This window comes from Bradyrhizobium sp. ARR65 (genome assembly GCF_000472385.1).
Lineage (GTDB): Bacteria > Pseudomonadota > Alphaproteobacteria > Rhizobiales > Xanthobacteraceae > Bradyrhizobium.
Genome location: NZ_AWZU01000014.1, coordinates 55024 through 112312 on the forward strand (window position 1 = coordinate 55024; position 57289 = coordinate 112312).

General features: G+C 62.0%; 53 protein-coding genes and 1 tRNA gene (2 of these 54 running past the window's edge). 12 read left to right on the forward strand and 42 right to left on the reverse strand.

Features of this window, described 5'->3' with window-relative positions:
• The 22 genes from rplE to F758_RS50850 all read right to left on the reverse strand — a co-directional run.
• Positions 1 to 134, reverse strand: the 5' portion of a protein-coding gene (rplE, locus tag F758_RS0117245; RefSeq protein ID WP_035722323.1) for a 50S ribosomal protein L5. It extends 424 nt beyond the left edge of the window; only the first 134 of its 558 coding nucleotides appear in the window; its start codon is at positions 132 to 134; its stop codon lies off the left edge, out of view.
• Positions 127 to 441 carry a 50S ribosomal protein L24 gene (gene rplX, locus F758_RS0117250; protein ID WP_024509035.1) on the reverse strand — a complete coding sequence of 105 codons (315 nt, stop codon included), beginning with the start codon at positions 439 to 441 and terminating at the stop codon, positions 127 to 129. The genes rplE and rplX overlap by 8 nt, the downstream gene beginning before the upstream one ends.
• Positions 441 to 809, reverse strand: a complete 369-nt coding sequence (gene rplN / locus F758_RS0117255; protein WP_024509036.1) for a 50S ribosomal protein L14 — start codon at positions 807 to 809, stop codon at positions 441 to 443. The genes rplX and rplN overlap by 1 nt, the downstream gene beginning before the upstream one ends.
• Positions 810 to 903: 94 nt before the next feature.
• The gene (rpsQ, locus tag F758_RS0117260) at positions 904 to 1152 is read right to left on the reverse strand and encodes a 30S ribosomal protein S17 (protein ID WP_024509037.1); all 249 of its coding nucleotides are present in this window, start codon (positions 1150 to 1152) and stop codon (positions 904 to 906) included.
• Positions 1153 to 1162: 10 nt separating this feature from the next.
• Positions 1163 to 1369: a 50S ribosomal protein L29 gene (gene rpmC / locus F758_RS0117265; RefSeq protein WP_024509038.1), complete on the reverse strand. Its 207-nt coding sequence runs from the start codon at positions 1367 to 1369 to the stop codon at positions 1163 to 1165.
• A 5-nt stretch (positions 1370 to 1374) separates the two neighbouring features.
• Positions 1375 to 1788: a 50S ribosomal protein L16 gene (rplP, locus tag F758_RS0117270; protein ID WP_024509039.1), complete on the reverse strand. Its 414-nt coding sequence runs from the start codon at positions 1786 to 1788 to the stop codon at positions 1375 to 1377.
• Positions 1789 to 1817: 29 nt separating this feature from the next.
• Positions 1818 to 2519 carry a 30S ribosomal protein S3 gene (gene rpsC / locus F758_RS0117275; RefSeq protein ID WP_024509040.1) on the reverse strand — a complete coding sequence of 234 codons (702 nt, stop codon included), beginning with the start codon at positions 2517 to 2519 and terminating at the stop codon, positions 1818 to 1820.
• Between the two features lie 21 nt (positions 2520 to 2540).
• Entirely contained in the window at positions 2541 to 2921 is a 381-nt protein-coding gene (rplV, locus tag F758_RS0117280; protein WP_024509041.1) for a 50S ribosomal protein L22, read from the reverse strand.
• A gap of 10 nt (positions 2922 to 2931) precedes the next feature.
• Entirely contained in the window at positions 2932 to 3210 is a 279-nt protein-coding gene (gene rpsS, locus F758_RS0117285) for a 30S ribosomal protein S19 (protein ID WP_024509042.1), read from the reverse strand.
• Between the two features lie 12 nt (positions 3211 to 3222).
• The gene (rplB, locus tag F758_RS0117290; protein WP_024509043.1) at positions 3223 to 4056 is read right to left on the reverse strand and encodes a 50S ribosomal protein L2; all 834 of its coding nucleotides are present in this window, start codon (positions 4054 to 4056) and stop codon (positions 3223 to 3225) included.
• A gap of 12 nt (positions 4057 to 4068) precedes the next feature.
• Positions 4069 to 4368 carry a 50S ribosomal protein L23 gene (locus tag F758_RS0117295; protein WP_024509044.1) on the reverse strand — a complete coding sequence of 100 codons (300 nt, stop codon included), beginning with the start codon at positions 4366 to 4368 and terminating at the stop codon, positions 4069 to 4071.
• The gene (rplD, locus tag F758_RS0117300; protein ID WP_024509045.1) at positions 4365 to 4985 is read right to left on the reverse strand and encodes a 50S ribosomal protein L4; all 621 of its coding nucleotides are present in this window, start codon (positions 4983 to 4985) and stop codon (positions 4365 to 4367) included. Before rplD ends, F758_RS0117295 begins: the two co-directional genes overlap by 4 nt.
• Before the next feature lies 1 nt (position 4986).
• Positions 4987 to 5709 (reverse strand): 50S ribosomal protein L3, encoded by a 723-nt coding sequence (gene rplC, locus F758_RS0117305; RefSeq protein ID WP_024509046.1) that lies wholly within the window; start codon positions 5707 to 5709, stop codon positions 4987 to 4989.
• Between the two features lie 58 nt (positions 5710 to 5767).
• Positions 5768 to 6076, reverse strand: coding sequence for a 30S ribosomal protein S10 (gene rpsJ / locus F758_RS0117310; RefSeq protein ID WP_002712302.1), 309 nt, complete (start codon positions 6074 to 6076; stop codon positions 5768 to 5770).
• 84 nt (positions 6077 to 6160) lie between these two features.
• The gene (tuf, locus tag F758_RS0117315; protein WP_024509047.1) at positions 6161 to 7351 is read right to left on the reverse strand and encodes an elongation factor Tu; all 1191 of its coding nucleotides are present in this window, start codon (positions 7349 to 7351) and stop codon (positions 6161 to 6163) included.
• Positions 7352 to 7391: 40 nt separating this feature from the next.
• Positions 7392 to 9464, reverse strand: a complete 2073-nt coding sequence (fusA, locus tag F758_RS0117320; RefSeq protein WP_024509048.1) for an elongation factor G — start codon at positions 9462 to 9464, stop codon at positions 7392 to 7394.
• Positions 9465 to 9500: 36 nt separating this feature from the next.
• Entirely contained in the window at positions 9501 to 9971 is a 471-nt protein-coding gene (gene rpsG / locus F758_RS0117325; RefSeq protein ID WP_024509049.1) for a 30S ribosomal protein S7, read from the reverse strand.
• Between the two features lie 123 nt (positions 9972 to 10094).
• On the reverse strand, positions 10095 to 10466 hold the full coding sequence (gene rpsL, locus F758_RS0117330; protein ID WP_011473880.1) for a 30S ribosomal protein S12: 372 nt from the start codon (positions 10464 to 10466) through the stop codon (positions 10095 to 10097).
• A 682-nt stretch (positions 10467 to 11148) separates the two neighbouring features.
• Positions 11149 to 12345: an MFS transporter gene (locus F758_RS0117335; protein WP_024509050.1), complete on the reverse strand. Its 1197-nt coding sequence runs from the start codon at positions 12343 to 12345 to the stop codon at positions 11149 to 11151.
• A gap of 11 nt (positions 12346 to 12356) precedes the next feature.
• Positions 12357 to 13583, reverse strand: coding sequence for a chromate efflux transporter (gene chrA / locus F758_RS0117340; RefSeq protein ID WP_035722326.1), 1227 nt, complete (start codon positions 13581 to 13583; stop codon positions 12357 to 12359).
• Between the two features lie 38 nt (positions 13584 to 13621).
• Complete coding sequence (locus F758_RS0117345; protein WP_024509052.1) at positions 13622 to 15073, reverse strand: multicopper oxidase family protein; 1452 nt, start codon at positions 15071 to 15073, stop codon at positions 13622 to 13624.
• Between the two features lie 45 nt (positions 15074 to 15118).
• Positions 15119 to 15412 carry a hypothetical protein gene (locus F758_RS50850; RefSeq protein ID WP_198026522.1) on the reverse strand — a complete coding sequence of 98 codons (294 nt, stop codon included), beginning with the start codon at positions 15410 to 15412 and terminating at the stop codon, positions 15119 to 15121.
• On the opposite strand from F758_RS50850, the gene F758_RS44125 reads away from it, so the two are divergent.
• The gene (locus F758_RS44125; RefSeq protein ID WP_283805867.1) at positions 15389 to 15649 is read left to right on the forward strand and encodes a hypothetical protein; all 261 of its coding nucleotides are present in this window, start codon (positions 15389 to 15391) and stop codon (positions 15647 to 15649) included. The genes F758_RS50850 and F758_RS44125 overlap by 24 nt on opposite strands.
• Before the next feature lie 39 nt (positions 15650 to 15688).
• Here the strand turns inward: F758_RS44125 and F758_RS0117355 are convergent, their stop codons facing one another.
• From F758_RS0117355 to F758_RS0117365, 3 genes are all read right to left on the reverse strand, one after another.
• Entirely contained in the window at positions 15689 to 17704 is a 2016-nt protein-coding gene (locus F758_RS0117355; RefSeq protein ID WP_024509053.1) for an ABC transporter ATP-binding protein, read from the reverse strand.
• A 118-nt stretch (positions 17705 to 17822) separates the two neighbouring features.
• Complete coding sequence (locus tag F758_RS0117360; protein ID WP_024509054.1) at positions 17823 to 19877, reverse strand: FAD-dependent oxidoreductase; 2055 nt, start codon at positions 19875 to 19877, stop codon at positions 17823 to 17825.
• 649 nt (positions 19878 to 20526) lie between these two features.
• Positions 20527 to 22095, reverse strand: a complete 1569-nt coding sequence (locus F758_RS0117365) for a porin (protein ID WP_024509055.1) — start codon at positions 22093 to 22095, stop codon at positions 20527 to 20529.
• Between the two features lie 369 nt (positions 22096 to 22464).
• Here F758_RS0117365 and F758_RS0117370 point away from each other — a divergent pair, with 369 nt between their 5' ends.
• Positions 22465 to 23004 (forward strand): MarR family winged helix-turn-helix transcriptional regulator, encoded by a 540-nt coding sequence (locus F758_RS0117370; RefSeq protein WP_024509056.1) that lies wholly within the window; start codon positions 22465 to 22467, stop codon positions 23002 to 23004.
• A gap of 123 nt (positions 23005 to 23127) precedes the next feature.
• On the opposite strand, the gene F758_RS0117375 is transcribed toward F758_RS0117370, so the two are convergent.
• From F758_RS0117375 to F758_RS0117435, 12 genes are all read right to left on the reverse strand, one after another.
• The gene (locus tag F758_RS0117375) at positions 23128 to 24234 is read right to left on the reverse strand and encodes an alpha/beta hydrolase (protein ID WP_024509057.1); all 1107 of its coding nucleotides are present in this window, start codon (positions 24232 to 24234) and stop codon (positions 23128 to 23130) included.
• 915 nt (positions 24235 to 25149) lie between these two features.
• Positions 25150 to 29349 (reverse strand): DNA-directed RNA polymerase subunit beta', encoded by a 4200-nt coding sequence (gene rpoC, locus F758_RS0117385; RefSeq protein WP_024509058.1) that lies wholly within the window; start codon positions 29347 to 29349, stop codon positions 25150 to 25152.
• A gap of 130 nt (positions 29350 to 29479) precedes the next feature.
• Entirely contained in the window at positions 29480 to 33598 is a 4119-nt protein-coding gene (gene rpoB / locus F758_RS0117390) for a DNA-directed RNA polymerase subunit beta (protein WP_024509059.1), read from the reverse strand.
• Between the two features lie 593 nt (positions 33599 to 34191).
• On the reverse strand, positions 34192 to 34572 hold the full coding sequence (gene rplL, locus F758_RS0117395; protein ID WP_024509060.1) for a 50S ribosomal protein L7/L12: 381 nt from the start codon (positions 34570 to 34572) through the stop codon (positions 34192 to 34194).
• Between the two features lie 57 nt (positions 34573 to 34629).
• Positions 34630 to 35148 carry a 50S ribosomal protein L10 gene (gene rplJ / locus F758_RS0117400; protein WP_024509061.1) on the reverse strand — a complete coding sequence of 173 codons (519 nt, stop codon included), beginning with the start codon at positions 35146 to 35148 and terminating at the stop codon, positions 34630 to 34632.
• Between the two features lie 651 nt (positions 35149 to 35799).
• The gene (locus tag F758_RS0117405; RefSeq protein WP_024509062.1) at positions 35800 to 36750 is read right to left on the reverse strand and encodes a 2-hydroxyacid dehydrogenase; all 951 of its coding nucleotides are present in this window, start codon (positions 36748 to 36750) and stop codon (positions 35800 to 35802) included.
• Positions 36751 to 36842: 92 nt separating this feature from the next.
• Entirely contained in the window at positions 36843 to 37535 is a 693-nt protein-coding gene (rplA, locus tag F758_RS0117410) for a 50S ribosomal protein L1 (protein ID WP_024509063.1), read from the reverse strand.
• Between the two features lie 6 nt (positions 37536 to 37541).
• Positions 37542 to 37970 (reverse strand): 50S ribosomal protein L11, encoded by a 429-nt coding sequence (gene rplK, locus F758_RS0117415; RefSeq protein WP_024509064.1) that lies wholly within the window; start codon positions 37968 to 37970, stop codon positions 37542 to 37544.
• A gap of 126 nt (positions 37971 to 38096) precedes the next feature.
• Entirely contained in the window at positions 38097 to 38651 is a 555-nt protein-coding gene (nusG, locus tag F758_RS0117420) for a transcription termination/antitermination protein NusG (RefSeq protein ID WP_024509065.1), read from the reverse strand.
• Positions 38651 to 38842, reverse strand: a complete 192-nt coding sequence (secE, locus tag F758_RS0117425; protein WP_024509066.1) for a preprotein translocase subunit SecE — start codon at positions 38840 to 38842, stop codon at positions 38651 to 38653. Before secE ends, nusG begins: the two co-directional genes overlap by 1 nt.
• Before the next feature lie 76 nt (positions 38843 to 38918).
• Positions 38919 to 39188: a hypothetical protein gene (locus tag F758_RS49615; RefSeq protein ID WP_157450045.1), complete on the reverse strand. Its 270-nt coding sequence runs from the start codon at positions 39186 to 39188 to the stop codon at positions 38919 to 38921.
• A 288-nt stretch (positions 39189 to 39476) separates the two neighbouring features.
• Positions 39477 to 40376, reverse strand: a complete 900-nt coding sequence (locus F758_RS0117435) for a LysR family transcriptional regulator (protein ID WP_024509067.1) — start codon at positions 40374 to 40376, stop codon at positions 39477 to 39479.
• 140 nt (positions 40377 to 40516) lie between these two features.
• Between F758_RS0117435 and F758_RS0117440 the strand changes: the two genes are divergently transcribed.
• From F758_RS0117440 to F758_RS0117455, 4 genes are read left to right on the forward strand one after another with little or no spacing between them, the layout of a single operon-like run.
• On the forward strand, positions 40517 to 41038 hold the full coding sequence (locus F758_RS0117440; protein WP_024509068.1) for a hypothetical protein: 522 nt from the start codon (positions 40517 to 40519) through the stop codon (positions 41036 to 41038).
• A 4-nt stretch (positions 41039 to 41042) separates the two neighbouring features.
• A complete protein-coding gene (locus F758_RS0117445; protein WP_024509069.1) occupies positions 41043 to 42221 on the forward strand; it encodes an efflux RND transporter periplasmic adaptor subunit in 1179 nt (392 codons plus the stop codon).
• Positions 42218 to 45337: an efflux RND transporter permease subunit gene (locus F758_RS0117450; protein WP_024509070.1), complete on the forward strand. Its 3120-nt coding sequence runs from the start codon at positions 42218 to 42220 to the stop codon at positions 45335 to 45337. The genes F758_RS0117445 and F758_RS0117450 overlap by 4 nt, the downstream gene beginning before the upstream one ends.
• Before the next feature lie 40 nt (positions 45338 to 45377).
• Positions 45378 to 45710, forward strand: a complete 333-nt coding sequence (locus F758_RS0117455; RefSeq protein ID WP_035722329.1) for a hypothetical protein — start codon at positions 45378 to 45380, stop codon at positions 45708 to 45710.
• 2076 nt (positions 45711 to 47786) lie between these two features.
• Here F758_RS0117455 and F758_RS49620 read toward each other — a convergent pair.
• A complete protein-coding gene (locus F758_RS49620) occupies positions 47787 to 48083 on the reverse strand; it encodes a hypothetical protein (RefSeq protein ID WP_157450046.1) in 297 nt (98 codons plus the stop codon).
• Positions 48084 to 48441: 358 nt separating this feature from the next.
• Between F758_RS49620 and F758_RS0117465 the strand changes: the two genes are divergently transcribed.
• Positions 48442 to 48726: a tyrosine-type recombinase/integrase gene (locus F758_RS0117465; RefSeq protein WP_283805866.1), complete on the forward strand. Its 285-nt coding sequence runs from the start codon at positions 48442 to 48444 to the stop codon at positions 48724 to 48726.
• 131 nt (positions 48727 to 48857) lie between these two features.
• Here F758_RS0117465 and F758_RS0117470 read toward each other — a convergent pair.
• Positions 48858 to 48933 (reverse strand) — tRNA-Trp (locus F758_RS0117470).
• Between the two features lie 150 nt (positions 48934 to 49083).
• Between F758_RS0117470 and F758_RS0117475 the strand changes: the two genes are divergently transcribed.
• Positions 49084 to 50307: a serine hydrolase domain-containing protein gene (locus tag F758_RS0117475; protein WP_024509074.1), complete on the forward strand. Its 1224-nt coding sequence runs from the start codon at positions 49084 to 49086 to the stop codon at positions 50305 to 50307.
• A 214-nt stretch (positions 50308 to 50521) separates the two neighbouring features.
• Here F758_RS0117475 and F758_RS0117480 read toward each other — a convergent pair whose 3' ends face one another.
• The gene (locus F758_RS0117480) at positions 50522 to 51271 is read right to left on the reverse strand and encodes a histidine phosphatase family protein (RefSeq protein ID WP_024509075.1); all 750 of its coding nucleotides are present in this window, start codon (positions 51269 to 51271) and stop codon (positions 50522 to 50524) included.
• Between the two features lie 133 nt (positions 51272 to 51404).
• Here F758_RS0117480 and F758_RS0117485 point away from each other — a divergent pair, with 133 nt between their 5' ends.
• The 3 genes from F758_RS0117485 to F758_RS49625 all read left to right on the forward strand — a co-directional run bounded on the left by F758_RS0117485 (position 51405) and on the right by F758_RS49625 (position 54339).
• On the forward strand, positions 51405 to 52190 hold the full coding sequence (locus F758_RS0117485) for an SDR family NAD(P)-dependent oxidoreductase (protein WP_024509076.1): 786 nt from the start codon (positions 51405 to 51407) through the stop codon (positions 52188 to 52190).
• A 777-nt stretch (positions 52191 to 52967) separates the two neighbouring features.
• The gene (locus F758_RS0117495; protein WP_245286517.1) at positions 52968 to 53936 is read left to right on the forward strand and encodes an IS110 family RNA-guided transposase; all 969 of its coding nucleotides are present in this window, start codon (positions 52968 to 52970) and stop codon (positions 53934 to 53936) included.
• A 148-nt stretch (positions 53937 to 54084) separates the two neighbouring features.
• Positions 54085 to 54339: a hypothetical protein gene (locus F758_RS49625; protein WP_157450047.1), complete on the forward strand. Its 255-nt coding sequence runs from the start codon at positions 54085 to 54087 to the stop codon at positions 54337 to 54339.
• Between the two features lie 91 nt (positions 54340 to 54430).
• Here F758_RS49625 and F758_RS0117505 read toward each other — a convergent pair whose 3' ends face one another.
• Together F758_RS0117505 and F758_RS0117510 are read right to left on the reverse strand one after the other, a co-directional pair.
• A complete protein-coding gene (locus F758_RS0117505) occupies positions 54431 to 55489 on the reverse strand; it encodes a phosphotransferase family protein (RefSeq protein WP_024509078.1) in 1059 nt (352 codons plus the stop codon).
• A 139-nt stretch (positions 55490 to 55628) separates the two neighbouring features.
• Entirely contained in the window at positions 55629 to 56864 is a 1236-nt protein-coding gene (locus tag F758_RS0117510) for an acyl-CoA dehydrogenase family protein (RefSeq protein WP_024509079.1), read from the reverse strand.
• Positions 56865 to 57177: 313 nt separating this feature from the next.
• Between F758_RS0117510 and F758_RS0117515 the strand changes: the two genes are divergently transcribed.
• Positions 57178 to 57289, forward strand: partial view of a TetR/AcrR family transcriptional regulator gene (locus F758_RS0117515; RefSeq protein ID WP_024509080.1) — the 5' portion only. 560 nt of this gene lie beyond the right edge of the window; the window shows 112 of its 672 coding nt (coding positions 1-112); its start codon is at positions 57178 to 57180; its stop codon lies off the right edge, out of view.

The window sequence follows — 57289 nt, forward strand, 5'->3', positions numbered from 1 at the left end:
CCCATGTTGAGCACGACCTTGTCCAGCCGCGGCACCTGCATGACATTGCTGTAGCCGAACTTCTCGGTCAGCATGGATTTGATCTTGCGATCATACTCCGCGCGCAGGCGCGGCACGTAAGCGGTCTCAGCCATCGATCTCAGCTCCCGAGCTCTTGGCGATGCGGACTTTCTTGCCGTCCGCGTGAATCTTGAATCCGATGCGCGTCGGCTTACCGTCCTTGCCGAGATACGCGATGTTGGACAGGTGGATCGGCGCCTCCTTGGAGATGATGCCGCCCTCCTGGGACTGGGTCTGCTTTTGGTGGCGCTTCACCACGTTGACGCCGCGGACCAGCGCGGTGCCTTCCGCGGGGCGCACCTCGAACACCTCGCCGGTGCGACCCTTGTCGCGGCCGGTCAGCACGATGACCTTGTCACCTTTGCGAATCTTGGCAGCCATCACAGCACCTCCGGCGCCAGCGAAATGATCTTCATGTGGTTCTTGGCGCGCAGCTCGCGCGGCACCGGCCCGAAGATACGGGTGCCGACCGGCTCCTGCTGGTTGTTGATCAGCACCGCGGCGTTGCGGTCGAAACGGATCACCGAGCCGTCGGGCCGGCGGATGTCCTTGCGGACCCGCACCACGACGGCCTTCATCACGTCGCCCTTCTTCACCTTGCCGCGCGGAATCGCTTCCTTGATGGACACGACAATGACGTCGCCCACGGTGGCATAGCGGCGCTTGGAGCCCCCGAGCACCTTGATACACATGACACGGCGTGCACCGGAATTGTCGGCCACGTCGAGGTTGGTCTGCATCTGAATCATTGATGCACCTCGTCCTCTTCAATCTGTCGCGCAAACAGCTTGCGCTTTGAACTTTCAAAAAAGCCGGCCCGGCCACCTAAAGCCGGAGCCCGCCTCAGGCGGTTTTCTTTTGTTCGCCCCGGATCACAGTCCAGCGCTTCAACTTCGAGATCGGCTTGCTCTCCTCGATCCACACGGTGTCGCCCGGCTTGAACTCGTTGTTCTCGTCGTGCGCGTGGTAGTTCTTGGAGCGGCGGATCGTCTTCTTGTAGATCGGGTGGGTGAAGCGGCGATCGACGCGCACCACCACCGTCTTGGCTTGCTTGTCGCTGACGACCACACCCTGCAGCGTACGTTTCGGCATAGGTTGTCCCTTACTTCTTCTTCGCGCGCTGTTCGGCGGCGATGGTCTTGATGCGGGCGATGTCGCGGCGCGCCTCTTTCAGCCGCGAGGTGTTCTCGAGCTGCCCGGTGGCGCGCTGAAAGCGCAGGTTGAAACGCTCCTTCTTCAGATTGAGAATGGCATCCTCCATCTGGTCGGGGCTCATCGCGCGAATGTCGGCAACTTTCATCTGGGCCATGAGCATTACTCCGCAATGCGCTCGACGAAGCGCGTCTTGATCGGCAGCTTGGCGGCGGCGAGCCCCAGGGCCTCACGCGCGGTCTGGTTATTGACGCCGTCGATTTCGAACAGCACGCGGCCGGGCTTCACCCGCACCACCCACAATTCCGGCGAGCCCTTGCCGGAGCCCATGCGGACTTCGGCCGGCTTCTTCGACACCGGCACGTCCGGGAACACACGGATCCAGACGCGGCCGGCGCGCTTCATGTGACGGGTGAGCGCACGGCGGGCGGCCTCGATCTGGCGCGCTGTGACACGCTCCGGCTCCAAGGCCTTCAGGCCGAACTGGCCGAACGACAACGTCGCGCCCGAAGACGCGACGCCGTGGATCCGGCCCTTATGCGCCTTCCGGAACTTCGTTTTCTTTGGTTGCATCATGGCTTTAAGCCCTCAAACTCTTCTTTGCCTTAGGCGGCGTCGCGGCGCTGCCGCGTGCTGCTCTCGCCCTCGGCCATCCGCTTGTCCTGCGCCATCGGATCGTGCTCGAGGATCTCGCCCTTGAAGATCCAGACCTTCACGCCGCAGGTGCCGAAGGTCGTGAACGCGGTGGCGACACCGTAGTCGATGTCCGCGCGTAGGGTGTGCAGCGGCACCCGGCCCTCGCGATACCACTCCATGCGCGCGATTTCCGCACCGCCCAGGCGGCCCGAGCAGTTGATACGGATGCCTTCGGCGCCCAGCCGCATCGCCGACTGCACCGCGCGCTTCATCGCGCGGCGGAACGCGACGCGACGCTCAAGCTGCTGCGCGATCGATTCGGCGACGAGTGTCGCATCGAGCTCAGGCTTGCGAATCTCGACGATGTTGATGACGACATCCGACGAGGTGATGTCGGCGACCTTCTTGCGCAGCTTGTCGATGTCGGCGCCCTTCTTGCCGATCACAACGCCCGGACGCGCCGAGTGGATGGTGACGCGGCACTTCTTGTGCGGGCGCTCGATGACGATGCGCGCGACCGCGGCCTGCTTCAATTCCTTGTGCAGGATCTCGCGGATCTTGACGTCCTCGTGCAGCAGCTTGCCGTACTCGGCCTTGCCGGCGAACCAGCGCGAGTCCCAGGTCCGGTTGATGCCGAGACGCAAGCCGATCGGATTGATCTTCTGACCCATCTTATTCTCCTACGCCTCGTCTTACGCGCTCGCCTCGACCTGACGAACCACGATCGTCAGCTGCGAAAACGGTTTGAAAATGCGACCCGAACGGCCACGGCCGCGCGGAGCGAAACGTTTCATCACGATGCCGTTGCCGACGAACGCTTGCGAGACCACGAGATCATCGACGTCGAGGTCGTGGTTGTTCTCGGCATTCGCAATCGCCGACTCCAGGCACTTCTTCACGTCGACCGCGATCCGCTTGCGCGAGAACTGCAGGTCGGCGAGCGCGGCAGAGGCCTTGCGGCCGCGGATCATCTGCGCGACCAGGTTGAGCTTCTGCGGGCTCACCCGCAGCATCCGGGCGACCGCCTTGGCCTCATTGTCCGCGAGGGCGCGTTGGCGCTTTGGTTTGCTCATGGCTTAATCCTCAAGCCTTCTTGGCTTTCTTGTCGCCCGAATGGCCGTGGAAGGTCCGGGTCGGTGAGAACTCGCCGAACTTGTGACCGACCATTTCCTCGTTGACCGAGACCGGCACGTGCTTCTGGCCGTTGTAGACGCCGAAGGTCAGCCCGACGAACTGCGGCAGGATGGTCGAGCGGCGGCTCCAGATCTTGATCACGTCATGACGGCCGGAGGCGCGCGCCGCATCTGCCTTCTTCAGCAGCGACGCTTCGACGAACGGGCCTTTCCAGACTGAACGAACCATGTCCGGCGTTCCTTACTTCTTCCGCTTGTGGCGGCTTAGGAGAATGAATTTGTCGGTCGACTTGTTGGAGCGGGTCTTCTTGCCCTTGGTGGGCTTGCCCCATGGGGTGACCGGATGACGGCCGCCCGAGGTGCGGCCTTCGCCGCCGCCGTGCGGGTGATCGATCGGGTTCATGGCGACGCCGCGGTTATGCGGCCGGCGGCCGAGCCAGCGCTTGCGTCCCGCCTTGCCGATCGAGATGTTCATGTGATCGGGGTTGGACACCGCGCCGATGCTGCCGCGGCAGCGGCCGTGCACCAGACGCTGCTCCCCGGAGTTCAGGCGGAGAATGACGTAGTCCTGGTCGCGGCCGACGATCTGGGCATAGGTGCCGGCGGAACGCGCGAGCTGACCGCCCTTGCCGATCTTGGTCTCGATATTGTGCACGATGGTGCCGACCGGCATGTTGCCGAGCGGCATGACATTGCCCGGCTTCACGTCGACATAGTTGCCGGCGATGATCGTGTCGCCCACGGCCATGCGCTGCGGCGCCAGGATATAGGCCTGCTCGCCGTCCTGGTACTTGATCAGCGCGATGAAGCCGGTGCGGTTCGGATCATATTCCAGCCGCTCCACGGTCGCGGGGACATCGACCTTGTTGCGCTTGAAGTCGACCAGGCGATAGGCCTTCTTGTGGCCGCCACCCCGGAAGCGCACGGTGATGCGGCCGTTGTTGTTGCGTCCGCCGGTCGACAGCTTGCCCTCGGTCAGGATCTTGACCGGCTTGCCCTTGTAGAGCGCCGAGCGATCGACCGTGACCAGCTGGCGCTGACCCGGGGTCGTGGGATTGTAGTTTTTAAGTGCCATGACCGTTTCGCCTTAGAGTCCGGTGGTCACGTCGATACGGTGGCCCTCTTCGAGGGTCACGATCGCGCGCTTTGAGTCCGACTGCGAACCGAAATTGCCGCGGAACACCTTGGTCTTGCCCTTGCGCACCAGCGTGTTCACGCTCTTCACCTTGACGTCGAAGAGCTTCTCGATCGCTTCCTTGATCTGCGGCTTGGTCGCCTTCGCGGCGACCTTGAACAGGACCTTATTGTGCTCGGACGCCATCGTGGCCTTTTCGGTCACGACCGGTGCGATGATCACGTCGTAATGGCGGGGCTCGATATTCTTCATTTGAAGCGCGCCTCCAGCGCATCGATCGCCGCCTTGGTCAGCACCAGCTTCTGACGGCGCAGAATGTCGTAGACGTTGATGCCCTGGATCGGCAGCACGTCCATGTTCGGGATGTTGCGAGCGGCGGCGGCAAAGCCGTTATGCAGCTCGGCGCCGTCGATGATCAGCGCATTGGTCAGCCCCAGGCCGGAGAAATGTCCGACCAGCGCCTTGGTCTTGGCGGCCTCGAGCTTCGCCTCCTGCAGCACAACCAGGTCGCCGTCCTTGGCCTTGGCCGAGAGCGCGTGCTTGAGCGCGAGCGCGCGGACCTTCTTCGGCAGGTCGGTGGCGTGCGAACGCACCACCGGACCGAAGGCACGACCGCCACCTCGGAACTGCGGCACGCGGGCCGAGCCGTGACGGGCACCGCCGGTGCCCTTCTGCTTGTACATCTTCTTGCCGGTGCGCCAGATCTCGGCGCGGCCCTTGACCTTGTGCGTGCCGGCCTGGCGCTTGTTGAGCTGCCACTGCACGCAGCGGGCGATGATGTCGGCACGCGGCTCGAGACCGAAAATCTCGTCCGAGAGCGTGACCGAACCCGCTTCCTTGCCTTCGAGAGTCGTGACTTTCAGTTCCATTTCACGCTCCCTGCTCGGCCGGCGCTTCGGCCGCCTGTTCGCCCGAGCCCGCGACCTTGAACTTGCCGGGCTTCGGCGCATCCTTCGGCAGCGGCTTCTTGATGGCGTCGCGCACCCTGATCCAGCCGCCCTTGGAGCCGGGAACGGCGCCTTCGACCAGGATCAGGCCGCGCTCGACGTCGGTCTGCACCACACGCAAGTTCAGCGTGGTGATACGATCGACACCCATGTGGCCGGGCATCTTCTTGTTCTTCCAGGTCTTGCCGGGGTCCTGACGGCCGCCGGTCGAACCGATCGAACGGTGCGAGATCGACACACCGTGGGTCGCGCGCAGACCGCCAAAGTTCCAGCGCTTCATGCCGCCCGCGAAACCCTTACCGATCGAGGTGCCGGTCACGTCGACGAACTGGCCGACCACGAAGTGATCGGCCTGGATCTCCGCGCCGACCGGGATCAGCGCATCCTCGGACACGCGGAATTCCGCGACCTTGCGCTTCGGCTCGACCTTGGCGACCGCGAACTGGCCGCGCTCGGCCTTCGGCATGTAGACCGTCTTGCGGGCGCCGGCGCCGAGCTGCAGCGCGACATAGCCGTTCTTGTCCTTGGTGCGGTGGCCCAGCACCTGGCAATTGCCCAGCTTCAGCACGGTCACCGGGATATGTTCGCCGGTCTCTGTGAAGACCCGCGTCATCCCGACCTTTTGTGCGATCACTCCGGAGCGCATCGGTGTGCTTCCTGTCCTTAACTGTCCGCTTCATGACAAGCGGACGGAATTGAAATTCTTAGAGCTTGATCTCGACGTCGACGCCGGCGGCCAGATCGAGCTTCATGAGAGCATCGACGGTCTGCGGTGTCGGATCGACAATATCGAGAAGGCGCTTGTGGGTGCGCATCTCGAACTGCTCGCGGCTCTTCTTGTCGACGTGCGGCGAACGGTTGACGGTGAACTTCTCGATGCGGGTCGGCAGCGGAATGGGTCCGCGAACCTGCGCGCCGGTCCGTTTCGCCGTGTTCACGATCTCACGGGTCGACGTATCGAGGATCCGATGGTCGAACGCCTTGAGCCGTATGCGAATATTCTGGCCGTTCATTGCCATTTGCTTTCTTTAAGTCGGTGGTGGACAGCGAGCGGCCGATTTTCATCGGCTACTCGCTACCCCTATTCGTTAGTTTGCTTACTCGATGATCGCGGCAACGACGCCGGCGCCGACGGTGCGGCCGCCTTCACGGATGGCGAAGCGCAGCTTCTCTTCCATCGCGATCGGCACGATCAGGTGCACTTCCATGTTCACGTTGTCGCCCGGCATCACCATTTCGGTGCCTTCCGGCAGATGCACGACTCCGGTCACGTCGGTGGTGCGGAAATAGAACTGCGGACGATAGTTGGTGAAGAACGGGGTGTGACGACCGCCCTCCTCCTTGGTGAGGATGTAGGCCTCGGCCTTGAACTTGGTGTGCGGCTTGACCGAACCCGGCTTGCACAGCACCTGGCCGCGCTCGACTTCCTCGCGCTTGGTGCCGCGAAGCAGCGCACCGATGTTGTCGCCCGCCTGCCCCTGATCCAGCAGCTTGCGGAACATTTCGACGCCCGTGACGGTGGTCTTCTGAGTCGGACGCAGACCGACGATCTCGATTTCCTCGCCGACCTTGATCACGCCGCGCTCGACACGGCCGGTCACCACGGTGCCGCGGCCGGAGATCGAGAACACGTCTTCGACCGGCATCAAGAAGGGCTGATCGACCGGACGCTCGGGCTGCGGAATGTACTCGTCGACATTGCGCATCAGCTCGAGGATCGCGTCGTGACCGAGCTTCTTGTCGGAGTCTTCAAGGGCGGCCAGCGCCGAGCCCTTGATGATCGGGATCTTGTCGCCCGGGAACTCGTACTTCGAGAGCAGCTCGCGCACCTCGAGTTCGACGAGCTCGAGCAGCTCCGGATCGTCGACCATGTCGCACTTGTTGAGGAACACGACGAGCGCGGGCACGCCGACCTGACGGGCGAGCAGGATGTGCTCGCGGGTCTGCGGCATCGGGCCGTCAGCAGCCGACACGACCAGGATCGCACCGTCCATTTGGGCCGCGCCGGTGATCATGTTCTTCACATAGTCGGCGTGGCCGGGGCAGTCGACGTGCGCATAGTGACGCTTCTGGGTCTCGTACTCGACGTGGGCGGTCGAGATGGTGATGCCGCGCGCCTTCTCTTCCGGCGCCTTGTCGATCTGGTCGTACGCCGTGAACGTTGCACCGCCGGTTTCCGCCAAGATCTTGGTGATCGCCGCCGTCAGCGACGTCTTGCCGTGGTCGACGTGACCGATCGTTCCGATGTTGCAGTGCGGTTTGGTACGTTCAAACTTTGCTTTGGCCATTTGACTCTCCGTTCAATCGCTAGCTTGCAGCTACCGACAATCAGGCAAACTTCTTCTGGACTTCTGCCGATACGTTCGCCGGCGCTTCCGCGTAGTGGTCGAACTGCATCGTGAAGGTTGCGCGCCCCTGGCTCATCGAGCGCAGGTTATTCACGTAACCGAACATGTTCATGAGCGGCACCATCGCACTGATGACGTTGGCGTTGCCGCGCATGTCTTGACCCTGGATCTGCCCGCGCCGCGAGTTGAGGTCGCCGATGACGGAGCCGGTGTAGTCTTCCGGCGTCACCACCTCGACCTTCATGATCGGCTCGAGCAGAACGGACTTGCCCATCTGCAGCGCCTCGCGGAAGCAAGCGCGCGTTGCGATTTCGAAGGCCAGCGCCGATGAGTCGACGTCGTGGAACTTGCCGTCGATGAGCTGCACCTTCACGTCCACCACCGGGAAGCCCGCGACAACGCCCGAGCCCAGCACGCTCTCGAGGCCCTTTTCGACACCCGGAATGTATTCCTTCGGCACCGCACCGCCGACGATCTTCGATTCGAACTCGTAGCCCTTGCCCGGCTCGTTCGGCTCGACGACGAGGGTCACCGCGGCGAACTGACCGGTACCGCCGGTCTGCTTCTTGTGGGTGTAGCTATGCTCGACCCGCCTGGTCACCCGCTCACGGAACGCCACCTGCGGCGCGCCGATATTGGCGTCGACCTTGTAGGTACGCTTCAGGATATCGACCTTGATGTCGAGATGGAGTTCGCCCATGCCCTTCAGAATGGTCTGGCCGGACTCGTGATCGGTCGACACCCGGAACGACGGATCCTCGGCGGCGAGCTTGGCGAGCGCGATGCCCAGCTTTTCCTGGTCCGCCTTCGACTTCGGCTCGATCGCGATCTCGATCACCGGCTCCGGGAATTCCATTTTTTCCAGGATCACGGGATGGTTGGGGTCGCACAGCGTATCGCCGGTGCGCGCTTCCTTCAGGCCCGCCAGCGCGACGATGTCGCCGGCATAGGCTTCCTTGATGTCCTCGCGGTTGTTCGCATGCATCAACAGCATGCGCCCGATCCGCTCCTTCTTCTCGCGGGTCGAGTTGATGACGCCGGTGCCCGACGCCAGCACGCCCGAATAGATGCGGCAGAAGGTGATGGTGCCGACAAACGGGTCGTCCATGATCTTGAACGCGAGCAGCGACAGCGGCTCCTTGTCGTCGGCCTTACGCACGACCTCGTTGCCCTTGTCGTCGGTGCCCTTGATCGCGGGCACGTCGAGCGGGGACGGCAGGTAGTCGACAACGGCATCGAGCAGCGGCTGCACGCCCTTGTTCTTGAACGCCGAGCCGCACAGCACCGGATAAAACGCGCCCGAGAGCACCGCTTTACGGATCAACCTCTTCAGCGTCGCCTCGTCCGGCTCCTTGCCTTCGAGATAGGCGGTCATGGCGTCGTCATCGAGCTCGACGGCGGCCTCCACCAGCTTCTCGCGATACTCCTTGGCCTGGTCGGCGAGATCGGCGGGGATGTCGACATAGTCGAATTTCGCGCCGAGCGACTCGTCGTTCCAGACAATACCCTTCATCTTCACGAGGTCGACGACGCCCTTGAAGTTGTTCTCGGCACCGATCGGGAGCTGGATCGCGACCGGCTTGGCACCCAGGCGATCGACGATGTCGGACAGGCACTTGAAGAAGTCGGCGCCGGTCTTGTCCATCTTGTTGGCGAAGACGATGCGCGGAACCCTGTACTTGTCGCCCTGGCGCCAGACGGTTTCAGTCTGGGGCTCGACGCCCTGGTTGGAATCGAGCACGCATACGGCACCGTCCAGCACGCGAAGCGAACGCTCGACCTCGATGGTGAAGTCGACGTGGCCGGGCGTGTCGATGATGTTCAGCCGCTTGCCGTTCCAGAACGCGGTGGTCGCAGCGGAGGTGATGGTGATGCCACGCTCCTGCTCCTGCTCCATCCAATCCATCGTCGCGGCACCTTCGTGCACTTCGCCGATCTTGTGGCTCTTGCCGGTGTAATAGAGGATGCGCTCGGTGGTCGTGGTCTTACCGGCGTCGATATGCGCCATGATACCGAAGTTGCGGTAGTCCTCGATGGCATGTTGACGGGGCATGGAGCTATTCCTTCAAATTCCGTTCGTCCGCTGACATCACCAGCGATAATGCGAGAAGGCGCGGTTGGCTTCCGCCATGCGGTGCACGTCCTCACGCTTCTTGACGGCGTTCCCCCTGTTGTTCGACGCGTCGAGCAGCTCCGCCGAGAGCCGCTCGGTCATGGTCTTCTCGTTGCGGTCGCGCGCAGCCGCGATCAGCCAACGAATCCCCAGGGCCTGCCGGCGCACCGAGCGAACCTCGACCGGAACCTGGTAGGTGGCACCGCCGACGCGGCGGGAGCGCACCTCGATCGTCGGCATGACGTTTTCCAGCGCCTGCTCGAAAACCGTCAGCGGGTTCTGCTTGGTCTTGTTCTCGATGATGCCGAGCGCGCCGTAGACGATGCTTTCGGCGACCGACTTCTTCCCGGCATACATCACCGAGTTCATGAACTTCGTAATGATGATGTTTCCGAACTTCGGGTCCGGAAGCACTTCACGCTTTTCGGCAGAATGGCGACGCGACATCTGTTCGTTTCTTTCCTCGTCATGGCCGGACTTGCCCCGGCCATCCACGACTTAGTTCCTTGCTCGAGGTCCCGGGGTCTCACTTCGTTCGCCCGAGAATGACCTTCGCTACGCTCCGGCCACTTATTTCGGACGCTTGGCGCCGTACTTCGAACGGCGCTGCTTACGGTTCTTGACGCCCTGGGTATCGAGGACGCCGCGGAGAATGTGGTAGCGAACGCCAGGCAGGTCCTTGACACGGCCGCCGCGGATCATCACCACCGAGTGCTCCTGCAGGTTATGGCCCTCGCCCGGGATGTAGCCGATCACCTCGAAGCCGTTGGTCAGGCGCACCTTGGCGACCTTGCGGAGCGCCGAGTTCGGCTTCTTCGGGGTCGTCGTATAGACGCGCGTGCACACGCCGCGCTTCTGCGGCGACTGCTGCAGCGCCGGCACCTTCTTGCGCGACTTCTGCACCACGCGCGGACTTGCGATCAGTTGGTTGATCGTCGGCATCTTGGCCTTCACCTTCCAGTTCGCGCGAAACCGATCGGCTTCGCAAAAATCTCTCGTTCGGGGTTACCCGCCCCGGCGGTTTCGAGGGTTACCCGCCCCCGCCGGGCTCCGCTTCTTGCGAAAAACAATCGCGCAAAGCGAAATCGCGCCAACCGCTCATCGCTGAGCGGAAAGCGCTTCGACGCCACAGAGGACCGCGGTTTATTGACCTAACAGCATGTGCTGTTCGGCCCGCCACCGAGGTCATGCATCCGAATTCAATCTCAAGAGGACGTGCTCTAGAGAACTAAAATCGTCCTGGCATTGCCTAGCTATTTGCGACAGCGTTTGAGCGGCATTCGTCGAGGTTGGTGCCCATCCATGCCACCGGGGGCGGGATGGGTGTTCCGTGCCGACGCTGGCGTTGCTCACCGCCTGTCGTTAAGTGGGCGCGTTGTATAAGCGTGAAATAGGCAAGTCAAGGCGAAACCACAAGTCAAGGAGAATGGGAGAAGCGCCTTTCGCAGTTATGGAATTGACTGCTTCGCAAACATGCAACCGAGGGTCGAGGCCATCCTAGCCGCCTACACCTTTACTTTAAAGCATTCGAGATCTTAAGGCATTCGACTTGGCGCTCGATATCGACCTGATCCACCTTTTTTAACCCGGAATTATATGGCCAGACCCGCGCAAAAATCCCTGGTCATCGCGATAGGCCGTGCCTGGCATCGCCAGGCACCAAGGCCAGCAAGCCGACGCCGCCCGCCGCCGCGAAGATAGCGCCATAATAGAACACGGACTCGTGGCCGATTCGGTCCCATAACAATCCGGCAACCACACTCGCAAAGAGCTGCAGGAGTCCGACGGTGGTGCTGTACCAGCCGACGCCACTGGCGCGTAGCGATTCGGGTACGAGGTCGGCGGCCAGGGCCTTGCCCACCGCGCGGAACATGCCCTGATACAGCCCATACAGCACGAACAAGGCGCCGATCAGCATGACATCCCGTGTCAGCGCAAAGCCGAGATAGGTGATGAAGAACACCGCAAAGGCGGCGAGCAGCAGATTGCGACGGCCCCAGCGGTCGGACATGGCGCCCGCCGGATAGGAGATCAAGGCCGCCACCAGGTTGAAGGCGGCGTAGATCAGGATCGTGGCTTCCAGCGAGACCCCGGCATCTCTCGTCTGCAGAATCAGGAACGCGTTGGAAGAATTGCCGACGCCAAATACGGCGGTTGCCAGCAGGTATTTGCAGTAACGGCGCGGAAATCGCCCCAGGTTGACGTCGATCCTGGCCTTTGCGGCGATCGCGACCTGCCGCTCAGTCACCAGCAGCACCATCAGAAGGGCGAGCAATCCGGGAATCACCGCGACATAGAAGATGCTGCGCAGCTCAAGGTGAACCGCATAGAGCAGGAAGAGCGCGACCAGGGGCCCGAGGAATGCGCCGGCATTGTCGCCCAGGCCTTCCAGGCCGAAGGCCCTGCCCCTGTCACGTTCCTCGACGGAGGAGGCAACAAGGGCATCGCGGGGCGCGGAGCGCGTGCCCGCCCCGATGCGATCGAGCAGTCGCGCGGCGAACAGGCCTTCCCAGACCGTGGCCAACCCCATCAGCGGCTTGGCCAGCGCAGCCAGCAAATAGCCGGCGAGTGCTACCGGCTTGCGCCTCTGCAGACGATCGGACATTGCCCCGGAGAACCCCTGTACGATGTTCTGGGTGGCCTGGGCAAAACCGTCTACGAGGCCGACGATGCTGCCGGTCGCGTGCAGCACTTGGGTGAGAAAGACCGGCAAGACCGGATAGAGCATCTCGGTAGAGATGTCGGCGAACAGGCTGGAGAGCGCGAGCAGAAAGGTGTTGCGCGACAGTCCTGCGAAATAGCGCTGGAACAGGACGGCCATGGAGCCCTCGTTTAGGATGTCAGGGCAAGCGCCATGCCGCCGCAGGCACTTGCGATGACGACCACAAGCGGCGGCGCCCGCCACGCGATCAGCAGCACGAAACCGACCAGGGCGATCGCGAAATCAGGCGGCGCCTTCACGCTTGAGGTGAAGACCGGGTTGTAAAGGGCCGCCCCGAGAATGCCGACCACGGCGGCATTGACCCCGCGCATGGCGGCCTGCGCGTCCGGCCGCATCCGGAATGCGTCCCAGAACGGCAGCATGCCGAGGAGAATCAGGATTCCCGGAAGGAATATGCCGATCAGGCCGAGTGCCGCGCCGGCGACGCCGTGCGGCTCCGGCCTGACGACGGTGCCGAGATAGGCGGCGAAGGTAAAGAGCGGTCCCGGCACCGCCTGCGCCGCGCCGTAGCCGGCGAGAAAGGCATCGTCGCTGATCCAGCCTGGCGTGACGAAGGCTTCACGGAGCAGCGGCAGCACCACGTGGCCGCCCCCGAACACCAGCGCGCCGGAGCGATAGAAGGCCGCGAACAGATCGAGCCCGCCGGCCCGCGAATGGCCCGATACGGCCAGGACCCCGACCAGAAGGATGAAGAAAGCGGCAAGCGCCGCTACGCCAGCGCGGCGCGAGACCGGCATGCTGACATGCCCGCCGGTCGGCGGGGGGGCGCCGCGGCAGAGGCAGAGGCCTGCCAGCGCGCCGAGCAGGATCGCCGCGATCTGCGCGACTGAGGCGGTGCTGAAGAGAATGATGAGGGCGGCAACGGCCGCGATCGAGGCGCGCTCGCGATCGGGACAAAGTGAACGCGCCATGCCCCAAACCGCCTGCGCGACAATTGCAACCGCGACGAGCTTGAGGCCGTGCAGCAAGCCCGTGCCGAGCGGGCCGCCTAGCGAGGCCGCGCCATAGGCAAACAGCACCAACACGATGGCTGACGGCAGAGTGAAGCCGGTCCATGCCGCCAGCCCGCCGAGATAGCCGGCCCGCATCAGACCGATGGAGAAGCCGACCTGGCTGCTCGCAGGCCCCGGCAGAAATTGGCACAACACAACCAGATCGGCATAGGCCTGCTCGTCGAGCCAGCGCCGGCGCGTGACGAACTCATCACGAAAATAGCCGATATGCGCGATCGGTCCGCCGAAACAGCTCAAGCCCAGCCTGAGAAAGACCGAGAGGACCTCGAGGGCGGCCCCCTTCCCCGAAGCCTCCGACTGCCGCGGTTGAGCAATGCCTGCCATCGAACCCCCTTCTTCGCGGTCATGCCGCTCCGGCTTCGTCAGGCGTAGTTGAAGAGCGCCATGAAGCCGAAATCCATATGCAGTTGCTGATGACAGTGAAATAAAGTCGATCCGGGATTGTCGGCAACGAAGTCGAATTCCGCCTCCTGAAAGCCGCCGAGCATCACCACATCCTTGATCACGCCCGCCATCGGCTTTCCGCCGACGCGAACGAGTTCGAAGCTGTGTCGGTGCAGATGCAGCGGGTGAATGTCGTCGCTGGCGTTGCGGAATTTCAGGCGATAGCGCCGCCCCTTTTCGATCGTATAGGCGGGCTTGAGGCTGTCCATCGAAAACGCCTCGCCATTGAGTGTCCACTGGTTGAAGCCGCCGAGCGCCGCATTGTGCTTGACGATCGTAAACTCCATCGTCTCGTCAGGCGCTGCGGGCGAAGCGTTTGCCTTGCCGAACCGGCTGTAGTCCCAGCGGAACGGCTTCGGCTTGCTCCACTGCGGTTTGCCCTTGTGGCCAGCATATTCGACGACGATGCCCATCCCGCGGTTTCGATCGTCGTCGGCGAGATCGCCCATGATCCAGACGCCGGGATGCTTCATTTCGACGATGGCGGAAACGCGTTCGGCAGTCCCGATCCAGAGCAGCGGCACCTCGGCCTCGGTTGGCACCGGATTGCCATCCAGGGCGACGACATTGAAGCTATGTCCCGGCAGCGCAAGGCTGCGTATCTCGCCCGCGCTGGCATTGAGCACATGAAAGAGCACCCGCTCGCCCTGCTTGACACGGATGGGCTCACCATGGCCCAGCATCCTGCCATTGACGGAGAACAGGTCGTAGCTGACTTCGTAACCCTTCGCCTTTTCTTTCGCCGCCGGGTCGGCGGCCTTGCCGATGTCCTGCAGCGCCTTGATCGGCTCGCCGACCAGCGCCTCCATCGGCATGTCACCGCCATGACTGAAAGAGGGCTCGAACTCCTTCAAGACCAGGAAGATTTCCTGGTCGTAGGCACCGGGATTGTTGCGCGGCTCGATGTAGACCGGGCCGGCCTGGCCCGTATAGGTGCCGCGATCGAGATCACTGCCCGCTACAACATGGGTGTGATAGAAGCGAAAGCCCGAGGGCTTCGGGGTGAACGCAATCCTGCGCATGCCATGGGGAGGCACGAAGGGCGTGCCCTCCTCGGCCGCACCGTCCACCTCGCTCGGAATCATCTGCCCGTGCCAGTGAACGAGCTCCGGCGCATCGGTGTCGTTGTGAACGTCGACGACGACGCGCTGCCCCTCGTGGAAGCGCAGCAGTGGTCCTGGAAACTGTCCATTGTAGAGCGTAGTCGAGACGATGTGGTCGGGAGCGAGCTCAACCAGGCCATTGGCAATTCGTAAGGTGTAGTCAGCCTTCTCATTATCCGGCTCCTCGGCCCTCGCGAGCCGCGGCCACGCGCCCGCGAGCGGCACCAGGGCGGCGCCTTTGAGCAAATTGCGGCGGTCAATCGACACGGTTGCCTCCAATTCGTTCACTCACGGCCCCCCGCCCGGATCATGCTAACGCCCGAGATTATCGAAGGTCGATATCGTGGACCGATTTTGATATTCGGGGGAAGCAACATCTGGTGACCAGAATGTTCGGACACCGAGCAGGCTCCTTGCGGAACGAGCACCGCGGCTTGTTTCGAGCAAGAGGGCGAATATCGTGAGACGCGGCTGGGGGCGGCGCCCGCAATGGCTAAAATGAGGCATCAGGATCTGTTCAAGGGTCTGATCCGGCTCCACATCCTGCACCACGCCTCCGAAGGCGAGTTCTACGGCCAGTGGATGATCCATGAGCTTGCGCGACATGGCTACGTGCTCAGCCCCGGGACGCTTCATCCGATGCTGCACGGCCTCGAGCGCGGCGGTTTACCTGAAGTCACGAAAGCAACGTCCGGGACGCTCCTTCAGGCGCGTCTATCGGGCGACCGCACTCGGGCGCGAGGCCAATCGGCTGGCGAAGATCAGGGTTCGCGAGCTGACGGGCGAATTGCACGGCTCAAAACGACCTTGACGCATGGGCGTGTGGACCCGCTGGCGAAATAACGACGCATCCCTGTTATCCGTGGCGCGCGTAGCGGCGGGTCAGTCCTCGTCGTCATCATCGTCGTCTTCGTCGTCTGCGTGATCCGCACCGTGCTGCGCGTGGCTTTGGTCGTCCCAGAGCTTGCGATAGACGCCGTTCTTCGCCAGGAGCTCCTGATGCGAGCCGCGCTCGATCGCCTTGCCACCCGAAACCACGATAATTTCGTCCATATCCACCACCGATGTGAGGCGATGGGTTGACCAGATCAGCGTTCGCCCCTTGGCTAGCTTGAGCAGCGTGCGGTTGATTGCGGCTTCCGTAGTCTGATCGAGCGCCGAGGTCGCTTCGTCAAGCAGCAGCACCGCAGGATCGCGGATGATCGCGCGCGCAATCGCGATACGCTGGCGCTGGCCACCTGAGAGCGTATCGCCGCGTTCGCCCACCACCGTGTCGTATTTCTGCGGCAGGCTCATGATGTAGCGATGGATCTCGGCCTTGCGCGCAGCCTCGACCACCTCCTCGTCCGTTGCATCCTCCTTTCCGAGCCGGATGTTCTCGCGGATCGACATGTTGAACAGCATGTTTTCCTGAAACACCACCGCCATGCAGCCGCGCAGCGACGCTCGGGTGACCTTGCGAATGTCGATGCCGTCGATGGTGATCCTCCCCTCGTCCGGCACGTAGAGGCGAAGGACCAGATTCAGCAGCGTGCTCTTGCCCGAGCCGCTGGGGCCCACGATCGCGATCGTCTTGCCGACGTCGAGTCGGAGCGAGAAATCGTCCAACACCGGCGTCAGCGCACCCTCATATTGGAAGGTCACGTGATCGAAGCTGATATCATGGGTGATGCCCGGCAGATCCGGCGCACCGGGCCGGTCGGCGCCACGCGTCGGCTCGTCCAGCAGTTCCTGGATGTGACGCACCGCCGCGGCCGAAGAGATCGACACCGGGATGAAATGCATCACATGGGCGATGTTGTAGGACACCTCCCAGAACGCGCTCTCGAAGGTGACGAAGGTGCCGACGGTGATCTGGCCCTTGGTCGCGAGATAGGCGCCGATCGCCAGCACGACCAGGTGCAGCAGCAGCACCGCGATCGTCACGGTACGCTCGACCATGGTCGACAGGAACGTGGCCGACGCGATCTTGCGGCGCGCCTCGTCGTTGCGGAAGCGGAACCAGCCGAAGGCTTTACGTTGTAGGCTGAAGGCCTTCACCACCGCTTGCGCGGCGATATTCTCCTGCAGCATGCCGAGCAGCGCGGATTCGTTGAGCTTCTGTTCGTAATTCGCCTGCACCGCCTTGGGCGTGAGAATGCGCGGGCCGATCAGCGTAATCGGGAACACGAGCAAGGCCACTACGGCAAGCTGCCAGTTCAAGAACAGCATCAGGATGATGCCGGCGATCAATTCGAGAAACGGCAGCGCCGCGCTGTTGGAAAAGCCTTTGACCGATCCCTCGAATGCGGACATGTCGACGGAAAAGCGCGACAGGATTTCGCCGCGCTTGGTGCGCGCGAAAAATGCGGCCGGCAGATTCTGGACATGCTCGAACAAGCGGGTGCGCACATCTGAAATCAGCGCCGCCGCGAGCCTTGCGTCCCATCTTTCGTACCAGACAGCTACGATCGAGGTGAAGATGCCGGCTGCCGCCAGCACGCCCAGGATGCGGTAAAGGGCCTGGAAATCCTCCTCGCCCAGCGCATCATCGATCAGGAACTTGAGGCTGAGCGGCATGATGACGTTGAAGAGCGTCTCGACGACGACGCCGAGGCTGACGAATGCCAGTGTCTTCTTGTAGTTGCTCAAGAAGGGTTTGACGAAACCGTAGATGGTCGCGAGTGCACCGGCGGCTTCCTTCGCGCTGAAAACGACGAGGTCTTCGTCCTCATCGTCCTCGAGTTCCAATGCCTCGTCCTCATCGTCCTCCTCCGGCTCGTCGGAGGGCGGCTTCGCCGGATGCTTTTCGACGACGCGCATGGGCGCGCTTTTTTGGACGCCGAACCGCTCATCCGGCTCCGGCGCGTCCAGAGCGCTCAGGATCTCTTTTTCCGACAATGAAGGCTTGGGCGCCATTCGACCAACCGATGCTGCACGGCCGGCACGACCGCAAACAGGGGAAAGCGCGCCACCGCAATAATTCCATGCGATCGCGCGCGATCAACAAAACTAATACGGCAATGCGACGACGAGGTTATTCCTCGTCGTCGACCTTGTCGAAGAACGAGTAGCGCAGGCTCTCGGCGTCCGCATACCACTGACCGGGTCCCTTGTTCGCGGCAAGGGTCGCGGCCCATAGCGCGTCGCTGCAGTCGTGGCGATGCATGGAGAGATCGAAACCGTTGCTGAAAAACAGTTCAGACCATTCCCACCAGGTGCCGAGCTTCTTCACCCCGCGCAAGAGATCGTAGCGGTCGATCAGGGCAGGCGCCATGTCCGAGGTGACCGATCCGAAGATGAGACCTGTCTCGATCACGCGATTGAGTTCGCGAATGGCGCGAGGAACCTGCTTTTCGGTGACGTGGCACAGACTGGTCTCGAATACAAAATCGAACTCGCCGTCGTCGAATGGCATATCGACGATCGATCCGAACTTATTGAACGGCTTCAGCGCCTCCGGCGTCTTGGCGTGGACGAAGCGGTTGTTCTCGATCCCCCAGGCATCGATGCCGCGCTCACGCAGCGCGCCCACCAATTCGCCGCTGGCGGAGCCGGCAACCAGAAGCCTAAAGCCCTTGTCCCGGCCCCAGACGATCTTGATCAGCTCGCTCAGATACGCGGGATCGGTGAACTGCCGCCACACGTCGCGATACGGGCCGAGCCCCCGGTAATTCTCGAAATAGTCGTGATCGATCTTGTCGGACAGCGCCTTGCCGTCCTGCGCGCGCGCGCGGCGCAGGCGCATCATCTCGGTGACGATGATGTCGGTCGCGGCATCCGAGGAATCGAGCAGCCCGTTCAGGGTCGAATCGAACAGATAGTCGCCGACCAGCACCAAGCCCGGATGCTCCTTCGGCTCAGGCCGGTGATTGGTCATAACGTCCCGCACCGGCAGCCCGCCCGGGATCGCATTCACCGACGACAGCCAGCGATGCACCTTGCCTTCCATGAAGTGCGCGCGGGCATCGCCGAGCGAGGCCGGCAGCGACTTCAGCGCCGCCGTGATCAGCTCCTCGTCGCTGAGATTGGCGAAGGCCAGCGCGTCGGAACCGGGGATCAGGAAGTTGAGCACACCGTGCCTGCCGACATCGTGGCGCGCGCCTTCATTATAGACGCAGCAGCCGCCGAAGGCCTCCGACATGAACCAGGCGCCCGTGATCTTTTCGCCCCAGAACGGCTCGTCGAACAGCAGCGATGCGCGCAGATAATGCGCCGGCCGGTCGAAATAGGCGATGTGCTTGACCATCGACTTGCGCAGGGTCTCGCCCTCCCAGCCCAATGTCGCGAGCCAGGAGTGCGGCAGGCACATCAGCACGAGGTCGAATTCCCGCGTCTCCGGTCCCTTGCCGTTCATCATGTTGAGCCGGTAGCGGCCGGATGCGGCCTTGCCGACCTTGAGGACGCGATGATTAAGCTGAATGTCCGCATCGACCTCGGACTGCAGGCACTCGATCAACTGCTCGTTGCCGTTCTGGATCGAGTACAGGCCGATATAGCCGTCGATATCCATCACGAAATTTTTCAGCGCGTTCAGGCCGCTGGTATTGTGGCTTTCGGTCGCGATGTCGGAGCGGGCCATCACCTTGAAAAAGCGCCTGGCGGTCTCGTCGTCGACTTCCCTGTCGAGCAGTTCCTCCGCCGTGATCTGGCTCCACGGATGCTCGTTGTCGTGCGCACCGACGCCTTCGTAATATTCGATCGGAGAGATCATCTCGGCGCAGCGCCTGCGGAAGGCTTCGATGGCCTCCGCAGTCTTAGCGCCGTATTTGCGACGCATGCCGGGCAGATCGCTGAGAAGTTCACCATCGAGCTGGACCTGCTCGGCATCTATCGGAATCGTCTGCAGGCCGAAATGCTGAATTAGCTCGCGCAGGGGATCCGGCCCCGTCATCGAGTAATCGTAAATCTCCGCAACCCCCGCCTCATACATCGCAGGAGCCGAATCGAACTTGCGCGTCACGATCTTGCCGCCAAGGCGGTCGGACGCCTCGAAGATCGTGACGCGGCACAGGTTTCCCAGTTTCCGCTTCAGATACCAGGCGCTCATCAGGCCCCCGGGCCCGCCTCCGACGATTGCAAGATCAAGCATGGTTGTTCCGTGGTTGCCGGCCGCTCCCCCAGGAACTTCCGGTCTAAGTCAAAACAGCAAAAGCGCTTTTGAGCCTGAAGGAAAGATGAACAAACCCTGCTGCCGCAGCGCACAATTGGAGAAGCAGGATGAATATAGGTTCTTTTGCCGCCTTTTTCGGCCGATCCGTAGTCATACGGAGGCATCACGGAGGCGTTTCTCCGGAGAACCGGAACCGCCCCGCCTGGCTGGGTGCATCCCGCCTGCCGGTTCGCGCGCCGTCAGGCCCGCCGAACACTCAAGGCCTGCGCGCCGGTCCAAATGAAAAGCCACCGGCGGGGCATCGCCGGTGGCTTTTGGAGGTTTAGCAAAAAGTAGTGACGTCTCCCCGAGACTAAGCTGCCGTCAAACGATTTGACCGGCTACCTGCAGAGGACAGTATGTTATCAGATTATATGAGTAAATAAGGTTTTGAAGAAAGCGTTATTCTTCCGGCGCGGTGTGGCGTTTCGGCATCACGGAAGGAGGACACGAGTGGCGAGTCTCGCGCCGGCTCCCCAAGATCGCCGTTCCGCGCAGCGCGGGCGACCTCATCCCTGAAGCAAGGAAAAACCCTCGGACGGAATTTCCGTCCGAGGGCTCACTACGTAGTCGTAAGACGATCGCTGGATCAGAAGTTGCGCTGAGCGCGAACGTTGAACGACAGCGTGTCCTGATCCTTGAACGTCCAGGTCTGGTTCGGCGACGGCGCAGTCGCAGCGAACGTTGCCGATCCCGAGAACCCGGTATGCAGGTGGGTCCACATCGCTTCGGCCGAGAACGTCAGGTTCTTGACCGGCGTCCAGCGGGTGATCACGCCGAGCTGTGAGACCGAGAAGTTCGGATCGCAGCTATAAGTCGTGTTCAGGCCGGCGACGACCGCACCATAGGCAGCGCAGTACTGGACCTTGGCGGTGTCGTCATACTTCACCCAGCTCCAGCCACCGAACAAGCTGGTCGACCAGTAGGGATCCCAGTTGTGGTTGAACGCACCGCGGAAGCCGAAGGCTTCGGTCAAGTGGATCGAACCGTCGCCCCTCACACCGCCAACCGTAGCGGTGGTGGGCAACCAAACGCCGTCGGTGGTCGCACCAAAGCCGATGCTGCCGTCCGACCCGAACTGGCCGAGCGTGCCGCCCGCCATCAGGAAGTTCGGCGACGTCGAAGAGGTCGCGATCACGTTCTTGGTGTCACCCTTGGCCCAGGTCGCATCGATCTTGATGTCGTCGCCCGGTCCGGTCGGGATGTTCTTGATCTGCAAGGCGGCCATGACCGACCCACCGTACTTCGTGTCCGGCGAACCCGACAGGATCGAAGCGTTGGTCGGTGCCGCACTGGCCCCCAGCGTATTGTACGAGCCATTGACCTCATGCAACGCACCCGAAATCTGGAACAGACCCCAGGCCTGGTCGATGCGGACGTTGCCGACCACGTCGGGCATACGCACGCCAGCATAGGCGTTGGACCCAATTCCGACCGTATTGAGCGGGACCGAGAGGTTGTACACGGCAGTGCGGTTATACACGGTCGGATCATCGAGGCCGATGGTCGCCGACACGCCGTTGCCAAACTGCGCGGTGTACTGGATGTTGTTCACGCCGGTGACGGTGTCGTGACCGCCGAGCAAGTAGGACGAGTTGTTGCCTGGATAACCTTCCCAAGGAGTCGCATAGGCCGAGGAGGACTTACCGAAGGTGAAGCCGGCGAACTGGATGAACACATACTCGACTGCGACATAGCCGCCACCGGTTGTGTTCAACAGGTTCTGGTTGTTGCCGAGGCGGGTGTCGAGGCCGTTCGGGTTCTGCGAGTCGTTGCCCAGCGTGTCGAACTGGATGTCGGCCTGCGCGAAGGTACGGACCACGCCGTACTCGGTCGCGGTGCGCGTATCGGTCGTGAACGCGAAACGCGAACGGGTGATGAAGTAGTTCTTGTAGCGATTACCGAGTCCGGAATCGCCGTTCCAGGCCGGTCCGTCCTGCGTGCGGCTGCCGTTGAAGGTGGTGTCGATGCGGAAGTAGCCGCCCAGCTTGATGCAGGTGTCGGTGCCCGGGATGTACCAGAAACCAGCACCGTACAGCGAACAGACCTTCACGTATTCGACCGCTTTGGCCTTTACGGGAAGATCAGCAGCCTGCGCCCCGCCCACGGCGAGCAAGCCCGCCGCAGAGCCGAGGATGAGGCTCTTAATCGTCTTCATTTCAATCCTCCAAGTTGCTCACTGGGAAAGGCGCCGGCCAAGCGGATTTGCATCCCCCCAGGGGCCGACCCCCTTGTCCCCTTAAAAACCGCTCAGTCGTTTCGCGCGTCTGGGACTTCCCGCCCTAAATGCGCGGGACTTGAGCGAACCACCTCACGGGACGATCCAGGACCCCCAGGCCGTCGGGAACGAATATGCATTTGCCACTTCGGTAATCAAAATAGTTTATTTGATCAGCTATTAGATTGCGGAACGCATGTATCCTTTTTGCAACGTCACAGATGCTTAAAAGACGCACCAAGCTGCTTTATTGACTTGGTAAATGATCTTTTTTTCTTGTTTTGCAGAAGAATTGGCACAAGATGAGCCATGGGAGCGAACAGCAAGAGGAGCGCGAGCCCAGTCGGTTCGACAAGAGTCCCCGGTCTGAGCAGCGCCACGGGCAAGAATCAGGACGCAATCCGGCGACTCACTTGGGTGATCGCCGCGATCAGCGTGCACCTCGAAGAACTGCGCTACTACTGGGCCAAGACGCTCGGCATCAGCGGTCCGCAATGGATGATCCTGATGGCCTTGGCGGACCTGGACCAGAATGATGGCGTGCCGGTAAACGTCGTCTCCAAGAGGCTGCACGTCGATTCGTCGTTCGTCACGACCCAGTCAAAGCTTCTGGAAAAGAAGGGTTTTATCCGCCGCCGGCCGTCGACCGAAGATGCGCGGATTGTCCAGATGTCGCTGACCGACAAGACCTACAAGCATCTGGCAGGTCTGGCCTCGCAGCAGGAAGCCTTGAACGAGTTCATCTTCGCGGAGTTGGACAACCGCGAGTTGGAAGACATCACCGACAAACTCGCCGCCCTGCAGGCGCGCCTCGAGAAGGCCTGCATGAAGGTGACCCTGGACATCTGAGCCCGGAACGAGCAGCGAAAGAATCCGGACTGCATCCGCGGAGAAAGTCTAGTTGCTTTGCTTACGCTCACAATGACGCCGCAGGTTGGGCGCGCTGGCGAATCGCGGAGATCAGCGGCTGCGCTAGCCGGCCAAGCAAGGGCCGTTGCGCAGGCGCGCGGCGATCCAATCGAATATGAACTCGTTCGCCAGCGTCGGGTTATCCAAATGTCCCTGCGCCGCGCCGGTTTCTTCGTTGGTGAAGATCTTCAGCGTCACATCCCGACCATCGGCCTTCAGACCCTCGTAGAGTTCACGCACCCGATCGGCCTTGAGCCAGCCGCCCTCGCCGGCCGGAATCAGTACGGGGCATTTGATATTGCGCGCCACCCTGCTCACGGCAGCACCGGAGCCGATATGTCCGAAGCGTCCGCGCAGGAAAGCTCGCTCATGCAAGTCCCAGATGCCGCCGTCGCAAACGGCGGCCGCAAAGCGGTCATCGAATGCAATTCCGCGCGCGACAAAGGAGGAGCTGCCGCCGTCCGCAACAATCGCGATTTGACGGGCGTCGACGTCATCCCTCGCGACGAGATAGTCCATGATGTCGCCGATCACGGTCTCCAGATCGGACCGGCCGACCACGTCCTCAAAAGACTCGCCGGACCCTGTCCCTAAGAGATCGACCGCCAACAACGACATGCCGCGGTCATTGGCGTGGCGCGCCATCTTGAACAGATATTCTTCCTTCCGCTGTCCGGGCTCACCGATACAAACCACTGCCGGTCGGGGTCCCGATCCGTCGCGGGGCGGCAGAAAATAGGCCTCGAGCGGGTAGCCGCTTGCCCAGGGAATCAACACCACCTCACCGGGCGGGTCGCGGTGGCGCACATGATCGGCGGCGCACCGGCGCATGCTCTCGACAGCGGCGAGATGTCGTTCGTCGGTGCGTTCGAAAGGAAACGCCGCGGCCTGATAGTAGCCGATTGCGCGAAGCCAGTTACTATTTGCCGTCAAGATGTTGCCGTCGCGCAGCGCCGCATGGCCCCGTTTGTCGCTTGCGTCAGCGATTCTCATCCATTCCGCGTGCCATGACTCATCGTCGGAAAAGTCGATGCGGCTCGCGGTCAGCAAACACTCGGCAACTGTAGATCCGCCTTCTTGGGCGGCGCCAAGCAGACGCGTGAATTCGACCGACAAATCTTCCCTGTCCGGCCAAAAGGCCTGACCTGCAGGGCTCGCTTCAAATTTCATGTGGTGAATGTTCAAGGCATTATTCCGTCAGGTGACTTAATCAATCGCCTTGCTCCAGGGAAGATGATCGCCACGCCGTCGGTGCATGGGTACCCATCATTTCCAATGGGACGAGGTAAAGCGCTGCAGGATTTGCCGCAAATGTGCAGGCGTTCGGATTCGCAACGGCCGATGTTGCGCGCATGAGCGCGTTGCACGCCAAGCCGAGCGGCGCGATCAAGGCCTGACATCGTTTGTTTGCACGCAAATGAGCTTTCGCGGAAGCTGCTGCCAATTGTTGCCGCTGTTGCCGCGCACGGGTCAAGCACTCCCGCGCGCAGCAAATGACTACTGCCGCGCAGAGCCCCCAGCATTGATACGCCCGGCATATGCCGCCTTTCCAGTCCACGTCACCGCGCCCCTGCTTAATGCGCCTTGTTTGCGGTTTTGCGAACGCGGTCTTCGCACATCTTTACAATGTAAAGATCATGGTATAGTTTGGGAACCGCCCGGTCAAGGTCAAAGTTGTCGCAACGCAACACACGAACGCGGGAGCGAATGCGAAAAACTCCTGCGCGATGCGGGCTTAGCGGGAGTGACGGTGCGCGCACACGAATTGGTGATTAAGGCCGCACGTTGTATTGGGCGATCAGATCTCGCCGCTAACCGCAACAGATAACGCAGCCAGCGCGCTCACAAATCATAGAACGAGCATGATCGCTTCCGCCGAGCGGGCACTGATTCTGCATTCATCGTGATCCGACCTGACCTCATCTCCTTGTTTGAGCGTGTGCACGCTGCGCGTTGCGGCCCGCATGTGACGCTCTCGCGTCTCGAATGCAGCGCCGTGCTCGAGAATGGCTGCCAGCAAAGCCGGTAACAAACGGCAACAAAAAAGGCCGGCGCGAGCCGGCCTTTTCGTCGATGGATCGGAGATTACTCCGCCGGCGGCAACGCCAACGGTTCGGTCTCGGGCGCCGACGGCACGATGGCCGCCTGTTTCTCGCGCTCGTCCAGAATCAGCTTGTCGCGCTTCATCGCGACTTCGCGGATCCTCGCCATCGAGGCGCCGGTGCCGGCCGGGATCAGGCGGCCGACAATGACGTTCTCCTTGAGGCCTTCCAGCGGATCCACCTTGCCGTTGACGGCGGCTTCGGTGAGCACGCGGGTGGTCTCCTGGAAGGAGGCCGCCGAGAAGAAGGAGCGGGTCTGCAGGCTCGCCTTGGTGATGCCGAGCAGAACCGGCGTACCAGTGGCAGGCTTCTTGCCCTCCTCCTTGGCCTTGGCGTTGAGCGCGTCGAACTCGATCTTGTCGACCTGCTCGCCCGCGATCATGTCGGTGTCGCCCTGATCGGTGATCTCCACCTTCTGCAGCATCTGACGAACAATCACCTCGATGTGCTTGTCGTTGATGAGCACGCCCTGCAGCCGGTAGACCTCCTGGATTTCGTTGACCAGATAGGCGGCGAGTTCCTCGATGCCCTTGATTGCCAGGATGTCGTGCGGTGCCGGATTGCCCTCGACGATGAAGTCGCCCTTTTCGACGACGTCGCCGTCCTGCAAGTGGATGTGCTTGCCCTTCGGGATCAGGTACTCGCGCGGCTCCTCGGTCTTGTCGAGCGGCTCGATCGAGATGCGACGCTTGTTCTTGTAATCGCGGCCGAAGCGGATGGTACCGGCGATCTCAGCGATGATCGCCGCATCCTTCGGCTTGCGGGCCTCGAACAGTTCCGCCACCCGCGGCAGACCGCCGGTGATGTCGCGCGTCTTGGCGCTCTCGGTAGAGATACGCGCCAGGATGTCGCCGGGCTTGACCACCGTGCCGACGTCGACCGACAGAATGGCGTCGACCGACAGCATGTAGCGGGCGTCGCCGCCACGCGCGAGCTTCTGCACCTTGCCGTCCTTGCCCTTGACCACGATCGCCGGGTGCAGGTCGGAACCGCCCCGGGTCGTGCGCCAATCGATGACGACACGCTTGGCGATGCCCGTGGACTCGTCGAGCGTTTCCGAGATCGACTGGCCCTCGACCAGATCCTCGAACCCGATCGTGCCCTCGGCCTCGGACAGTACCGGCCGGGTATAGGGATCCCATTCCGCGATCCGCTGTCCGCGCTTGACCATGTCGCCTTCGTCGACATGCATGCGCGAACCGTACTGGATGCGGTGGGTGGCCCGTTCGGTGCCGTCGGCATCAACAATCGCCACCACCATGTTGCGCACCATCGCGATCAGGTGGCCCTCGCTGTTCCTCGCCACGGCGCGGTTCTTGATGACGATCTTGCCTTCGAAGTTCGATTCCACGAAGGACTGCTCGTTGATCTGCGCCGCACCGCCGATGTGGAAGGTACGCATGGTGAGCTGCGTGCCGGGCTCGCCGATCGACTGCGCGGCGATGACGCCGACCGCTTCGCCGTGGTTGACCGGCGTGCCGCGGGCGAGATCGCGGCCATAGCACTTGCCGCAGATGCCGTTGACGAGCTCGCAGGTCAGCGCCGAGCGGATCTTCACCTCCTGAATGCCGGCCTGCTGGATGGCATCCACGTGGCTCTCCTCCATCAGCGTGCCGCGCTTGACGATCACCTTGTTGGACGCGGGGTCGCGCACGTCCTCGCCCGCGACGCGGCCGAGAATGCGGGAGCCCAGCGACGCGACGACCGTGCCGGCATCGATGATGGCGCGCATCTTGATGCCAAGATTGGTGCCGCAGTCATCGGCATTGATGATGCAGTCCTGTGCCACGTCGACCAGACGGCGGGTCAGGTAACCGGAGTTCGCGGTCTTCAACGCGGTGTCCGCGAGGCCCTTGCGGGCGCCGTGGGTCGAGTTGAAGTATTCGAGCACCGACAGGCCCTCCTTGAAGTTGGAGATGATCGGCGTCTCGATGATCTCGCCCGACGGCTTGGCCATCAGGCCGCGCATGCCGGCGAGCTGACGCATCTGCGCGGGCGAACCACGCGCACCGGAATGGGCCATCATGTAGATCGAGTTGATGTCGGCATCCGCGCCTTTGGGCGTCTTCTTGGTCGCGGAGATCTCCTTCATCATCTCCTTGGCGATTTCTTCGGTCGCCTTCGACCAGGCGTCGACCACCTTGTTGTACTTCTCGCCATGGGTGATCAGGCCGTCATTGTACTGCTGCTCGAAATCCTTCGCGAGCGTACGGGTGGAATCGACGATCTTCCACTTGCCGTGCGGCACCACCATGTCGTCCTTGCCGAAGGAGATACCGGCCTTGAACGCATTGTAGAAGCCGAGCGCCATGATGCGGTCGCAGAAGATCACCGTCTCCTTCTGGCCGCAGTGGCGATAGACCTGATCGATCACGCCCGAGATTTCGCGCTTGGTCATCAGCTTGTTGATGATGTCGAACGCGATCTTCGAGTGCTTCGGCAGCACGTTGCCGAGCATCACACGGCCAGGCGTGGTCTCGATCCAGCGGCGGACTGGCTTGCCGACCTCATCCGCACCTTCCCAGCGATACTTGATCTTGCTGTGGAGGTGGATGACCTTGGCATGCAGCGCGTGCTCGAGCTCGGCCATGTCGCCGAACGACTTGCCCTCGCCGGGCATGCCCTCGCGCATGATCGAGAGATAGTAGAGGCCGAGCACGATGTCCTGCGACGGCACGATGATCGGCTGGCCGTTCGCCGGGTGCAGGATGTTGTTGGTCGACATCATCAGCACGCGCGCTTCGAGCTGCGCCTCCAGCGACAGCGGAACGTGCACGGCCATCTGGTCGCCGTCGAAGTCGGCGTTGAAGGCGGCGCAGACCAGCGGATGGAGCTGGATCGCCTTGCCTTCGATCAAGACCGGCTCGAAAGCCTGGATGCCGAGGCGGTGCAGCGTCGGGGCACGGTTGAGCAGAACGGGATGCTCGCGGATCACCTCATCCAGGATGTCCCAGACCTCGGGCCGCTCCTTCTCGACCAGCTTCTTCGCCTGCTTCACCGTGGTGGACAGGCCCTTGGCGTCAAGCCGCGAATAGATGAAGGGCTTGAACAGCTCCAGCGCCATCTTCTTCGGCAGGCCGCACTGATGCAGGCGCAGCTCCGGACCGACCACGATCACCGAACGCCCCGAATAATCGACGCGCTTGCCGAGCAGGTTCTGGCGGAAGCGGCCCTGCTTGCCCTTCAGCATGTCGGCGAGCGACTTCAGCGGCCGCTTGTTGGCGCCCGTGATGACGCGGCCGCGGCGGCCGTTGTCGAACAGCGCGTCGACGGCCTCCTGCAACATGCGCTTTTCGTTCCGGATGATGATGTCCGGCGCGCGCAGCTCCATCAGCCGCTTCAACCGGTTGTTGCGGTTGATGACGCGGCGGTAGAGGTCGTTGAGGTCCGAGGTCGCAAAACGGCCGCCGTCCAGCGGCACCAGCGGACGCAGGTCCGGCGGAATCACCGGGATCACGGTCATGATCATCCATTCCGGCTTGTTGCCGGAGTGGCGGAACGCCTCGACGATCTTCAGTCGCTTGGCGAGCTTCTTGTGCTTAATGTCGGAATCGGTCTCGGCCATCTCCGCGCGCAGCGAGGTCTCAAGCTTCTCGAGGTCGAGCGCCTTGAGCATCTCGCGGATCGCTTCCGCGCCGATCATGGCGGTGAACGAGTCCTGGCCGAACTCATCCTGCGCCTTCAGATACTCGTCTTCCGACAGAAGCTGACGGTCCTTGAGCGAGGTGAGACCCGGCTCGAGCACGACGTAATATTCGAAGTACAGGATCCGCTCGAGGTCCTTCAGCGTCATGTCGAGCAGAAGGCCGATGCGGGAGGGTAGCGACTTCAAAAACCAGATGTGGGCAACGGGAGCTGCGAGCTCGATATGGCCCATGCGCTCGCGCCGCACGCGCGACAGCGTCACTTCGACCGAGCACTTTTCGCAGATGATGCCCTTGTATTTCATCCGCTTGTACTTGCCGCACAAGCACTCGTAGTCCTTGATCGGCCCGAAGATGCGCGCGCAGAACAGGCCGTCACGCTCGGGCTTGAAGGTGCGGTAATTGATGGTCTCCGGCTTCTTGATCTCGCCGTAGGACCAGGACAGAATCTTTTCGGGGGACGCGATCGAAATCCGGATCTGGTCAAAGACCTGAGCCGGCGTCGTCGGGTTAAAGAGATTCATAATCTCTTGGTTCATCGTCTTCTCCTCGCGTGCCGGTCAAAGCCGGCAGGAAATTCGAAATCTTTGGTCGAGGCCGCCCTGCCCTCTCGTCGTGCGGGTCAGGCGCGCATGCCCGGCGCGGGGCGCCGGGCATCAAATGTCTTAGCTACTCGGCCGCCTCGGAGGTCGGGGCCGGCCCCATCTTGGAGTTGTGCAGATCGACGTTGAGGCCGAGCGAGCGCATTTCCTTGACCAGCACGTTGAACGATTCCGGAATACCGGCCTCGAACGTGTCGTCGCCGCGCACGATCGCCTCGTACACCTTGGTGCGGCCGGCGACGTCGTCCGACTTCACCGTCAGCATCTCCTGCAGCGTGTAGGCCGCGCCATAAGCTTCCAGCGCCCACACCTCCATTTCGCCGAAGCGCTGACCGCCGAACTGCGCCTTGCCGCCCAGCGGCTGCTGGGTGACGAGCGAGTACGGACCGATCGAACGCGCATGGATCTTGTCGTCGACCAGATGGTGCAGCTTCAGCATGTAGATGTAGCCCACCGTCACCTTGCGATCGAAGGGATCGCCGGTGCGGCCGTCATAGACGGTCGACTGGCCCGATGCGTCGAGCCCGGCAAGCTTCAGCATCTCCTCGATGTCGGTCTCCTTGGCACCGTCGAACACCGGCGTTGCGATCGGCACACCATGGCTCAGGTTCCGGCCGAGTTCGATCAGCTCATTGTCGTTGAGTGTCTTGATCGTCTCGTCGTCGCCGTAGATCCGCTTCAAGGTCTCTTTCAGCGGCTTGATGTCCTGCTTCGAATAGTAGGCATCAACCGTCTGCGCGATGCGCCGGCCGAGGCCCGCGCAGGCCCAGCCAAGGTGCGTCTCGAGAATCTGGCCGACATTCATGCGCGAGGGCACACCGAGCGGGTTGAGCACGATGTCTGCATGCGTGCCGTCCTCGAGGAACGGCATGTCCTCGATCGGCACGATCTTGGACACGACGCCCTTGTTGCCGTGACGGCCGGCCATCTTGTCGCCGGGCTGGATCTTGCGCTTCACCGCGACGAAGACCTTGACCATCTTCATGACGCCGGGCGGCAATTCGTCGCCGCGCTGCAGTTTCTCGACCTTGTCGAGGAAGCGCTGCTCGAGCCCCTTCTTCGACTCATCGTACTGCTTCCGCATGGCCTCGATTTCGGCCATCAGCTTGTCGTTGGGCGAGGCGAACAGCCACCACTGCGACTTCGGATACTCATCGAGCACCGCGCGGGTGATCTTGGTGTCCTTCTTGAAGCCCTTCGGACCTGCGATACCCTGGCGGCCTTCCAACAGCTCGGCAAGGCGGCTGTAGACGTTGCGGTCGAGAATCGCCTGCTCGTCGTCACGGTCCTTGGCGAGACGCTCGATCTCCTCCCGCTCGATCGCGAGCGCACGCTCGTCCTTGTCGACGCCGTGCCGGTTGAACACGCGCACTTCGACGATGGTGCCCTGCACGCCCGGTGGCACGCGCAGCGAGGTATCACGCACGTCGGAGGCCTTTTCGCCGAAGATCGCACGCAACAGCTTCTCTTCCGGCGTCATCGGGCTCTCGCCCTTCGGCGTGATCTTGCCGACCAGGATGTCGCCGGCCCGCACTTCGGCGCCGATATAGACGATGCCGGCTTCGTCGAGGTTCTTCAGTGCTTCTTCCGAGACGTTCGGAATGTCGCGGGTGATTTCCTCAGGGCCGAGCTTGGTGTCACGGGCCATCACCTCGAATTCCTCGATGTGGATCGAGGTGAAGACATCCTCCTTCACGATCCGCTCGGATAGCAGGATCGAGTCTTCGAAGTTGTACCCGTTCCACGGCATGAACGCGACCAGCACGTTGCGGCCAAGCGCGAGCTCGCCGAGATCGGTCGACGGACCGTCGGCGATGATGTCACCCTTCTTGACGGTGTCGCCGACCTTTACCAGCGGACGCTGGTTGATGCAGGTCGACTGGTTGGAGCGCTGGTACTTCATCAGCCGGTAGATATCGACGCCCGATTTGGTCGGATCGAGATCTTCGGTGGCGCGGATGACGACACGAGTGGCGTCGATCTGGTCGACCACGCCGGAGCGGCGGGCCGCGATCGCGGCACCGGAGTCGCGGGCGACCACGCCCTCCATGCCGGTGCCGACGAACGGCGCCTCGGCGCGAACCAGCGGCACCGCCTGGCGCTGCATGTTCGAGCCCATCAGCGCGCGGTTGGCGTCGTCGTTCTCGAGGAACGGGATCAGCGCGGCGGCCACCGACACGAGCTGCTTCGGCGAGACGTCCATATAGTCGACCTTGTCCGGCGTCATCGGCACGACCTCGCCGGCGTGACGGCAGACCACGAGGTCTTCGGTGAAGCGTCCCTTTGCGTCGAGCGGCACGTTGGCCTGCGCGACGCGATAACGCCCCTCCTCCATCGCCGAGAGGTACACCACCTCGTCGGTGACGCGGCCGTCCTTGACCTTGCGGTACGGCGTCTCGACGAAGCCGTATTTGTTCACGCGCGCGAAGGTGGCGAGCGAGTTGATCAGGCCGATGTTTGGACCTTCCGGCGTCTCGATCGGGCAGATACGGCCGTAATGGGTCGGGTGCACGTCGCGCACCTCGAAGCCCGCGCGCTCGCGGGTCAGGCCGCCCGGCCCGAGCGCCGACAAGCGGCGCTTGTGGGTGATCTCGGACAGCGGGTTGGTCTGGTCCATGAACTGCGAAAGCTGCGAGGAGCCGAAGAACTCGCGTACCGCGGCGGCCGCCGGCTTGGCGTTGATCAAATCCTGCGGCATCACGGTGTCGATATCGACACTGGACATGCGCTCCTTGATCGCGCGCTCCATGCGCAAGAGGCCGATGCGGTATTGGTTCTCCATGAGCTCGCCGACCGAGCGGACGCGGCGGTTGCCGAGATGGTCGATGTCGTCGATCTCACCCTTGCCGTCGCGCAGGTCGACCAGAGTCTTGATGACCGACAGGATGTCCTCCTTGCGCAGCGTGCGCTGCGTGTCGGGCGCATCGAGGTCAAGGCGCATGTTCATCTTGACGCGGCCGACCGCAGAGAGATCGTAGCGCTCGGCATCGAAGAACAGCGACTGGAACATCGCCTGCGCCGACTCCAGCGTCGGCGGCTCGCCCGGACGCATCACGCGATAGATATCGAACAGCGCGTCTTCGCGCGTCATGTTCTTGTCGGCATGCAGCGTGTTGCGGATGTACGGGCCGACATTGACATGGTCGATGTCGAGCAGCGGCAGCTCCTTGTAGCCCTGCTCGTTCAGCGACTTCAGAAGCTTGTCGGTGATCTCTTCGCCGGCCTCGGCGTAGATCTCGCCGGTCTTCGGATTGACGAGATCCTCAGCGACATAGTTGCCGACCAGTTCCTCATCCGACATGCGCAGCGCTTTCAGCCCCTTTTCCTGGAGCTGGCGCGCGGCGCGCACGGTGAGCTTCTTGCCCGCCTCGAGCACGACCTTGCCGGTGTCGGCGTCGATCAGGTCGTTGACGGTCGAGTAGCCGCGGAAGCGGTTGGCGTCGAACGGAACGCGCCAGCCCTCCTTGGTGCGCTTGTAGATGATCTTCTTGTAGAAGGTCGAAAGGATCTGCTCGCCATCGAGCCCGAGCGCGAACATCAGCGAGGTCACGGGAATCTTGCGGCGACGATCGATGCGCGCGTAGACGATGTCCTTTGCGTCGAACTCGATGTCGAGCCAGGACCCGCGATAGGGAATGACGCGCGCAGCAAACAGGAGCTTGCCCGAGGAATGGGTCTTGCCCTTGTCGTGATCGAAGAACACGCCCGGCGAACGGTGCATCTGGGAAACGATGACGCGCTCGGTGCCGTTGACGATGAAGGTGCCGTTCATCGTCATGAGCGGAATGTCGCCCATGTAGACGTCCTGCTCCTTGATGTCCTTGACCGATTTGGCACCGGTCTCTTCATCGATATCGAACACGATCAGGCGCAGCGTCACCTTCAGCGGCGCAGCAAAGGTCATGCCGCGCTGGCGGCACTCATCGACGTCATATTTCGGCGGTTCGAACTCATAACGGACGAATTCCAGCATCGAGGTGCCGGAAAAGTCCGAAATCGGGAACACCGAGCGGAAAACCGCCTGCAAACCCTCGTCGGGACGCCCGCCCTGGGGCTCCTCGACCATCAGGAACTGGTCATAAGACGCCTTCTGAACCTCGATGAGGTTCGGCATCTCGGCGACTTCCTTAATATGTCCAAAGAACTTGCGTACGCGTTTGCGACCGGTGAATGTCTGCTGCGCCATCGGGGCCTCTCATTTCGTCGCCCTTTAGGAGGGACGACCCTTCCGGAGCGCGACTGCCACCGCCCCCGGGTTGAATTTGATCCATTTCGAAGGCCGAAAGACCGGTTTCAGGCCGCTTAAGTCCTGAATCTGTTCTTCAGACCATCAAAACGCAAAACGACGCGCGGGGCGCAGGAGCGCGCCCGCCCGTCAGAACCATTTCCGTCACGGACTGCAAAAGCCCGAAATTGCCTATTCTCCCAACGGCTTAAGGGGATAACGCCGCCGTCCCCGCCTCAAACCGCGCTTTCGTGCTGCCGCCCCGATATGGGATGGCGATCATGAAGATTCGAGGGGCAAGCCCGCGAATCCCCACACTTTTTTGTGTTTGACGCGCAACGGGTCGCCCCTTTGCACATCTCTTGCAGCGATTCCCGGCTCCGGCCCCGGGCACCGCGCAAATTTCAATCCCAAGGGCTTGCCTCGCTCGCCCGGGAATTCGTCCTCTCCTCGTCATGGCCGGGCTTGACCCAGCCCTCCACGAACACGCGGAGAAAGATCCCCGGACCTTCGCTTTCGCTCGCCCCGGGGGCTTCCGTTCAAGTAACCTGCGGTTACTTGAGCTCGACCTTCGCGCCAGCCTTCTCGAGCTGGGCTTTGATCTTGTCGGCTTCTTCCTTGTTCACGCCTTCCTTCAGCGGCTTCGGAGCGCCTTCGACGAGGTCCTTGGCTTCCTTCAAGCCCAGGCCGGTGATGGCGCGGACTTCCTTGATGACCTCGATCTTCTTGTCGCCGGCAGCGGCCAGCACGACCGTGAAGTCGGTCTTCTCTTCAGCCGGAGCGGCGGCGCCACCGCCAGCAGCACCCGGAGCGGCAACCGCGACCGCCGCGGCGGCCGAAACGCCCCACTTCTCTTCCAGGAGCTTCGCAAGCTCGGCCGCTTCGAGCACGGTGAGATTCGAGAGGTCGTCGACGATTTTCTGCAAGTCAGCCATTGATCTGTTTCCTTAAGCGATTTGGTTCGAACCAGGGTTTGAGTTTTGCGAAGGGCGTCAGGCCGCTTCGCCCTTTGAGGCATGGGCCTGAATGACGCGTGCGAGCTTTGCCGCGGGCGCGTTCGAGAGCTGGGCGAGCTTGGTCGCCGGCGCCTGGATGAGGCCGACAAGCTTGCCGCGCAGTTCGTCGAGCGACGGCAGGGAGGCAAGCGCCTTCACGCCATCGACATTCAGGACGGTCTTGCCCATCGAGCCGCCGAGGATGACGAACCGTTCGTTCGTCTTGGCGAATTCGATGGCGACCTTTGGCGCCGCGACCGGATCCTTCGAAGTAGCGATCACGGTCGGCCCCTTCAGCAGGGAACCGATGGCAGCGACGTCAGTGCCTTCAAGAGCAATTTTGGCGAGACGGTTCTTCGAGACCTTCACCGCCGCGCCCGCCTGCTTCATCTGCTTACGCAGGGCCTGCATCTGGGCCACGGTGAGGCCGGAATAGTGAGCGACGATCGCGACGCCCGTGGTCTTGAAGACCTCGTTGAGCTGTTCGACCGCCTCTTTCTTTGCCGCTCGTTCCACAGCAAGCTCTCTCCGGTTAGCGGCCTTCGCGCTCTCCGCGGGACCGCCGGGTTGCACCCATCGTCCCGCCCAAATCCACTTTACGGAGCCTTTAAGACCCCAGCGACACGGGCAAGACGACGATCTAGAAGCCTGCCCTCCCGAGACGCCTCGCGGCCCCTCGGGGTGTCAAGGTTCGAACCAAATCGGCCTCATACCGCAAGGGCGCGATGAGAGGCTTAAATCCGGTCTTCACCCGTCTATGCAGGCCATGAGATTAAGCCGTTGGAGAAACTTACCGTTTCACCGTGGGCGCCTGCAGTCTCGGACAGGATCGGGGCCATCAGGCAAAGCCGAAGGCCCCCTCGCCCGCATACCGCAAAAGCGATACGCCTCCCTTCCTTTCGGGTGATCCACGAGGGACGTCCTGAAAGGAATGGTCTCCTATCGATCTCTATTCGGAATGCGAGCACGGTCGTGCCAGCCAGAGCCGGCGCGTCCGGAGCGCGCTCTTTAGCCGGTCTGCCACGGCTTGCCAAGAGCAAAATTCACACCAATTTCGGACATGCGAGCCCTAAATCTATCGCGTTGACGTCACGGCCGGACCTGCCGCCGTTCCTCCGACGTGCGGGAACTCACGATTTTCCCGAACCAAGCAACGCCGTGACCGCATCAGACCACCGCATAAGGAAGCGGCTTTCCTTGAAAGAACGCCGCGAGGTTCGCGATGACGCAGTCCTGCATCGCCCGGTGCGATTCCAGTGTGTGGCCGCCGATATGAGGCGTCAGTACCACATTCGGAAAGGCGGTGAGCGCCCCCGGCGGATACGGCTCCTTGGCATAGACGTCGAGACCTGCGCCGGCGATGATCTTGTCCTTCAGCGCCGCAACCAGCGCGTCCTCATCGATCACCGAGCCGCGCGCGATATTGACGACATAGCCGTCCTCGCCGAGCCTCTTCAGGATACCGGCGTTGACAATGTAATGTGTCTCGGGCCCCGCACGCACCGCGATCACCAGCACACTGCACCAGTCGGCGAGCGCGTCGAGCGAGGGAAAGTATTGATACGGCAGATCATCGTGGCGGCTGCGGCTGAAATAGGCGACCTCGGCCTCGAACGCCGCCACGCGGGCGGCGATCTTGCGGCCGATCGCACCCATGCCATAGAGACCGACTTTTCGTCCGCGTATGCCCTGCTGCGCGCGCATCATCGGCGATGGTTTCGCCGCGGCCCAATCGCCGCTGCGCACGTAACCATCGGCGACGACCAGCCGCCGTATGGCGCCCAGCATCAAGGTGATGGCAATATCGGCGACCGATGACGCATTCGCACCGGGACTGTGGCCGACCGCGATGCCGCGACGACTGGCCGCCTGCAGATCGATACCATCATAGCCCGTGCCGTAGCAGACGATGGCCCCGAGCTTCGGGAACCGGTCCATCATCTCACCATTGAGCAGCGAACTGCCCTGAGTGATCATCGCCCGGAGCTGATCGAGCTCATGCTTTACAAAGACCTCATGCGGCGGCCTGCCGCCGGCGTCGAGCAGGTCGAATTGGTCGCCTATGCGCTGCATCAGCGACTTGGGAAACCGTGAATAGACCAGGACTTTCTCGGGCATTGTTGCTTTTCCCGTGAACGCCACCACCCATGCATAAGGGCGGAACTGGTTGCCCAATTCCGCCCTTTGACCAACTCTCTTGAAGTTCACCGTTAGGCGAGCAGTGTCGAGGTGTCGACCTTCACGCCGGGCCCTTGCGTCGATGACACCGCGACGCGCTGGATGTAGGTGCCCTTCGCGCCGGCGGGCTTCGCCTTGGCGACGGCATCAGCGAGTGCGCGGATGTTTTCGACGAGCTTGTCCTCGGCGAACGAAGCCTTACCGATGCCGGCCTGCACGATGCCGGCCTTCTCGACACGGAACTCGACCGAGCCGCCCTTGGCACCCTTGACCGCGCCCGCAACATCCATTGTCACGGTGCCGACCTTCGGGTTCGGCATCATGCCGCGCGGGCCGAGCACCTTACCCAGACGGCCGACCAGCGGCATCATGTCGGGCGTGGCAATGCAGCGGTCGAAGTCGATATTGCCAGCCTGGACCTTCTCAACGAGGTCCTCGGCACCGACCACATCGGCGCCCGCGGCCTTCGCCTCGTCCGCCTTGGCACCGCGCGCAAACACGCCGACCCGCACGGTGCGGCCGGTGCCGTTCGGCAGGCTGACCACGCCACGGACCATCTGGTCGGCGTGACGGGGATCGACGCCAAGATTCATCGAGATCTCGATGGTCTCGTCGAACTTGGCCTTGGCCCGTTCCTTGACCAGCTTGATGGCCTCAGGCAGCGAGTAAAGTTTCTCGCGATCAATCCCTTCGCGGGCCTTCTTCAAACGTTTTCCGACTGACATCGCCGCTTACCCCGCAACTTCCAGACCCATCGAACGGGCGGAGCCCTCGACCATCTTCATGGCCGCTTCGACGGTGTCGCAATTGAGATCCTTCATCTTCTTCTCGGCGATCTCGCGCACCTGCGCCTTGGTCACCTTGCCGGCCTTGTCGCGGCCCGGCGCCTTGGAGCCGGACTGAATCTTGGCGGCCTGCTTGAGGAAGTAGGACATCGGCGGCGTCTTCATCTCGAAAGTGAAGGACCGGTCCGCGTAGATGGTGATGATCACCGGGATCGGGGTATTCTTCTCTTCCTTCTGCGTCTGGGCGTTGAACGCCTTGCAGAATTCCATGATGTTGAGACCGCGCTGACCGAGCGCGGGACCGATCGGGGGCGACGGGTTCGCAGCCCCGGCCGGCACCTGCAATTTCAGGTATCCGGTCACTTTCTTAGCCATTTATCACTCCTGTTCTGCCAGAGCACCGGCGGTTTCAGGTTCGTGGTTCGGTTCCGGACGGCTGGCTGACCGCCCTTCACCTCCCACGTCCTCAATTGGCGCGAAGATGCCCTTCGCGCCCTCCAATCAGACCTTCTCGACCTGATTGAATTCCAGTTCCACGGGAGTCGCGCGGCCGAAGATCGACACCGCGACCTTCACGCGCGAACGCGCCTCGTCGATTTCTTCCACCACGCCGGAAAACGAAGCGAACGGGCCGTCCGCGACGCGCACATTCTCGCCGATCTCGAAGGATACCGACGCCTTCGGCCGCTCCACCCCCTCCTGCACCTGATGCAGGATGCGCATGGCCTCGGCTTCTGAAATCGGCATCGGCTTGTTTTCCGCGCCCAGGAAGCCGGTAACTTTTGGCGTGTTCTTGATGAGATGGAAGGCCTCATCCGTCAGCTTCATCTTCACCAGCACGTAACCGGGGAAGAATTTGCGCTCGGCGTCGATCTTGCGGCCGCGGCGCACCTCGGTGACCTTTTCCGTCGGGACCAGCACCTGCTCGAACAGATCCTCAAGCCCGCGCTGCTTGGCCTGCTCGCGGATCGATTCCGCAACCTTCTTCTCGAAATTCGAGTAGGCGTGGACGATGTACCAGCGCTTGTCGGCAGATTGGATTGCTGCGGTTGCCATCAGTGGATGCCCAGCAGAAAGGTGACGAGAACGCGGATAATCTGATCCGCTGCGAAAAAGAAAATCGACGCCAGCGCGACCATGACGAACACCATGATGGTGGTGATCGTGGTCTCGCGGCGGGTCGGCCAGGTGACCTTGGCGGTCTCCGAGCGCACTTCCTGCAGGAATTTGAACGGGCTGAAAGCCATCGTCTTAAGGATCCGCGTACGTCACCAGACGTATGAAGATTGAAGGAAACCGAACAGCCCTTTAGCCGCCCAACCCTCATTTTGAAGGATGAGCCGGCAGGCGGGCTCGCTTGTTCGGGGAATTTAATGCCGCGCCGGAAATCCGAGAACGGGCCGGCTGCGGGTTGCGCGCTATGTACTGCCGGGAGGGGCAAACGTCAAGCTGCGCCAGGGCGGAGTCAGTTAACGCCTCGTGGTACTTTTGATTGATTTCAACGGCTTCTGATTGATCCGCAAACCCATCGATCTGCTCAAGGAAGGCAAAGTCGAACTCGTGGTCAAGGCCGCCAGGCGAATGGCCCAGCAAGGCGCGTGACCGCGCCGCTGCCGCCGGAGGATCTCGCTCGCCGTGGTCCCCGCGTGGTCCGGCTGCGAGCGGGCACGGTGCTTCATCGGTTCTACACGGCCGAATACGATCCGATCTTTTTCGACCCGTCTCGTCTGGGTCGGATGAATGCCCCTGACGGGAGGCGGTCGCATTTGCTGCAATTTCAATAGCTTACGGATATAGGCGAAAAGGATTGAGAGCTTTTCAAGGCGGACGGCCCAAACCGGCACAAAATCGAGCCTGCTTCCCGCCAGATGCGTCCGCCGCTCATAAGGTGGTGGCGGTTCCGATAATTGTACTACGCAACCATCGGTGGGCGGGTACATCGTCAAAGCGCCGATGCCAGCTCATCACGCTGTGCAGAACCGGAGCATCAAAGGGCAACTCCCTGATCTCGATCGGATAGGCGCGGCGAAACTCCATCGCCAGCTTGCGTGCGAGGATGGCGACCATGTTCGATTGCACCAGAACTGCCCCCGCGGAGAGATAGGGCACGTCGGAGGCGACAAAGCGAGCGTTATTCCGTGCCTTCAAGAACGCATCCACAAACTCCAAATTCTCCCCGCTCGAGCTGATCCCCAGATGCGAGAGTTCGGCAAGCGACGCCGCCGTCAACCGCTTTCGTAGCGCCGGATGGCCGCTCCGGAGCACGGCCACGAAGCGATCCTCGATGAGCTGTTGCGAGGCGAACCGCTCTCCATCGATAGCCCGCCCCGACAACGCAAGATCGAGCTCGCCGCGGTCCAATCGATCCGTGAGATTCAGGGTCCCGCTGGGCACGAGTGACAGTCGCACAGTCGGTGCTTGCGCGCGCACCGCGGCCAGGATCGGCCCCACCGCGACCACGGCTGCATAATTATTGACCGCGATCGTGAAGCGCCGGTCCGCCGTCGAGGGGTCGAAGGTGTCCCCCTCGACCGCGAGCTGCAGCTCGTTGAGTGCCTTGCGAACGGGAAGCGCGAGCTGCTCGGCTCTGGGGGTCGGGCTCATCCCCGCGGGCGTGCGGATGAACAGCTTGTCCTTCAACGCATCGCGCAGCCGGTTGAGCGCATGACTGACGGCCGGCTGGCTGATGGCGAGGCTGTCTGCGGCGCGCACCACGCTGCGCTCGCGCAGCACCGCGTCGAACACCAGGAGCAGATTGAGATCGAGGTTGCGGAGTCTCATCGCCTTTAATGCACAGCGTGAATTGGAGAATTACATCAATTCATTTGAACAATAGTCCTGCCCGGCCCAACTTCAACCCCATGTCGATCAACTCGCCACATGGGATCGCGGCGCGGCCGGCACGCAGCGCCGCAAGGGTCATGGTTGCCGTCATTGCCGGACCGGACGATCCGCTGGTCGCGACCTCCGAGGCGCTGCGTCGCTGGGGCCAGCTGACGCCGCTCGCTTTGTGGTCCACCGTTTCTGTCCGCAGTGCCAGTCCCGATGAAATCTTGCAGGGCGTTACCGCCAAGCGCGCGCGGCAAGGCGCAGAGGCGCCCCGGCTGATCCTGCTTGCCGAGGGCAAGGCGGCCCGCGCCGCACTCGAGCTTGTGCTGCAAGGCGCCCTCGACTGTGCCGGAGTCCTCGCGATCGCCCTTCCCTGTGCCGCGCTGCCGTTTCGCATCGTCCCGACCGATGCTGCCATTCGGCTCGTCCTACAGCGCGCGGGCGCGCCGGCTGACCTCATCACCGCGCTGCACGCCGCCGATATCGACACGCGGATCACCAGCCTCAATCCGGCCGCGCCGCATGACATGCGAGCCGCGGCGAGCGCAGCCGAGACCTTCGTCCTAGAGCTGGTCGCAAACGCCAGCCGCCAAAGCCGTCATCATGGAGTGTGAAGCGATGCTGTCCAGAAAGACTCTTCTCCTCGTCGGCTCGGTTCTCCTGATCGGAGCCGGGGCCGGCGCGCATTTCCCGCACGGCCCCGCGCCAAGCCATGCGGCCGAGCCCAAGGCCGCACCGCTCGTTCCGGTGACGGCTGCCCATGCGAACAAGGGCGACGTGCCCATTGTGCTCGAAGGACTCGGCACCGTGACACCCATCAACACCGCGACCATCCGCACCCAGGTCCAAGGGACGCTCGATAGCGTCGATTTCGTCGAGGGGCAGGACGTGAAACGCGGTGATGTCCTTGCAAAGATCGATCCGCGCGTGTTCGAGGCGCAGGTCGACCAGGCCGAGGCTGCGCTTGCCCGTGATCAGGCGAGCCTGAAGAACGCGCAACTCAACCTCGCGCGGACGCAGCCGCTTGCCGCGCGCGGATTTGCCACCCAGCAGTTGCTCGATACCCAGGACTCGCAGGTGGCGCAGGCGCAAGGCACGGTCGCGCTCGACAAGGCGGCGCTTGAGGCTGCGCAAACGCAGTTGAGCTACACCACGATCACCGCGCCGTTCGATGGGATCACCGGCATCCGCCGCATCGATCCCGGCAATATCGTGCACCCAGCCGATGCGAACGGGCTCGTCATCCTTACGCAACTAAAGCCGATCTCGGTCATCTTCACCCTGCCGTCGACCAACATTCCCGATGTGCAGAAAGCGCTCGCATCCGGCGAGGCGTCGGTCGACGCGTATGACGCGGCCAACAAGCAGAAGCTCGACCATGGCAGCCTGATGCTGATCGACAACCAGGTGGACGCATCGACCGGCACGGTGCGGCTGAAGGCATCTTTTCCGAACGAGAAGAAGGACCTCTGGCCGGGATCGTTCGTCAACATCCATCTCACCATCGCGATCCGCCATGACGCCGTGACCGTGCCGTTGACTGCCGTTCTGCAGGCACCAAGCGGCGCCTTCGTCTACGTCGTCGACACCAACCATGTGGTGAGCATGCGCAACGTTAAGGCGGGCCAGTCGCGCGAAGGCAAGGTGCTGATTGACCAGGGCCTGTCCGGGGACGAAACGGTCGTCACCGCCGGTCAGTACCGGCTGACGCCGGGGATATCGGTCGAGGTCGTGTCCGACGATCGCAAGGACATGGTTCAGAACGCCACCACCGCCAGCGCAGGCATGTTGCCATGAACATCTCGCAAGGCTTCATTCGCAAACCCATCGCCACGGCTTTCCTCGCGATCGGCATCACACTGATCGGCCTGGTCGCCTTCTTCCGCCTGCCGGTCTCGGCCTTGCCGACGGTGGACACACCGACGATTCAGGTCACCGCGCAATTGCCCGGCGCCGATCCGCAAACCATGGGCTCGTCGGTCGCCACGCCCTTGGAGCGCCAGTTCGGGCAGATCGCGGGCCTGACCGCCATGACCTCGTCCAGCGGTTTCGGCAATACCGAGATCACCCTGCAATTTTCGCTCAACCGCAGCACCGATGCGGCCGCGCAGGACGTGCAAGCCGCAATCAATGCGGCGGCCGGGCAGTTGCCGAAAACCATGCCGTCGCCGCCGATCTTCCGGAAGGTCAATCCGGCCGACGTGCCAGTGCTCTTGATCGCCCTGACGTCGGACACCGAGCCGCTCACCAAGGTCGACGATTACGCCGACAGCATCCTGGCGCAAAAATTGTCACAGGTGCCGGGCGTGTCGCTGGTCACGATCGGCGGCATGCAAAAACCCTCGATTCGTGTCCAGGTCAATCCGGCCAAACTTGCCGCGGCCGGCATCGATCTCGAGCAGTTGCGGACCACGCTCGGCAATGTCACCGTCAACCAGCCCAAGGGCGTGCTCTACGGCAATGAACAGGCTTACACGCTGGCAACGAATGACCAGGTGCTAACCGCGAAGGGCTATGAGGATCTGATCATCGCCTATCGCAATGGCGCGCCGGTGCGGCTCCGCGACATCGGCCATGCCGAGGTGGCAGCGGAGGACGTGACGCTGCACGGCTGGTACAACGACAGGCCGTCGGTGATCCTCGCCATCCAGCGCCAACCGGGCGCCAACGTGATCAGCACGGTGGACGGCATCAAGAAGCTGCTGCCGCAACTGGTCGCGGGCCTGCCCTCGGACATCAAGGTCACGATCGCCTCCGACCGGACCCAGACCATCCGCGCCAGCGTCGCCGACGTGCAGTTCACGCTGGTCCTGACCATCGCACTTGTGGTCGGCGTCATCTTCCTGTTCCTGCGCAATTTCTGGGCGACGGTCATTCCCGCGATTTCGGTTCCGATCTCGCTGATCGGCACCTTCGGCGTGATGTATCTCCTGAACTACAGCCTCGACAATCTGTCGCTGATGGGCCTTTCGATCGCGGTCGGCTTCGTCGTCGACGACGCCATCGTCATGATCGAGAACATTTCGCGGCATATCGAAGACGGATTGTCGCCGCTGCAGGCCGCGCTGAAGGGCGCGGGCGAGATCGCGTTCACCATCGTATCGATCTCGGTGTCGCTGGTTGCGGTGTTCATTCCCCTGCTCCTGATGGGCGGCGTGATCGGGCGGATGTTCCAGGAATTCGCAGTCACCGTATGCGTCGCGATCGCGGTCTCCGTCGTCGTGTCGGTGACGCTGACGCCGACGATGTGCGCTTATCTGCTTTCGAACCATGGCGCGGGTTCGGGCGTGGTTTCGCGGACGCTGGAGCGCGGATTCGAGGCGATCCAGCGCGGCTATGAGGCTCTTCTATCCATTGCGCTGCGCTTCAAGCTGGCAACGCTTACGGTCATGCTCGCGAGCATCGTGGCGACGGGCGTGCTATTCGCAGGCATTCCGAAGGGGTTCTTTCCCCAGCAGGATACCGGCATGATCACCGGCATCACGGAGGCCTCGGCCGACGTCTCGCCGGCAGAGATGGCTGAGCTGCAGCGGAGCGTGATCGACGTGATTGCGAAGGACCCTTCGGTCGCCAACGCTACTGGCTATATCGGCCCGGGCGGACCCACCGTGACCGAGAATAACGGCCGCCTGTTCGTGCTGCTCAAGCCGCGGAAGGAGCGCTCGCTCAGCGCCGACCAGGTGATACGTGAGCTCGATACCAAGCTCGCCAAGCTCCAGGGAATCGCCGTGTTCATGCAGGCGACCCAGGACATCAATCTCGCAAGCAGCCTTTCCAAGACCCAGTACCAGTTCACGCTCACGGATGTGAACCAGGATGAGCTGAACAGTTGGGCCAGCAAGCTGTTCGAGAAGCTAAAAAAGCGACCGGAACTCGCCGACGTCGCCAGCGACCAGGCCAATGCCGCGCGTCAACTCAAGCTCAAGATCGACCGCGATGCCGCCTCCCGCCTCGGCATCGATCCGGCGGCGGTGGACAATACGCTGTACGACGCCTTTGGCCAGCGTCATGTCGCCCAGCTCTTCACTACGTTGAATACCTACTTTGTGATCCTCGAGGTCGATCCCTCGTTCCAGTCCGGCCCCTATGCGCTGAACCGCATCTATGTCCACTCGTCGAACGGATCGACGGTGCCGCTCAGTCAGTTCACGACCATCGAATATGGCGCGGCGGCACTGGCGGTGAATCATCAGAACCAGTTTCCGTCGGTCACGCTGAGCTTCAACCTGGCGCCGGGAACGTCCGTTGGCGCGGCCGTCGCCGCCGTGCAGCAGGAGACAGCCGCGCTGCATATGCCTTCGACGATTGCGACGAGCTTCCAGGGCAACGCCCAGGCTTTCCAGTCTGCGCTCGCCTCCACGCCAATCCTGATCGTGGCAGCGATCGTTGCGGTCTATCTGATCCTCGGCATGCTCTATGAAAGCGCGATCCATCCGGTCACGATCCTGTCGACGCTGCCGTCCGCCGGCCTCGGTGCGCTCCTGGCGCTCTGGACTTTCGGCTTCGGGCTCGATGTCATCGGGCTGATCGGAATCATTCTCCTGATCGGCCTCGTGCAGAAGAACGGCATCATGCTGGTCGATTTCGCGCTTCAAGCCGAACGTCACCGGGGATTTTCGGCCGAACAATCCGCAGTGGAGGCCTGCAAGATCAGATTCCGTCCCATCCTGATGACGACCATGTGCGCGATGCTCGGAGGCGTTCCGCTCATGATCGGCACGGGGACCGGATCGGAATTGAGGCAACCGCTCGGCTTCGCGATCGTCGGCGGACTGATCGTTTCGCAGCTATTGACGCTGTTCACAACTCCAGTGGTCTACATCTACCTCCAGAACGTCAGCAACTGGTTCACACGTAAGCGTAGGACGCATCGCTCTTCCCTTCCCGCTGTCAAACCGGAGCTCGCGGAATGAACACGAAGATAGCGAATGGCACAACGGCTCGGAATGGCACGTGTCCGTTGGCACGAGCATCGTTCCGGAGTTCTCGGCTGCGTTTTGGACTAATTGGCTCCTCGTGGCCGTGGCTGGCGAGATCGCGGGCCATGCACTGAATCATATCTACCTTCACCGCTTGGGAACAGTCATCGTCGCGCTTGTGCTGTGCTTCCTTGCGATCTCGATATTGCAGGAGGCGACCCGATGGCTTCCGCGGATGGTCTTTTGGTCCGCCGCATTCTTGCTGAGTCTCTTAGGTGCGGTGCTGACAGAAGCAACCGACATCTCGATGGGAGTCGGCGACATCGGCGCGATTCTGCTCATCGCCGTTTTGCTCATCTTTTCGTGATCTGTTTTCGCCTCACGGAAAACCTGCCGGTCTGACTGGTGACTGCAATGTCCGCGGCTTCTTCGGGTAGGATGGAAAGCCACAGGATGTTGGGTGCTTCATCGAGCCTGCGCTATAGGCGCTTGCCCGCGTGGTCTCATCGGTGATGCCGTCGGCCCGCAGTGCGCCGACCGTCTCCTTCATGTGCAAATGGCCGGTGAGGCATGCGCCGGGCTGGTTGAGATCGGGCTGAGGGGCGAAAGCCAAATAACAAATAAAATGGCCGGCAAGCTGAGAACTGGAAGGTTTACTGGAAAGAGGACCGGGAAATGATTGCGATGGCGGCGACCAGGGCGACTGTCGCGGAAGTTGCTGCGAAGTTTAGAACGAAGGCCGAAACGATTGAGCAAAAGGCCAGAGCACTTGGATATCCTTGCCCGCTTTTAGGGCCTGACAGAACTCAGGATATTGGACCTGCCGCTGTGAGCTTGCTGTGCGTGGACGGGCGAACACGTCGTGATCAGGAAAGCGGTGCGATTGCACTGCCAGCCCGGCCCCAGTCTCGCGTCGGAGACACCCTGGGGTAGCCCCGCAGTGACAGCGGCGCCGGTTGCTAACACCGCGGCGGCTATAATCGAGAGCAGCCGCAAACGTTTCCAGGCTGGGTTCATGACCGGCCCCTTCCAATTGAACTGAGAGAACCTTGACGACAGCCCGCTTCCGGCTGATGTCGTCGCCGGCTCTGAATTCTTGTGAAACGCGGGCGTAGGAGGAAACGCCGACGAGCGTTACGCCGCCGACGTTATCCTTGCGACTGCCGGCTTAGCCTTGACCGGTTCTGTCGCATTGTAGTCGGCAGGTAGTATCGCGCCCGACTGTCGGCAAGCATGACCACGCCGGTGTGATTATGCGTGATCGTTTGATGCGCTTCGTCTCGGGCGGTATTCCCGATCCCGCGCCGACACGGGCTTAAACGAAGTTTTAATTGAGACCTTGCGGTTGTGCCCTATCTAATCGAAGAGAAAGGAGCCAACCATGAAACTTGCAACGATCGTGGCAACTGTATTTGCCGTCTTGAGCACGGCCGTCGTGGCGCAACCCAGAACTGGAATAGTATCCCGATCTGCTGTCGGGACAGTCACCGCTCCGTCAATAGGGGTGTACAACCGGCCGTTCGGTACGACCAATGTAGTCCCCACCTGGCGCAACACTAATCCAGTGCCTAGAGCGCCCGCTTTCGGTAACGCACCGTTCAGCTCTGGAGTTCGCGGGTAAAAGGGAATCTGCTGAGCTGTTGCTATTGCCAGGGGTGCCTAAGCGTCGGCGCCTTGGTCATGCCGGCTCCTCACGGACAAATCCCTCTGCCTGTCGAGCGCCGTTCATGTGAAGAGGAGCCTGCGGGCTCGATCCCACGGCAAATGCGAACGAGCGATCTTCGCCTCGCTCTGACGTTGGAGGATCCGTTGCGCTGCATGTGGCCGATGGCGGCTTCGATAGTCTGCGGGCTCTCGCCAGCCGCCTCGGCGCACAACAGCCAGCAACTCTTCGATGGAATAGAAACGGATTTTGTTCATCGGCCCCAATGCGCCCTATGCTGATAAAACTCGCTGAACGACTGAAGTCCCTACGCCCAGCGTGCGACCGATCTTCAGAATACCCATACCATCGGCCCTGAGCTCGCGTATGCGCTCCTCCGTCGACGCCTTGATCGGAAATTGTGTCCCCCTGGAATGTCGGCGATCAAGGATCAAGGTAGGAGCGGACTCGCTGTACTCAAGGTGAGTCTTGTCTCTCGTGACCCATCAGCGACACGGAACGCAGCACTCCAGCGCGTCATCAATCGCAGGCTGTACGGCGCGCTTCCAGATTGGTGATGGCAGCACGAGTCATTGATGCGTCAGCCTTCGGTTGACAAGGCACAAAAAGTCCCCATCGCTCGTAACGCCAAAGTCGTAGAATTCGGTCCTGTCCGCGTCAGCAGTTTTGCGAACCTGTAGAAACTTCTCCTCGGAGACCTCCTTGTACGGAGAGTCAACCTCAACGTAAGCCTGTCGCCTTTGGTTCTTCCCGTCGTAATAGGTCATCGCAAGATACTGCCTAAAGTATAAAAGGCTCATCATCCCATCGATCGGCGCCTTGCACAAGCTCATCAAGACTGGCGATCTTCAGGTGGTGCATTGTCGGCCACGTGATGTACAGGTCACCAGTCGCGCTATTCGTAAGCGAGTAAGCTGGGTAATAGTTGAACGTACGAATTAAAGTACTAGCAGGCTTTCTTGGACTGTGGCCGACCATCTCGAATACAAAGAGTTGCTCCGCATTAAAGCGTGAAATCGGAGAGCCGACATTCCGAATGAAAAGCTGCTCCGATCCGGCGACGTCGCCATCCAACATGCGCTCCGTCTTGATTTCAAAAACTGCATAAGGGGCATCTTCCTGCTTTGCGGTAACACCATCCAGGATGTCGTTGACTATCGATTGGATGTCCTCAACACGACCCTGCTGTTCGGCGGACGAGTCTATGCGTGACTGCGTCAGAAAACTCCGATGATCCCTCGAGTTCGCGCCTGAACAGCACCAAGAAATACGCGCACGCCTCTTCTAGGCGCTCGATTGGAGCTGAGAAGTAATTCTGGAAGGATGCGGCAAGAGACTTCGGATCGGGCGTCTCCATGACCGATCCGGCCCATGCCGGCGAACGCGGTCACCCGCGCTCAGCTACACCACGCCCCGGGGGCACGATCCGCTGTACGTGTTTCCTGGCCCCGGCGGGGTAGCTATGAACCCCAAGCTAATTACCCGCCGTATGGAGCGGCTGGCCATCCGCGCGGGCATCGACATGGCCCATATCAGCCCGGTGCACTCATGGCGCCATACCTCAAGCAGCTTGCTATGGGCCGCTTCCAAGGACGTTAAGATGGTGCAGGAGCGGTTGGGGCACCCCACGCCCCAGATCACCACGGAGCTTTACGTTCACAACGTGCCGACCGCCGATGAAGCGGCGGCCGATATCCTCGGTGCATTGATGCGCCGTTGATTCAACCACGAACTGCCGAAAGCTCGGTCACGTCGCCGGGCTTTTTTGTGGCGATTTGCCGGCTTGTGTACTTTGGCTGTGTATTTTTGAGGCGTTGCCAAGATCTGGCAGCGCTAAGTCATTGAATTCGTTGGCAGGAGTGGCAGGGCTCGAACCTGCGACCCCCGGTTTTGGAGACCGGTGCTCTACCAATTGAGCTACACTCCTAGCGGGACCGAAGCAGTGCCGCTGGTCAGCGTCCTTCAAGCATAAGCCATGGCTCATTTGCAAGGGTGAACCGGGCCGGATGCCCTGTTCAAGCCTCAGCTTCTGCGTCAGACTTCGCCTTAAGCAAGAACGAGAGCTTTGGGAGAGATCATGACCGCCCAGACCGCCGCCAAAACGACCGCCGCCCCCCAGACCCCGCCTCTGCCGTCAGGCAGGCCGGAGTCGCTTGGGCTTAGTCCCGCCCGCCTCCAACGGCTTTCGGACACACTGAAGCGGGAGGTCGACAAGGGAACCATGCCCGGCGCAACCATCATGGTGGCGCGGCGCGGCCAGATCGGCTGGTTCGAGGCCGTCGGGCGCCAAAGCCCTGCCTCGCCGGCGCCCATGACCCAGGACAGCATTTTCCGTATTTTCTCCATGACCAAGCCGATCGTGTCGGTCGGCATCATGATGCTGCTCGAGGAAGGCCACTTCCTCCTCAACGAGCCGGTCGCGAAGTTCATTCCGGAATTTGCCAGCCAGAAGGTCGGGGTCGAGAGCAACGGCAAGCTCGAGCTTGTCCCGGTCGAGCGGCCCATGACCATACAGGACCTGCTCCGGCACACCTCCGGCATCACTTACGATCACACCGGCAACAGCCTGGTGCAGCAGCTTTATAGGGAATCACGGCTGCGCAGCCGCAAGATCAGCAACGCCGAACATGCGGCCCTGGTGGCGAGCCTGCCCCTGATCTGCCAGCCCGGCACGGAATGGAATTACAGCCGCTCGACCGACATCCTGGGCCGCATCATCGAGGTCGTCACCGGCAAGCCGCTTGGCACCTTCCTCACCGAGCGCATCCTCGCGCCGCTGCAGATGGCCGAGACCGCCTTCTTTAGCGGCGAGGTGAATGCCGGTCGCCTCGCCGAACCTTTCCCGACCGACCCCTGGAACGGCGAGAAGGTCGTGCTCTTCAACATGCTCGAGAAGCCCGCGATGGAATCCGGCGGCGGCGGATTGGTGTCGACCACCATGGACTACGCGCGCTTCTGCCAGATGCTGCTCAACGGCGGCACGCTTGATGGCACCAGGATCATCGGGCGCAAGATGCTGGAGCTGATGGCCTCCGATCATCTCGCGCCCCACGTGAAGATCCAGGGCACGCTGGTGCCGCCCGGCCACAGCTTCGGGCTCGGCTTCGCCGTGCGCACACAACCCGGCATCGCCTCTTTCCCGGGCTCGGTCGGCCAGTTTTTCTGGAGCGGCATGGCCGGCACCTTCTTCTGGATCGACCCGAAGGAAGAGCTGTTTTGCGCCTTCATGTCGCAGGCGCCGGGACAACGGGAGTACACGCGCACCCTGGTGCGGAATCTGGTGTATGCGGCGGTGGAGTGAAGCTGCGGCTACGTCAATGCTGTCGTCCCGGCCCAGCGCGGGGACCCATAACCACGGGCAGCCGTTCTCGCGAAGACCGACTGCCATCGAAACACTCGGATGAATTCCGCCGTATGGGCCCCGGCCTTCGCCGGGGCGACGGAGAGATCAGCTGATCGATCCTCCCGGTTTCGGCACATACCGGTTTGTTTCCATAGGAATTCGCAACCGCCGTTCAGGCGAGCTTGCTTTCCGTCGTGATCTCCGGCCCCGCAGGCTGATGCATGGCCTTGTGCGAGATATCGGCGATCCAGGGCTGCTGGTTCACCATCGGCAGCCGCCAGCCACTGTGACTATCGCTCGCGAGATGATCGAGCCGCGTCACCGAGCAATTGTCGATCGTAAAGGCCAGCCCCTTTTCGACCAGTCCGCCGAGCGCAAGGCCGATTGCGGCCTTGATGGTGCCGCCATGCGCCGCCACGATCACGTCGCGTCCCGCCTGCTCGACGTTGATGCGGTCGACCGCGGCCTTTACACGGGTATAGACGTCGAGAAAACTTTCGCCGCCCGGTGCGGGATCATCGATCGGCGCAAACCAGTAGCTGCCGACCTCGATCGGACGGCTTGCAAAGAACGCAGCGCGATTGAGCCCCTGCCATTCGCCCAAATTCTGCTCGGCGAATGCTGCTTCCTGGATCAGCAAGCTTGGCCGCGGATAGCCCGCGGCCCAGATTGCTTCCGCAGTTTGGTGAGTGCGCTTGAGATTGCTCGCGAACCAGACCGCATCGTGCGGCAGGATCTTTCCCACGGCCTCCATCACCACGCGATCGGAGGTGTCGCAACCGATGTCCTCCTGCCCATAGATGCAGCCGCCATCCTCGCGCACCGGCGCATGGCGTATCCACCACCAGCGCGTCGACACGACACCTTTCGGAACAGCATGCTGAGCGACGAAGGGTTGATCTGGCTTGGACATCTTGGACATGATGAAGGACCTTCCCTACTCTTTGCTGTCGCTGTACGTGAGAGCACGCATGGTCTCAAGTGACATCGGCGTTTGAAAATCTGTTTGAAATTCCGCCCAGCGGCAAGCGGGCGGAAGATAAAGGGAGAAGCGCATGGGCCGCCTCGAAGGCAAATCCGTCATCATCACCGGCGCCGGAAGCGGGATCGGCCGTGCGGCAACGCTGCTGTTCGCAACGGAAGGTGCCAGATTGATCGCGGTCGACCGCAGTGATGGCGTCAATGAGAGCGTGAGCGATGTGAAGAAAGCGGGCGGCACGGCCGAAGCCGTGATGGCGGATGCGGGATCGGAAAAGGATGTGATCGCCTTCATCGACAGGGCACTTAAGGCTTACGGCAAGCTCGATGCGATCTGGGCCAATGCCGGCATCAGCGGCGGGCTGGTGCCGCTCGCCGATCAGACGGTGGAACATTGGCAGGAAATCCTGCGCGTCAACCTGATCGGCCCGTTCCTGGCCGTCAAACACTCCATTCCGCACATGACGAAGCAGGGTTATGGCTCGATCGTCTGCACCGCGTCCGTGGCGGGCCTGAAAGCCGGCGCCAGCGGTCACCCCTACGCAGCGAGCAAGGCCGGCGTGATCAGCCTGGTGCAGACCACCGCCTATTCGCTCTCCGGCACCGGCGTTCGCATCAATGCGGTCTGTCCGGGCTTGATCGAAACCGGCATGACCAAGCCGGTGTTCGACCGCGCCAAGGAGCGCGGCACCACCGACAAGATCGGACAACTCAATCCACTGAAGCGCGCCGGCCAGCCGCACGAGATCGCGGCCATGGGCCTGTTCCTGGCGAGCGATGAGGCGTCCTACGTCAATGGCCAGGCGCTCCCGGTGGATGGCGGCTTGACCGCGTCGATGCCGTATACGGGCAAGCCGGTTTGAGGCTTCGTTCCTTCTCCCCGCTCGCGGGGAGAAGGTTAGGATGAGGGGGGTCTCCACGGACCGAGTTCGCGGAGAGCCCCCCTCACCGCAACGCATCTTTCGATGCGATGCGGCCTCTCCCTGCAAGCGGGGCGAGGTGATCCGGAATCGCGGAAGCTGCGTTGTTGTTCAATTCTCAACTACAAACAAGATGTGAGCCCGCGTTCTCGCGGCGGCTTTCGCCAGAGTTTTGCATCATCCTTGTCCCTCAAAAAATAGAGGGCGCAGGAAAGACCGGGTGTTCGCCACACCCATGGCCCCGTGTGCAAAAAATTGCGCAAAAGCGCACACGGGTGGTAACCACAGGTAGGCGGAATCACTCCGGCCTCCCCTGCGCAGTGGTTTGCGGCTTACTTCGTGCTCTCCTCGGTGAACCGAGCTTGATTGCCACCTTCGCCGACGCGATGCGTCAGCATCGTCGCCAACTTGACGCCTGCATTGGCGCGCCAGGACCACACGACTTGGCCGCCCGCGCTTGTGCCGCTCGTCAGTCAACACCTTGGCGTCCACCGCATCCCGCACTCAACGTCCGTGACGACGTGTACGCCCCTTGTATCCGAAAGATCTGTCAGAATGCGCGGACGGGCGGTTCTCACAAAACCGCCCGTCACTGGAACTGAGCCCGTTACGCCCCAAAGGCGCGCAGCCTGTGATCAGAGCGAGGGACAGCTCCGATGTCTTCCTCAACCCGAATAGTTGCAAGGGCTTCGAGCCCGCATCGATCAAGGAAGGGAGTGGATGATGACACAAATCGAACGCGTTGTCGTCGGCATTGATGTCGCCAAAGACAAGGTTGATGCCTGCATTCGCAGCCTCGCATTGCGGCAGACGTTCCAAAACACCGCACAAGGTCATCGCAAACTGGTTGCCTGGCTTGGCAAGCACGGCGTGGGTCAGGCAGTAATGGAGGCAAGTGGCGGCTATGAGCGTGAATGGCGCGAGACGCTGTGCAAGGCCAGCATCGAGGTGCGGATTGTCGACCCCAAGCGGGTCCGCAGCTTTGCTCTGTCGGCCGGACGTTTGGCCAAGAACGATCCGATCGACGCGCAGATGATCGCCTGGTTCGCCGAGACATTCAGACAAGCGCCGGTCCAAGTCCATGATGCCGCGCGTGAGGAACTCGCGGCACTGACGAAAGCGCGCAAGGCCTTAGTCGATCTCCAGACCCGCTTGCAGGCTCAGAACGAGCATGCAGCACCAAAGCTGGCCCGGAAAGCTTATGCGCGTGTGTTAAAGAGTATCGGCGCCGAAATCGACGAGCTCGAGACCATCATCTCCGCCAGGGTCAAGGCCACACCGGCTTTTGCCGAGCGTGCCGAGATCATCGAGAGTGTTCCGGGCCTTGCCCGAGTGAGCTCCGCAGCTCTCATTGCGGGGATGTCCGAGCTCGGACAGGTCAGCGACGAGGTCGCCGCGGCCTTGATCGGCGCGGCTCCCTATGACGATGACAGCGGCAAGCGGCGCGGTGAGCGTCATATCAAGGGCGGGCGCCGCTGGGTGCGAAACGCGATCTACATGCCCTGTGTCAGCGCAGCCACCCAGCACAACCCGGTGATCAAGGCCTATTATCAACGCCTGATTGCCAAGGGCAAGCCGCCGAAGGTTGCCTTCATCGCCTGCATGCGCAAGCTGATGGTCATCCTCAACACAATGCTCGCACGCGGCGAAAAATGGAATCCCAGCCGCTACGCACCACCCGTGAACTGACCGAGCGTCTTACCGCGCTCGGTCCCTGACCGAGCCATGCTAAGCCCAAAGTCCGGTGAGCGGACGGGGTCAAGGCCGTCAGCCGCCGAAGGCGGTGGCGCGTCCCGCGCCAGCCTTGAGGCCGGCCGATCACAGGGCTACTCACAGCATGGGACGCGAAGAGGATGCGACTGATTTGGTCCAATCGCAAAGCGATTTATTTTCGCAGGCACATCTTGAACAGACGGATCAGCTTGAAGCGCTTTGTGAAATTGGTTTTTCCGCGCACGCGATTTCAGCGGCTGAAACTGGCGGAGTTCCTGCAGTAGCAGGCGGCGGCGCGCGGGACCGCGCTGCGGGTTCGAAGGATGCGGTTGAGCGGCAGCGAAACCCATCAGAACCATCACAGAGCTCGGCACCGTGATGGGTTTCACTTCGTTCAACCCATCCTGTTTCTGAATACTGCATTCCCCGCTTTCGCGGGGAATGACACCGAATATGTTCGGCGATTTGCGCTAAACCGCTCCCGCTTTCTGCGCGTAAGCCCATGATGCCTTCGCGAGCGGCACGGTGCGCTTGGCGGATTCGATGGCCTTCGCGTTCGCGGCGGTGCCGTCGCGAATACGGCCCGCGATTCCTTGCGTGATGCCGGCGAGGCGGAAGAGATTGTAAGAAAAATACCAGTTGAGATCAGGCAGCGCGGTGCCGGTGTAATTGCAATAGATCTGCGCCGCCTCTTCCATCGTCGGGATGTTGAGCGCCTTGAGATCGACGCCATCCAGGCCCGGCATGATCCATTGCATCAAGAGATAGGTGAAATCCGCCATGGGATCGCCGAGCGTCGACAGTTCCCAGTCCAGCACTGCGATCACGCGTGGCTCGGTCGGATGGAAGATCATATTGTCCAGGCGATAGTCGCCGTGGACGATGGAGACGCGCTTCTGCTCAGGCAACGTCTTTGGCAACCACTCGATCAGCTTTTCGACTTCCGGAATGTGTTGCGTTTCAGATGCCCGATATTGCTTGGTCCAGCGGTCGACCTGGCGCGCGAAATAGTTTCCCGGCTTGCCGAAGTCGGAAAGGCCGATCCTTTCGGGATCGTACATGTGCAGCTTTGCGAGCGTCTCGATCTTGCTCTTGAAGATTTTCGGCCGCAGCTCCGCCGGCTGGCTCGGCAGCGTGGGGTCCCAGAACACCCGGCCCTCTTCCATCGACATGATGTAGAAGGCCGCCCCGATCACAGCCTCGTCGGTGCAGAGCGCATAGGCATGCGCGACCGGAAAACCTTGGCTTCCGAGCGCGGAGATCACCCGGAACTCGCGGTCCACCGCATGCGCCGAGGGCAGCAATTTGCCGAACGGTTTGCGCCGCATCACATAGGAGCGACCAGGCGTGTCGAGCCGGTAAGTCGGGTTGGACTGGCCGCCTTTGAACTGCAGCACGGTCAGCGGGCCGGCATAGCCCTCGACGTTCTCGCGCATCCAGGCATCGAGATTTGCTTCGTTGATGCGATGCCGCTCCTCGACGGGCCTCGTGCCCGAGAACTCCTCGTCCTTTCTGACGCTGTCGGCCAAGGCGACGCTCCCTTAAGTCTTCTTATCCGTCATTCCGGGACGCGCGCGTCAGCGAGCGAACCGGAATCTCGAGATTCCGGGTTCGCCTCTTCGAGGCGCCCCGGAATGACGACCGGGAGCGCCTCTTGGTGCTCCCTATTTACTTCACTGGAGCGTTTGCATACTTCCGAAGTTCAAGTCTGGCAATGGCGCGGCAGTGGACTTCATCGGGGCCATCCGCCAGGCGCATGGTGCGCATGGAGGCATAGTCACGGGCGAGCCCGGCCTCGTCGGACACGCCGGCGCCGCCGAAGGCCTGGATTGCCTGATCGATGATCTTCAGCGCCATCCGGGGTGCGGCGACCTTGATCATCGCGATCTCGAGCTGCGCGGTCTTGTTGCCGACCTTGTCCATCATGTCGGCAGCCTTCAGACACAGCAGCCGGTTCATCTCGATGTCGATGCGGGCTTCCGCGATGCGCTGCTCCCACACCGAGTGCTCGATGATCTTCTTGCCGAAGGCGACGCGGGAGTTGAGCCGCTTCACCATCTTTTCCAGCGCCTCTTCGGCCTTGCCGATCGTGCGCATGCAGTGATGGATGCGGCCGGGGCCGAGCCTTCCTTGCGCGATCTCGAAGCCGCGACCTTCGCCGAGCAGAAGGTTGCTGACGGGCACGCGAACGTTCTCCAGCAGCACCTGACCGTGGCCGTGCGGTGCATCATCGAAGCCGAACACCGGAAGCATTTTTTCGATCTTGATGCCGGGGCTGTCCAGCGGCACCAGGATCTGCGATTGCTGCTGATGGCGCGGGGCTTTGGGGTCGGTCTTGCCCATCACGATCGCGATCTTGCACCGTGGATCGCCGACGCCGGATGACCACCACTTGCGGCCGTTGATCACGTAGTGATCGCCGTCACGTTCGATGCGGGTTTCGATGTTGGTGGCATCGGACGAGGCCACCGCCGGCTCCGTCATCAGGAAGGCGGAGCGGATCTCGCCGTTCATGAGCGGCTTGAGCCATTGCCGCTTCTGCTCCTTTGTGCCGTAGCGGATCAGCACTTCCATGTTGCCGGTATCCGGCGCCGAGCAATTGAAGACTTCCGAGGCCCAGCCGATGTGGCCCATCTCTTCGGCGAGAGGCGCGTATTCCAGGTTGGTCAATCCCGCACCGCGAAACTCGTCATCCTCATGGGAGGACGGCGGCAGGAACATGTTCCACAGACCTTCGTCCCGCGCCTTCTTCTTCAGATCCTCAAGCACCGGGATCACCTTCCAGCGATCACCCTCGGCGTCCTGCTGCTTGTAGATGGGAACGGCCGGACGGACGTGCTTGGTCATGAACGACTGCACCCGGTCGAGCCATTCCTTCTGCTTCGCCGACATCGTGAAATCCATGGGACGCTCCTCTCTTAAAGACTTGGGCCGCACTCTGCCACGCCACAAGAGCCTCTTTGGGGCTCGCTTCGCAACCTGCGCAGCGTCGAGCCGGCATGCCGTCGCGCGGAATGCGCGCATTGACAAAACCGGGTCTCAAACGATAGTTTCATACAAATGTTTGAAATGCAACTGTGTACGCTTGGCCCCTGTCATTCCGGGGCGCGCGTCAGCGCGAACCCGGAATCTCGCGCCACAACCTCTGGATTCCGGGTTTGACGCTGGCGCGTCGCTCCGGAATGACGAAAACAGAAGCATCGCACGGGATCGAAACATGGCGAGCGATCAAACCAGGTCCGCCATCCTCGCCGCAGCCGAGCGGCTTTACGCCGACCGCGGCTTTGGCGACGTGACGCTGCGCGACATCGTCGCCGAAGCGAACGTCA

Excerpts from the sequence above, each read along its gene's own strand:
- rplX (WP_024509035.1), bottom strand. The coding sequence starts at position 441 with ATGGCTGCCAAGATTCGCAAAGGTGACAAGGTCATCGTGCTGACCGGC.
- rplN (WP_024509036.1), bottom strand. The coding sequence starts at position 809 with ATGATTCAGATGCAGACCAACCTCGACGTGGCCGACAATTCCGGTGCA.
- rpsQ (WP_024509037.1), bottom strand. The coding sequence starts at position 1,152 with ATGCCGAAACGTACGCTGCAGGGTGTGGTCGTCAGCGACAAGCAAGCC.
- rpmC (WP_024509038.1), bottom strand. The coding sequence starts at position 1,369 with ATGGCCCAGATGAAAGTTGCCGACATTCGCGCGATGAGCCCCGACCAG.
- rplP (WP_024509039.1), bottom strand. The coding sequence starts at position 1,788 with ATGATGCAACCAAAGAAAACGAAGTTCCGGAAGGCGCATAAGGGCCGG.
- rpsC (WP_024509040.1), bottom strand. The coding sequence starts at position 2,519 with ATGGGTCAGAAGATCAATCCGATCGGCTTGCGTCTCGGCATCAACCGG.
- rplV (WP_024509041.1), bottom strand. The coding sequence starts at position 2,921 with ATGAGCAAACCAAAGCGCCAACGCGCCCTCGCGGACAATGAGGCCAAG.
- rpsS (WP_024509042.1), bottom strand. The coding sequence starts at position 3,210 with ATGGTTCGTTCAGTCTGGAAAGGCCCGTTCGTCGAAGCGTCGCTGCTG.
- rplB (WP_024509043.1), bottom strand. The coding sequence starts at position 4,056 with ATGGCACTTAAAAACTACAATCCCACGACCCCGGGTCAGCGCCAGCTG.
- F758_RS0117295 (WP_024509044.1), bottom strand. The coding sequence starts at position 4,368 with ATGAAGAATATCGAGCCCCGCCATTACGACGTGATCATCGCACCGGTC.
- rplD (WP_024509045.1), bottom strand. The coding sequence starts at position 4,985 with ATGGAACTGAAAGTCACGACTCTCGAAGGCAAGGAAGCGGGTTCGGTC.
- rplC (WP_024509046.1), bottom strand. The coding sequence starts at position 5,709 with ATGCGCTCCGGAGTGATCGCACAAAAGGTCGGGATGACGCGGGTCTTC.
- rpsJ (WP_002712302.1), bottom strand. The coding sequence starts at position 6,076 with ATGAACGGCCAGAATATTCGCATACGGCTCAAGGCGTTCGACCATCGG.
- tuf (WP_024509047.1), bottom strand. The coding sequence starts at position 7,351 with ATGGCCAAAGCAAAGTTTGAACGTACCAAACCGCACTGCAACATCGGA.
- fusA (WP_024509048.1), bottom strand. The coding sequence starts at position 9,464 with ATGCCCCGTCAACATGCCATCGAGGACTACCGCAACTTCGGTATCATG.
- rpsG (WP_024509049.1), bottom strand. The coding sequence starts at position 9,971 with ATGTCGCGTCGCCATTCTGCCGAAAAGCGTGAAGTGCTTCCGGACCCG.
- rpsL (WP_011473880.1), bottom strand. The coding sequence starts at position 10,466 with ATGCCGACGATCAACCAACTGATCGCAAGTCCGCGCGTGGTGCAGAAG.
- F758_RS0117335 (WP_024509050.1), bottom strand. The coding sequence starts at position 12,345 with ATGGCCGTCCTGTTCCAGCGCTATTTCGCAGGACTGTCGCGCAACACC.
- chrA (WP_035722326.1), bottom strand. The coding sequence starts at position 13,583 with ATGGCAGGCATTGCTCAACCGCGGCAGTCGGAGGCTTCGGGGAAGGGG.
- F758_RS44125 (WP_283805867.1), top strand. The coding sequence starts at position 15,389 with ATGATCCATGAGCTTGCGCGACATGGCTACGTGCTCAGCCCCGGGACG.
- F758_RS50850 (WP_198026522.1), bottom strand. The coding sequence starts at position 15,412 with ATGTCGCGCAAGCTCATGGATCATCCACTGGCCGTAGAACTCGCCTTC.
- F758_RS0117355 (WP_024509053.1), bottom strand. The coding sequence starts at position 17,704 with ATGGCGCCCAAGCCTTCATTGTCGGAAAAAGAGATCCTGAGCGCTCTG.
- F758_RS0117360 (WP_024509054.1), bottom strand. The coding sequence starts at position 19,877 with ATGCTTGATCTTGCAATCGTCGGAGGCGGGCCCGGGGGCCTGATGAGC.
- F758_RS0117365 (WP_024509055.1), bottom strand. The coding sequence starts at position 22,095 with ATGAAGACGATTAAGAGCCTCATCCTCGGCTCTGCGGCGGGCTTGCTC.
- F758_RS0117370 (WP_024509056.1), top strand. The coding sequence starts at position 22,465 with ATGGGAGCGAACAGCAAGAGGAGCGCGAGCCCAGTCGGTTCGACAAGA.
- F758_RS0117375 (WP_024509057.1), bottom strand. The coding sequence starts at position 24,234 with ATGAAATTTGAAGCGAGCCCTGCAGGTCAGGCCTTTTGGCCGGACAGG.
- rpoC (WP_024509058.1), bottom strand. The coding sequence starts at position 29,349 with ATGAACCAAGAGATTATGAATCTCTTTAACCCGACGACGCCGGCTCAG.
- rpoB (WP_024509059.1), bottom strand. The coding sequence starts at position 33,598 with ATGGCGCAGCAGACATTCACCGGTCGCAAACGCGTACGCAAGTTCTTT.
- rplL (WP_024509060.1), bottom strand. The coding sequence starts at position 34,572 with ATGGCTGACTTGCAGAAAATCGTCGACGACCTCTCGAATCTCACCGTG.
- F758_RS0117405 (WP_024509062.1), bottom strand. The coding sequence starts at position 36,750 with ATGCCCGAGAAAGTCCTGGTCTATTCACGGTTTCCCAAGTCGCTGATG.
- rplA (WP_024509063.1), bottom strand. The coding sequence starts at position 37,535 with ATGTCAGTCGGAAAACGTTTGAAGAAGGCCCGCGAAGGGATTGATCGC.
- rplK (WP_024509064.1), bottom strand. The coding sequence starts at position 37,970 with ATGGCTAAGAAAGTGACCGGATACCTGAAATTGCAGGTGCCGGCCGGG.
- nusG (WP_024509065.1), bottom strand. The coding sequence starts at position 38,651 with ATGGCAACCGCAGCAATCCAATCTGCCGACAAGCGCTGGTACATCGTC.
- secE (WP_024509066.1), bottom strand. The coding sequence starts at position 38,842 with ATGGCTTTCAGCCCGTTCAAATTCCTGCAGGAAGTGCGCTCGGAGACC.
- F758_RS0117435 (WP_024509067.1), bottom strand. The coding sequence starts at position 40,376 with ATGAGACTCCGCAACCTCGATCTCAATCTGCTCCTGGTGTTCGACGCG.
- F758_RS0117440 (WP_024509068.1), top strand. The coding sequence starts at position 40,517 with ATGGTTGCCGTCATTGCCGGACCGGACGATCCGCTGGTCGCGACCTCC.
- F758_RS0117445 (WP_024509069.1), top strand. The coding sequence starts at position 41,043 with ATGCTGTCCAGAAAGACTCTTCTCCTCGTCGGCTCGGTTCTCCTGATC.
- F758_RS0117450 (WP_024509070.1), top strand. The coding sequence starts at position 42,218 with ATGAACATCTCGCAAGGCTTCATTCGCAAACCCATCGCCACGGCTTTC.
- F758_RS49620 (WP_157450046.1), bottom strand. The coding sequence starts at position 48,083 with ATGTTGGATGGCGACGTCGCCGGATCGGAGCAGCTTTTCATTCGGAAT.
- F758_RS0117475 (WP_024509074.1), top strand. The coding sequence starts at position 49,084 with ATGACCGCCCAGACCGCCGCCAAAACGACCGCCGCCCCCCAGACCCCG.
- F758_RS0117480 (WP_024509075.1), bottom strand. The coding sequence starts at position 51,271 with ATGTCCAAGATGTCCAAGCCAGATCAACCCTTCGTCGCTCAGCATGCT.
- F758_RS0117485 (WP_024509076.1), top strand. The coding sequence starts at position 51,405 with ATGGGCCGCCTCGAAGGCAAATCCGTCATCATCACCGGCGCCGGAAGC.
- F758_RS0117495 (WP_245286517.1), top strand. The coding sequence starts at position 52,968 with ATGATGACACAAATCGAACGCGTTGTCGTCGGCATTGATGTCGCCAAA.
- F758_RS49625 (WP_157450047.1), top strand. The coding sequence starts at position 54,085 with ATGGGACGCGAAGAGGATGCGACTGATTTGGTCCAATCGCAAAGCGAT.
- F758_RS0117510 (WP_024509079.1), bottom strand. The coding sequence starts at position 56,864 with ATGGATTTCACGATGTCGGCGAAGCAGAAGGAATGGCTCGACCGGGTG.